General features: G+C 50.5%; 55 protein-coding genes (1 of these 55 only partly in view). 17 read left to right on the top strand and 38 right to left on the bottom strand.

Annotation, left to right across the window (positions count from 1 at the left end; translation table 11 throughout):
• A protein-coding gene (gene yajO, locus FEK43_RS13585) for a 1-deoxyxylulose-5-phosphate synthase YajO (protein ID WP_135406146.1) crosses the window boundary here: on the top strand, nucleotides 1–506 show its 3' portion. It extends 469 nt beyond the left edge of the window; 506 of the gene's 975 nt are visible here — the last part of the coding sequence; its start codon lies off the left edge, out of view; it ends in the stop codon at nucleotides 504–506.
• Nucleotides 507–559: 53 nt separating this feature from the next.
• Here yajO and pgpA read toward each other — a convergent pair whose 3' ends face one another.
• The 6 genes from pgpA to nrdR all read right to left on the bottom strand — a co-directional run bounded on the left by pgpA (nucleotide 560) and on the right by nrdR (nucleotide 4,666).
• Nucleotides 560–1,078 carry a phosphatidylglycerophosphatase A gene (gene pgpA, locus FEK43_RS13580; RefSeq protein ID WP_130223239.1) on the bottom strand — a complete coding sequence of 173 codons (519 nt, stop codon included), beginning with the start codon at nucleotides 1,076–1,078 and terminating at the stop codon, nucleotides 560–562.
• Nucleotides 1,056–2,033 carry a thiamine-phosphate kinase gene (gene thiL / locus FEK43_RS13575; RefSeq protein WP_130206236.1) on the bottom strand — a complete coding sequence of 326 codons (978 nt, stop codon included), beginning with the start codon at nucleotides 2,031–2,033 and terminating at the stop codon, nucleotides 1,056–1,058. Before thiL ends, pgpA begins: the two co-directional genes overlap by 23 nt.
• A gap of 78 nt (nucleotides 2,034–2,111) precedes the next feature.
• The gene (nusB, locus tag FEK43_RS13570; RefSeq protein ID WP_000801121.1) at nucleotides 2,112–2,531 is read right to left on the bottom strand and encodes a transcription antitermination factor NusB; all 420 of its coding nucleotides are present in this window, start codon (nucleotides 2,529–2,531) and stop codon (nucleotides 2,112–2,114) included.
• Between the two features lie 19 nt (nucleotides 2,532–2,550).
• Nucleotides 2,551–3,021 (bottom strand): 6,7-dimethyl-8-ribityllumazine synthase, encoded by a 471-nt coding sequence (ribE, locus tag FEK43_RS13565; RefSeq protein ID WP_001021161.1) that lies wholly within the window; start codon nucleotides 3,019–3,021, stop codon nucleotides 2,551–2,553.
• 88 nt (nucleotides 3,022–3,109) lie between these two features.
• Nucleotides 3,110–4,213: a bifunctional diaminohydroxyphosphoribosylaminopyrimidine deaminase/5-amino-6-(5-phosphoribosylamino)uracil reductase RibD gene (ribD, locus tag FEK43_RS13560; RefSeq protein WP_130206234.1), complete on the bottom strand. Its 1,104-nt coding sequence runs from the start codon at nucleotides 4,211–4,213 to the stop codon at nucleotides 3,110–3,112.
• A 3-nt stretch (nucleotides 4,214–4,216) separates the two neighbouring features.
• Nucleotides 4,217–4,666, bottom strand: coding sequence for a transcriptional regulator NrdR (gene nrdR / locus FEK43_RS13555; RefSeq protein ID WP_064527125.1), 450 nt, complete (start codon nucleotides 4,664–4,666; stop codon nucleotides 4,217–4,219).
• Between the two features lie 150 nt (nucleotides 4,667–4,816).
• Here nrdR and FEK43_RS13550 point away from each other — a divergent pair, with 150 nt between their 5' ends.
• Complete coding sequence (locus FEK43_RS13550) at nucleotides 4,817–5,359, top strand: DUF3251 domain-containing protein (RefSeq protein WP_130206232.1); 543 nt, start codon at nucleotides 4,817–4,819, stop codon at nucleotides 5,357–5,359.
• 297 nt (nucleotides 5,360–5,656) lie between these two features.
• Nucleotides 5,657–6,541 carry a nucleoside-specific channel-forming protein Tsx gene (gene tsx, locus FEK43_RS13545; protein WP_116836751.1) on the top strand — a complete coding sequence of 295 codons (885 nt, stop codon included), beginning with the start codon at nucleotides 5,657–5,659 and terminating at the stop codon, nucleotides 6,539–6,541.
• A gap of 216 nt (nucleotides 6,542–6,757) precedes the next feature.
• Here tsx and yajD read toward each other — a convergent pair whose 3' ends face one another.
• From yajD to queA, 6 genes are all read right to left on the bottom strand, one after another.
• Nucleotides 6,758–7,105 (bottom strand): HNH nuclease YajD, encoded by a 348-nt coding sequence (gene yajD / locus FEK43_RS13540; protein WP_000974823.1) that lies wholly within the window; start codon nucleotides 7,103–7,105, stop codon nucleotides 6,758–6,760.
• A gap of 127 nt (nucleotides 7,106–7,232) precedes the next feature.
• Entirely contained in the window at nucleotides 7,233–8,204 is a 972-nt protein-coding gene (gene secF / locus FEK43_RS13535) for a protein translocase subunit SecF (protein WP_130206230.1), read from the bottom strand.
• A gap of 10 nt (nucleotides 8,205–8,214) precedes the next feature.
• On the bottom strand, nucleotides 8,215–10,062 hold the full coding sequence (gene secD, locus FEK43_RS13530) for a protein translocase subunit SecD (RefSeq protein ID WP_130206228.1): 1,848 nt from the start codon (nucleotides 10,060–10,062) through the stop codon (nucleotides 8,215–8,217).
• A 27-nt stretch (nucleotides 10,063–10,089) separates the two neighbouring features.
• Nucleotides 10,090–10,422, bottom strand: coding sequence for a preprotein translocase subunit YajC (gene yajC / locus FEK43_RS13525; RefSeq protein ID WP_000007629.1), 333 nt, complete (start codon nucleotides 10,420–10,422; stop codon nucleotides 10,090–10,092).
• A gap of 22 nt (nucleotides 10,423–10,444) precedes the next feature.
• A complete protein-coding gene (gene tgt, locus FEK43_RS13520; RefSeq protein ID WP_000667317.1) occupies nucleotides 10,445–11,572 on the bottom strand; it encodes a tRNA guanosine(34) transglycosylase Tgt in 1,128 nt (375 codons plus the stop codon).
• Between the two features lie 54 nt (nucleotides 11,573–11,626).
• On the bottom strand, nucleotides 11,627–12,697 hold the full coding sequence (queA, locus tag FEK43_RS13515; protein ID WP_135406145.1) for a tRNA preQ1(34) S-adenosylmethionine ribosyltransferase-isomerase QueA: 1,071 nt from the start codon (nucleotides 12,695–12,697) through the stop codon (nucleotides 11,627–11,629).
• A gap of 92 nt (nucleotides 12,698–12,789) precedes the next feature.
• On the opposite strand from queA, the gene acpH reads away from it, so the two are divergent.
• On the top strand, nucleotides 12,790–13,371 hold the full coding sequence (gene acpH, locus FEK43_RS13510; RefSeq protein ID WP_130223247.1) for an ACP phosphodiesterase: 582 nt from the start codon (nucleotides 12,790–12,792) through the stop codon (nucleotides 13,369–13,371).
• 4 nt (nucleotides 13,372–13,375) lie between these two features.
• On the opposite strand, the gene malZ is transcribed toward acpH, so the two are convergent.
• The 5 genes from malZ to phoB form a co-directional block, all read right to left on the bottom strand.
• Entirely contained in the window at nucleotides 13,376–15,193 is a 1,818-nt protein-coding gene (gene malZ / locus FEK43_RS13505) for a maltodextrin glucosidase (RefSeq protein WP_135406144.1), read from the bottom strand.
• Between the two features lie 154 nt (nucleotides 15,194–15,347).
• Entirely contained in the window at nucleotides 15,348–16,721 is a 1,374-nt protein-coding gene (gene proY, locus FEK43_RS13500) for a proline-specific permease ProY (RefSeq protein ID WP_130223251.1), read from the bottom strand.
• Between the two features lie 75 nt (nucleotides 16,722–16,796).
• Nucleotides 16,797–18,116, bottom strand: coding sequence for a branched-chain amino acid transporter carrier protein BrnQ (brnQ, locus tag FEK43_RS13495; RefSeq protein WP_130206217.1), 1,320 nt, complete (start codon nucleotides 18,114–18,116; stop codon nucleotides 16,797–16,799).
• A 405-nt stretch (nucleotides 18,117–18,521) separates the two neighbouring features.
• Complete coding sequence (phoR, locus tag FEK43_RS13490) at nucleotides 18,522–19,817, bottom strand: phosphate regulon sensor histidine kinase PhoR (RefSeq protein ID WP_138158592.1); 1,296 nt, start codon at nucleotides 19,815–19,817, stop codon at nucleotides 18,522–18,524.
• Between the two features lie 57 nt (nucleotides 19,818–19,874).
• The gene (gene phoB, locus FEK43_RS13485) at nucleotides 19,875–20,564 is read right to left on the bottom strand and encodes a phosphate response regulator transcription factor PhoB (RefSeq protein WP_000113933.1); all 690 of its coding nucleotides are present in this window, start codon (nucleotides 20,562–20,564) and stop codon (nucleotides 19,875–19,877) included.
• Between the two features lie 189 nt (nucleotides 20,565–20,753).
• On the opposite strand from phoB, the gene sbcD reads away from it, so the two are divergent.
• The 3 genes from sbcD (at nucleotide 20,754) to araJ (ending at nucleotide 26,406) form a co-directional block, all read left to right on the top strand.
• A complete protein-coding gene (gene sbcD / locus FEK43_RS13480) occupies nucleotides 20,754–21,956 on the top strand; it encodes an exonuclease subunit SbcD (protein WP_130206213.1) in 1,203 nt (400 codons plus the stop codon).
• Nucleotides 21,953–25,096 carry an exonuclease subunit SbcC gene (gene sbcC / locus FEK43_RS13475; RefSeq protein ID WP_138158590.1) on the top strand — a complete coding sequence of 1,048 codons (3,144 nt, stop codon included), beginning with the start codon at nucleotides 21,953–21,955 and terminating at the stop codon, nucleotides 25,094–25,096. Before sbcD ends, sbcC begins: the two co-directional genes overlap by 4 nt.
• 125 nt (nucleotides 25,097–25,221) lie before the next feature.
• Nucleotides 25,222–26,406: an MFS transporter AraJ gene (araJ, locus tag FEK43_RS13470; RefSeq protein WP_130206209.1), complete on the top strand. Its 1,185-nt coding sequence runs from the start codon at nucleotides 25,222–25,224 to the stop codon at nucleotides 26,404–26,406.
• Nucleotides 26,407–26,736: 330 nt separating this feature from the next.
• Here the strand turns inward: araJ and mak are convergent, their stop codons facing one another.
• Nucleotides 26,737–27,645: a fructokinase gene (gene mak / locus FEK43_RS13465; protein ID WP_135406143.1), complete on the bottom strand. Its 909-nt coding sequence runs from the start codon at nucleotides 27,643–27,645 to the stop codon at nucleotides 26,737–26,739.
• A gap of 124 nt (nucleotides 27,646–27,769) precedes the next feature.
• On the opposite strand from mak, the gene rdgC reads away from it, so the two are divergent.
• Complete coding sequence (rdgC, locus tag FEK43_RS13460; RefSeq protein WP_135406142.1) at nucleotides 27,770–28,681, top strand: recombination-associated protein RdgC; 912 nt, start codon at nucleotides 27,770–27,772, stop codon at nucleotides 28,679–28,681.
• An 82-nt stretch (nucleotides 28,682–28,763) separates the two neighbouring features.
• Here rdgC and FEK43_RS13455 read toward each other — a convergent pair whose 3' ends face one another.
• From FEK43_RS13455 to FEK43_RS13425, 7 genes are all read right to left on the bottom strand, one after another.
• Entirely contained in the window at nucleotides 28,764–29,219 is a 456-nt protein-coding gene (locus FEK43_RS13455; protein ID WP_135406141.1) for a hypothetical protein, read from the bottom strand.
• Nucleotides 29,216–31,495 (bottom strand): DUF2773 domain-containing protein, encoded by a 2,280-nt coding sequence (locus FEK43_RS13450; RefSeq protein ID WP_138158588.1) that lies wholly within the window; start codon nucleotides 31,493–31,495, stop codon nucleotides 29,216–29,218. Before FEK43_RS13450 ends, FEK43_RS13455 begins: the two co-directional genes overlap by 4 nt.
• A gap of 144 nt (nucleotides 31,496–31,639) precedes the next feature.
• The gene (gene ppnP / locus FEK43_RS13445; RefSeq protein ID WP_135406140.1) at nucleotides 31,640–31,924 is read right to left on the bottom strand and encodes a pyrimidine/purine nucleoside phosphorylase; all 285 of its coding nucleotides are present in this window, start codon (nucleotides 31,922–31,924) and stop codon (nucleotides 31,640–31,642) included.
• Between the two features lie 71 nt (nucleotides 31,925–31,995).
• A complete protein-coding gene (locus FEK43_RS13440) occupies nucleotides 31,996–32,673 on the bottom strand; it encodes an AroM family protein (RefSeq protein WP_130206197.1) in 678 nt (225 codons plus the stop codon).
• Nucleotides 32,674–32,926: 253 nt separating this feature from the next.
• Nucleotides 32,927–33,118, bottom strand: a complete 192-nt coding sequence (yaiA, locus tag FEK43_RS13435; protein WP_130206195.1) for a protein YaiA — start codon at nucleotides 33,116–33,118, stop codon at nucleotides 32,927–32,929.
• A 28-nt stretch (nucleotides 33,119–33,146) separates the two neighbouring features.
• On the bottom strand, nucleotides 33,147–33,692 hold the full coding sequence (aroL, locus tag FEK43_RS13430) for a shikimate kinase AroL (protein ID WP_130223263.1): 546 nt from the start codon (nucleotides 33,690–33,692) through the stop codon (nucleotides 33,147–33,149).
• 182 nt (nucleotides 33,693–33,874) lie between these two features.
• The gene (locus tag FEK43_RS13425) at nucleotides 33,875–34,333 is read right to left on the bottom strand and encodes a YaiI/YqxD family protein (RefSeq protein ID WP_130223265.1); all 459 of its coding nucleotides are present in this window, start codon (nucleotides 34,331–34,333) and stop codon (nucleotides 33,875–33,877) included.
• Nucleotides 34,334–34,452: 119 nt separating this feature from the next.
• On the opposite strand from FEK43_RS13425, the gene proC reads away from it, so the two are divergent.
• Nucleotides 34,453–35,262 (top strand): pyrroline-5-carboxylate reductase, encoded by an 810-nt coding sequence (proC, locus tag FEK43_RS13420; RefSeq protein WP_130206189.1) that lies wholly within the window; start codon nucleotides 34,453–34,455, stop codon nucleotides 35,260–35,262.
• Between the two features lie 16 nt (nucleotides 35,263–35,278).
• Here the strand turns inward: proC and adrA are convergent, their stop codons facing one another.
• The 4 genes from adrA to iraP all read right to left on the bottom strand — a co-directional run bounded on the left by adrA (nucleotide 35,279) and on the right by iraP (nucleotide 38,710).
• Nucleotides 35,279–36,394, bottom strand: coding sequence for a diguanylate cyclase AdrA (adrA, locus tag FEK43_RS13415; protein ID WP_135406139.1), 1,116 nt, complete (start codon nucleotides 36,392–36,394; stop codon nucleotides 35,279–35,281).
• 100 nt (nucleotides 36,395–36,494) lie between these two features.
• On the bottom strand, nucleotides 36,495–36,815 hold the full coding sequence (gene psiF, locus FEK43_RS13410) for a phosphate starvation-inducible protein PsiF (protein WP_130206185.1): 321 nt from the start codon (nucleotides 36,813–36,815) through the stop codon (nucleotides 36,495–36,497).
• Between the two features lie 118 nt (nucleotides 36,816–36,933).
• The gene (gene phoA / locus FEK43_RS13405) at nucleotides 36,934–38,349 is read right to left on the bottom strand and encodes an alkaline phosphatase (RefSeq protein WP_130260321.1); all 1,416 of its coding nucleotides are present in this window, start codon (nucleotides 38,347–38,349) and stop codon (nucleotides 36,934–36,936) included.
• Between the two features lie 100 nt (nucleotides 38,350–38,449).
• Complete coding sequence (iraP, locus tag FEK43_RS13400) at nucleotides 38,450–38,710, bottom strand: anti-adapter protein IraP (RefSeq protein WP_064527081.1); 261 nt, start codon at nucleotides 38,708–38,710, stop codon at nucleotides 38,450–38,452.
• 462 nt (nucleotides 38,711–39,172) lie between these two features.
• On the opposite strand from iraP, the gene ddlA reads away from it, so the two are divergent.
• Nucleotides 39,173–40,267: a D-alanine--D-alanine ligase gene (gene ddlA, locus FEK43_RS13395; protein ID WP_130215396.1), complete on the top strand. Its 1,095-nt coding sequence runs from the start codon at nucleotides 39,173–39,175 to the stop codon at nucleotides 40,265–40,267.
• Between the two features lie 153 nt (nucleotides 40,268–40,420).
• Here the strand turns inward: ddlA and FEK43_RS13390 are convergent, their stop codons facing one another.
• Nucleotides 40,421–40,633 (bottom strand): DUF2754 domain-containing protein, encoded by a 213-nt coding sequence (locus FEK43_RS13390; protein WP_130237775.1) that lies wholly within the window; start codon nucleotides 40,631–40,633, stop codon nucleotides 40,421–40,423.
• Between the two features lie 259 nt (nucleotides 40,634–40,892).
• Here FEK43_RS13390 and FEK43_RS13385 point away from each other — a divergent pair, with 259 nt between their 5' ends.
• Nucleotides 40,893–41,201, top strand: a complete 309-nt coding sequence (locus FEK43_RS13385) for a YaiY family protein (RefSeq protein ID WP_064527077.1) — start codon at nucleotides 40,893–40,895, stop codon at nucleotides 41,199–41,201.
• Between the two features lie 52 nt (nucleotides 41,202–41,253).
• Here FEK43_RS13385 and yaiW read toward each other — a convergent pair whose 3' ends face one another.
• Together yaiW and sbmA are read right to left on the bottom strand one after the other, a co-directional pair.
• Complete coding sequence (gene yaiW / locus FEK43_RS13380) at nucleotides 41,254–42,348, bottom strand: surface-exposed outer membrane lipoprotein YaiW (RefSeq protein WP_130215392.1); 1,095 nt, start codon at nucleotides 42,346–42,348, stop codon at nucleotides 41,254–41,256.
• 12 nt (nucleotides 42,349–42,360) lie between these two features.
• Entirely contained in the window at nucleotides 42,361–43,581 is a 1,221-nt protein-coding gene (gene sbmA / locus FEK43_RS13375) for a peptide antibiotic transporter SbmA (RefSeq protein WP_135406138.1), read from the bottom strand.
• Between the two features lie 351 nt (nucleotides 43,582–43,932).
• Between sbmA and ampH the strand changes: the two genes are divergently transcribed.
• Nucleotides 43,933–45,090: a D-alanyl-D-alanine-carboxypeptidase/endopeptidase AmpH gene (gene ampH, locus FEK43_RS13370; protein WP_138158586.1), complete on the top strand. Its 1,158-nt coding sequence runs from the start codon at nucleotides 43,933–43,935 to the stop codon at nucleotides 45,088–45,090.
• On the opposite strand, the gene iprA is transcribed toward ampH, so the two are convergent.
• Nucleotides 45,091–45,714 carry a hydrogen peroxide resistance inhibitor IprA gene (gene iprA, locus FEK43_RS13365; protein WP_130206171.1) on the bottom strand — a complete coding sequence of 208 codons (624 nt, stop codon included), beginning with the start codon at nucleotides 45,712–45,714 and terminating at the stop codon, nucleotides 45,091–45,093. It lies immediately after the preceding gene.
• 87 nt (nucleotides 45,715–45,801) lie between these two features.
• The gene (gene ehaB, locus FEK43_RS13360) at nucleotides 45,802–48,750 is read right to left on the bottom strand and encodes an autotransporter adhesin EhaB (protein ID WP_130206169.1); all 2,949 of its coding nucleotides are present in this window, start codon (nucleotides 48,748–48,750) and stop codon (nucleotides 45,802–45,804) included.
• A gap of 525 nt (nucleotides 48,751–49,275) precedes the next feature.
• Between ehaB and hemB the strand changes: the two genes are divergently transcribed.
• Complete coding sequence (gene hemB, locus FEK43_RS13355) at nucleotides 49,276–50,250, top strand: porphobilinogen synthase (protein ID WP_130206167.1); 975 nt, start codon at nucleotides 49,276–49,278, stop codon at nucleotides 50,248–50,250.
• 40 nt (nucleotides 50,251–50,290) lie between these two features.
• Here hemB and tauD read toward each other — a convergent pair whose 3' ends face one another.
• The 4 genes from tauD to tauA are packed head-to-tail and all read right to left on the bottom strand — an operon-like array spanning nucleotide 50,291 to nucleotide 53,705.
• The gene (tauD, locus tag FEK43_RS13350) at nucleotides 50,291–51,142 is read right to left on the bottom strand and encodes a taurine dioxygenase (RefSeq protein WP_138158584.1); all 852 of its coding nucleotides are present in this window, start codon (nucleotides 51,140–51,142) and stop codon (nucleotides 50,291–50,293) included.
• On the bottom strand, nucleotides 51,139–51,966 hold the full coding sequence (gene tauC, locus FEK43_RS13345; protein WP_135406137.1) for a taurine ABC transporter permease TauC: 828 nt from the start codon (nucleotides 51,964–51,966) through the stop codon (nucleotides 51,139–51,141). The genes tauD and tauC overlap by 4 nt, the downstream gene beginning before the upstream one ends.
• On the bottom strand, nucleotides 51,963–52,730 hold the full coding sequence (gene tauB, locus FEK43_RS13340) for a taurine ABC transporter ATP-binding subunit (RefSeq protein ID WP_130215378.1): 768 nt from the start codon (nucleotides 52,728–52,730) through the stop codon (nucleotides 51,963–51,965). The genes tauC and tauB overlap by 4 nt, the downstream gene beginning before the upstream one ends.
• Before the next feature lie 12 nt (nucleotides 52,731–52,742).
• Entirely contained in the window at nucleotides 52,743–53,705 is a 963-nt protein-coding gene (gene tauA, locus FEK43_RS13335) for a taurine ABC transporter substrate-binding protein (RefSeq protein WP_130206159.1), read from the bottom strand.
• Nucleotides 53,706–54,328: 623 nt separating this feature from the next.
• Between tauA and FEK43_RS13330 the strand changes: the two genes are divergently transcribed.
• From FEK43_RS13330 to FEK43_RS13315, 4 genes are read left to right on the top strand one after another with little or no spacing between them, the layout of a single operon-like run.
• Nucleotides 54,329–55,000, top strand: coding sequence for a PIG-L deacetylase family protein (locus FEK43_RS13330; protein WP_130258522.1), 672 nt, complete (start codon nucleotides 54,329–54,331; stop codon nucleotides 54,998–55,000).
• A 9-nt stretch (nucleotides 55,001–55,009) separates the two neighbouring features.
• Nucleotides 55,010–56,206: a glycosyltransferase family 2 protein gene (locus tag FEK43_RS13325; protein ID WP_131160956.1), complete on the top strand. Its 1,197-nt coding sequence runs from the start codon at nucleotides 55,010–55,012 to the stop codon at nucleotides 56,204–56,206.
• Nucleotides 56,172–56,765, top strand: coding sequence for an acetyltransferase (locus FEK43_RS13320; RefSeq protein ID WP_240780536.1), 594 nt, complete (start codon nucleotides 56,172–56,174; stop codon nucleotides 56,763–56,765). Before FEK43_RS13325 ends, FEK43_RS13320 begins: the two co-directional genes overlap by 35 nt.
• A gap of 1 nt (nucleotide 56,766) precedes the next feature.
• Nucleotides 56,767–57,540, top strand: a complete 774-nt coding sequence (locus tag FEK43_RS13315; RefSeq protein WP_130206153.1) for a YaiO family outer membrane beta-barrel protein — start codon at nucleotides 56,767–56,769, stop codon at nucleotides 57,538–57,540.
• Nucleotides 57,541–57,671 lie beyond the last annotated feature (131 nt).

The following is a 57,671-nucleotide window of genomic DNA, read 5'->3' as shown; positions in this document are numbered from 1 at the left end:
CATCAATGCACGCTTCGCAGTTTGCTCAGGCACTGGAACTACAAAAACAGCACGGCTGGGCGCAGTTTGTCAGTATGCAGGATCACTACAATCTGATTTATCGTGAAGAAGAGCGCGAGATGCTGCCACTGTGTTATCAGGAGGGCGTGGCGGTGATTCCGTGGAGCCCGCTGGCACGGGGACGTCTGACTCGTCCGTGGGGAGAAACCACTGCACGGCTGGTGTCTGATGAGGTTGGGAAAAATCTCTATAAAGAAAGCGATGAAAATGACGCGCAGATCGCAGAGCGGTTAACGGGCGTCAGTGAAGAACTTGGTGCGACACGAGCACAAGTTGCGTTGGCCTGGTTGTTGAGTAAGCCGGGCATTGCCGCGCCGATTATCGGAACTTCGCGGGAAGAACAGCTTGATGAACTACTGAACGCGGTGGATATCACGTTGAAACCGGAACAGATTGCCGAACTGGAGACACCCTATAAACCGCATCCGATAGTGGGATTTAAATAGGTATGCAGGCCTGATAAGACGCAACAAGCGTCACATCAGGCTCTGGTGCAAAACTATGACAGAAGACCCAACGGCCAGTGATGACCGATAAAGTACAGGATGCCTGCGGAAATCACCCCGGCGACAATATCATCGATCATGATCCCCATGCCGCCATGCACATTGCGATCAAACCAACGGATCGGCCACGGTTTCCACATATCCAGAATACGGAAAATCACAAACCCGGCGGCGACCCACTGCCAGTCATTGGTCGGCAGCGCCATCAGAGTGATCCACATGCCGATAAATTCGTCCCAGACAATGCTGCCATGATCGTGCACGCCCATATCTTTCGCGGTCTGATGACAAAGATAAACGCCAATACAGATCCCCAGCATGACTACCAGCGAATAAAGCTGCCAGGGTAAAAAGGTCATCAGATACCAGAACGGAATCGCCGCCAGCGATCCCATCGTGCCAGGAACAATCGGGCTTAATCCACTTCCGAATCCGACAGCAAGCAAATGCCACGGATTACTCATCTTCAGGCGACTTTTCGCGACATCTTTATGGCGTGGCAAAATGGTCATATCCTTTCCAGTCTAACGTGACAGGTTCGCCGTCACGAATAAAACAAAGCCCTTCGATATCGGCGGTCATTTGCCCGATACAGGTAAACGGTACGCCCAAGTGTCCGAGAGCCACATCCAGCGCGCCACGGTTCAGTTCCGGCACAGTGAAACACAACTCGTAATCTTCGCCACCAGAGAGCGCCCAGCGCAGCGCCTGTTCCGGTTCAACATGACGTGAAAGTGCGTCAGAGAATGGTAACAACGCCAGGTCAATGCGTGCGCCGCAGTCGCTGGCTTTCACGATATGCCCGAGATCGGAAATCAGACCGTCAGAGAGATCGATGGCTGAATTTGCCAGATCGCGCAATGCCTGCCCCTGTAAAATACGCGGCGACGGACGGAGGTGACGTTTGCTCAAGTAGTCAGCATCTTTGCAATCCGCCACGTGGAGACGATTTTGCAAAATCGCCAGCCCGGCGGCGCTATCGCCCGGTGTACCGGTCACATAAATCCAGTCACCCGGCTTCGCCCCTGAGCGCGTTAAGGCTCGTCCCATCGGAACAAAGCCGTGGATACCCAACGTCATTGATAATGGCCCACGCGTGGTGTCGCCGCCAATGAGTTGCATATCGTAATAATTGAGGAGCTCAAACAAACTGTCGCTGAAGGACTCAAGCCACGATTCGTCTACGTCCGGTAAAGTTAATGCCAGCGTCAACCAGGCCGGATCGGCGCCCATCGCTGCCAGATCGCTTAGGTTTACCGCCAGTGCTTTATATGCCAGATCCGCAGGATCGATATCAGGGAGAAAATGGTTGCCCGCCACCAGCGTATCAGTGCTGATCGCCAGGGTCTGTTTCTCGGGGATATTGAGAAGTGCGCAATCGTCGCCAATGCCAAGTTCGACATCAAGACGAGAGCTTCTTACACGGTCAAAATAACGGGCAATCAGGGAGAACTCGCCACATGCCATACGTTATGCCTCAGCAGGTAAAAAAGAAAAGGCCGGCGAGTGCGGAACTGTTTTTCCGTTACTCTGCCGGCCTGGATATCACTTTTTGTTAGGGCGAATCACAGGTGCTGCTTTATCCAGTACGCCATTGACGAACTTATGGCTGTCTTCTGCGCCGAACGATTTCGCCAGTTCGATCGCTTCGTTAATGGCCACTTTGTACGGCACATCGCTACGTTTAGACAACTCGTACAGCGCAATGCGCAGTACCGCTTTTTCTACCTGGCCCAGCTCTTCCAGCAGGCGAGACAGATATGGCTTCATCAGTCCGTCGAGGTATGCGGTGTTAGTCGCCACCCCGGCCAGCAGCTCACGGAAGTACAGGATGTCAACGTCTTTTACATCCTGTTCAGCCAGGAACTGGTATTCAACATCAGCGATGTCGTTCTGGGACAACTGCCAGGAGTAGAGCGCCTGGACGGCACACTCACGAGCGCGGCGACGAGCAGCAGGTTTCACGGATTTCCCCTTACTAATTTCAGGCCTTGATGGCTTTCAATACATTAATCATTTCAAGCGCGGTCAGTGCAGCTTCTGCACCTTTGTTACCAGCTTTGGTGCCAGCACGTTCGATCGCTTGTTCAATGCTTTCAGTGGTCAAAACCCCAAAAGCAACCGGAATTTCGCTGTCCTGGGCAACATGCGCCAGGCCGTTGCTTGCACCACCAGCGACATATTCAAAGTGGGCAGTGCCACCACGAATAACCGTCCCCAGCGCAATCACCGCGTCGTATTTACCGGTTTTAGCCAGTGCACCCGCCGCCAGCGGCAGCTCATAGGCACCTGGCACCCAAACAACGGTAATGTTTTCATCTTTTACCTGACCGATACGTTTCAGTGCGTCAATTGCACCTTCCAGCAGGCTGTCATTGATAAAGTTGTTGAAACGCGCAATGGTGATGGCGACGCGAGCGTCCGGGGTAGCAACGTTAGCTTCAATAATGTTCATTTTCTTCCTTCGGGTTCGAGTATGGCCCCGCAGGGGGGCGGATTTTAGCATAATATTTCGTGCGCTGCTTCCCTTTCGAGCCGGGAGATCATGCACCCACTAAATGCAGGCAAACATCCGGGCCTACATGACGTATCTCTTTGAATTTAAATTGGGGCGCGTCGGCTAATTTCTCAAGCCCCGGCAGCGTACATAATCCGCGGGCGTCGCTGCCTAATAGTTTAGGTGCGATATAGACAATCAGCTCATCGACTAAACCCGCCTGTAGCAATGCGCCAGCGAGCGTTGGCCCCGCTTCCACCCAGATACTGTTAATCTGTTGCTTGCCGAGTTGCATCATCAGCACAACCAGATCCAGATGACCTTTATGCTCTGGAATCAGCAAAGTACGCACCGTTTCCGGCCATTCACGAGAATCTTCCTGCGTACGCGCGAACCAGGTTTCGCCCGGCTGTTGCACGATGCGGTGTTCCGGCGTCACGCGATTTTGGCTATCAATCACAATACGTACCGGCTGACGGAGATTTTGTTGCGGATAGAGCGCCTGAGTGTGTTCATCCAGTTCAGACCAACGCACCGTTAAGGCTGGATCGTCCGCCAGCACCGTGGCGCTGCTGGTTAAAATGGCATGACTTTGCGCACGCAGTCGTTGTACATCGCGTCGAGCCTGAGGTGAAGTGATCCACTGGCTTTCACCGCTGGCCATCGCAGTGCGGCCATCTAGCGACGCGCCGAGTTTCAACTGTATATAAGGAAAGCCGGTGCGCATGCGCTTGAGGAAGCCTTTATTCAATTGCTCGGCTTCGCTCATCATCAGGCCGTGGCTGACGTCAATGCCAGCTTGTTGCAAACGGTAAAGTCCACGCCCAGCGACCTGCGGATTAGGGTCCTGCATCGCAGCCACAACGCGCACCACGCCAGCAGCAATTAATGCGTCACAACACGGTGGCGTACGACCATGATGACTACAAGGTTCGAGTGTCACATACGCCGTTGCGCCTTTGGCTTTTTCACCTGCCATGCGCAACGCGTGTACCTCTGCATGCGGTTCGCCCGCGCGGTGATGGTAACCTTCACCGACAATTTCGCCATCTTTCACAATGACGCAACCGACATTCGGGTTAGGGTGAGTGGTGAAGCGCCCTCGTTGCGCCAGCTTTAGCGCCCGCGCCATGTATAACTCGTCCTGCACGGTTTAATCCTCCAGGCGCGCAATCTCTTCGCCAAATTCTTTGATATCTTCAAAACTGCGATAGACAGAGGCAAAACGGATATAGGCGACTTTATCGAGCTTTTTCAATTGCTCCATCACCAGATTGCCAATCATTTTGCTCGGCACTTCGCGCTCACCGGTGGCGCGGAGTTGCGATTTAATATGGTTGATCGCCATTTCGACGTCATCGGAACTCACCGGACGTTTTTCCAGCGCCCGCAGCATTCCGCTACGCAATTTTTCTTCATTAAACGGTTCGCGCACGTCGTTGCTTTTCACGACACGCGGCATAACCAGTTCCGCAACTTCAAAAGTAGTGAAACGTTCATTACACACCAGACACTGCCGACGGCGGCGTACGGAAGAGCCCTCGCTCACGAGACGAGAGTCAATTACCTTAGTGTCCACGGCGAAACAGAATGGGCAATGCATACGGCGTCCTGACCAGGTGGTTAATAGAAATCTATTTTACCCTGAACTGACGATACAACAAAGGCGCAACGCTTTTGAGATAAAGGATCGATGCTTTCACGGCTTTAAGCCTCTACCATTAGGCTAATTGTGACGAGAAAGGGACGACCTATGAACATTAAAGTATGTTTTCGACTATTCCTGCTGGGAAGCCTGTTCAGCCTGAGCGCCTGCGTACAGCAAAGCGAAGTGCGCCAGATGAAACACAGCGTCAACACGTTGAATAAAGAGATGACTCAGCTCAACAAAGAAACCGTCAAAATCACCCAGCAAAATACGCTGAACGCAAAATCCAGCAGTGGGGTTTACCTGTTGCCTGGAGCAAACACACCGGCACGGCTGGAAAGCCAAATTGGCACTTTACGTATGTCGCTGGTGAATATTACGCCAATTGCAGATGGCACCACTCTGACGCTGCGTATTCAGGGTGAGTCCAATGATCCCTTACCCGCTTTCAGCGGAACCGTTGAATATGGGCAAATTCAGGGAACAATCGACAGCTTTCAGGAAATCAATGTGCAGAATCAATTGATTAACGCGCCGGCCAGCCTCCTCGCGCCCAGTGATGTTGACATTCCGTTACAGTTAAAGGGCATTTCTGTGGATCAGTTAGGCTTTGTACGCATCCACGACATTCAACCTGTTATGCAGTAAACGTTTTTCGGGGCGTTTTGTGCGTCCCGCAACATCCTCCCCCATCATTTTGTTACTCTGCTTACATCACCCAGATTGATAGTAAAAGTTTGCAACAAGGATGAAAGTCAGTACAATTCCCGCCCGAATATGTGTATTCGTGAACGCAATCGATTACGTAAATGATAGAACTGTGAAATACAACATATTTTTGTGAGCAATGATTTTTATAATAGGCTCCTCTGTATAGGAAATATTTAGAAACGCAATTTGCGCCTTTTTCACTCCCGTAAGGGATTTTCAAACAGTGGCATACATATGAAAAAAACATTACTGGCAGCCGGTGCGGTACTGGCGCTCTCTTCGTCTTTTACTGTCAACGCAGCTGAAAACGATAAACCGCAGTACCTTTCCGACTGGTGGCACCAGAGCGTTAACGTAGTAGGTAGCTATCACACTCGTTTCGGACCGCAGATCCGTAACGATACTTACCTGGAGTATGAAGCATTCGCTAAAAAAGACTGGTTCGATTTCTATGGTTACGCGGATGCGCCGGTATTCTTCGGCGGTAACTCCGATGCCAAAGGTATCTGGAACCACGGTTCTCCGCTGTTTATGGAAATCGAACCGCGTTTCTCCATCGATAAGCTGACCAATACTGACCTTAGCTTCGGTCCGTTCAAAGAGTGGTACTTCGCGAACAACTACATTTACGACATGGGCCGTAACAAAGATGGTCGCCAGAGCACCTGGTATATGGGTCTGGGTACTGACATTGACACTGGCCTGCCGATGAGCCTGTCCATGAACGTGTATGCGAAATACCAGTGGCAGAACTACGGCGCAGCGAACGAAAACGAGTGGGACGGTTACCGTTTCAAAATTAAATACTTTGTGCCGATTACCGATCTGTGGGGCGGTCAGCTGAGCTACATCGGCTTCACCAACTTCGACTGGGGTTCCGATCTGGGTGATGACAGCGGTAACGCAATCAACGGTATTAAGACGCGCAGCAATAACTCCATCGCTTCCAGCCATATTCTGGCGCTGAACTACGATCACTGGCACTACTCTGTCGTTGCACGTTACTGGCATGACGGTGGTCAGTGGAACGATGATGCAGAGCTGAACTTCGGTAACGGCAACTTCAACGTTCGCTCTACCGGCTGGGGTGGTTACCTGGTGGTAGGTTACAACTTCTGATTGTGAAAATGCCGGGATTTATTCCCGGCATTTCAGATTGTCGGCAACGTGCGCTTTGTTCATGCCGGATGCGGAGTAAACGCCTTATCTGGTCTACAAAAGCACGAAAATTCAATACATTGCTGAGATTACGTAGGCCTGACAAGCGTAGCGTATCAGGCAATTTTTCGTTTGTCACAAAGCTCAAATAGCGGATTTTATATCCGGCATTTTTTATTACTTCTTCTTATTCATCATCGCTTTTAAATCAGCAAACGGGTTGTATTTCGCTTCACCGACATCTTTCTGCGCATCTTCCCCTGCGATAACCGTCGTACCATACTGATCCGCTTCGGTATATTTCGAATGCTCATGATCATGGCAATAGAGACAAAGCAATTCCCAGTTACTACCATCTTCCGGATTATTGGTATGGTCGTGATCAATATGGTGAACGGTAAGTTCACGCAGGTTGGAATAGACAAACTCGCGGGAACAGCGACCGCAGACCCACGGATAGAGTTTTAATGCTTTTTCGCGATAGCCGCTTTCTAACCGCGCATAGTTTTTTGGGATGATAGCCATGAAAAGTTACCTGGATGAAATGTAGGGTTACGCGCAGTTTCCCAAGATGCGGGGATTTTCGCAATCTCCATACATCAAAAAAATCCCGATCTTCTGACCGGGATTTTCAACATCAACGGGAACTTGATTAAGGCAGAATTGACGGCTGGTCCGCCCCTTCTTTTTCCACTTTCTGTTGCAGCATATGCTCACGCTTCATACCCAGTTTCAGGGCCAGCGCAGATGCAACATAGATGGAAGATGCGGTACCGATGGTTACACCAATCAGCATGGTCAGCGAGAAGCCTTCCAGCACCGGGCCACCAAAGAGATACAGCATCAGGATAACCATCAAGGTGGTACCGGATGTGATCAAGGTACGGTGCAGCGTCTGGGTCAAGGACACGTTAAAGATTTCGTAAGGCGTACCGCGACGGATTTTGCGGAAGTTTTCACGAATACGGTCCGATACCACGATACTGTCGTTAAGCGAGTAACCGATAACCGACATCAACGATGCCACAATGGTCAGGTCAATCTCGATATGGAATAACGACAAAATACCCAGCGTAATGATAACGTCGTGCGCCAGCGCGATTACTACCCCTGCCGCCAGTCGCCACTCAAAGCGGAAACCGACATATACAAGGATAGACAGCAGTGCCGCCATCAGCGCCATCGCACCGGTTTGCGCAAGGTCTGCCCCTACGCTCGGACCGACGAACTCAATACGCTTCACCGCCGCGTTCTGATTGGTAGCTTCGTTAATCACCTTCAGAACTTTGCTGCCCAGCACCTGACCACCGGTTTCGCCTTCAGCTGGCGGCATGCGGACCATGATGTCGTGGCTGCTACCGAAGTTTTGCAGCATCGGCTCTTCAAAGCCCGCTTTCTGCAATGCATCACGCATTACATCGATTTCAGCCGGTTTTTCAAGCGTAATTTCAATAACCGTACCACCGGTGAAATCCAGCCCCCAGTTAAAACCGCGCACGCCCATAATGACGATCGCGGCGATTAACAGCAGACCAGAGATGCCGAAAGCCCAGTAGTCCCAGCGCATAAAGTCATAGACTTTACGGCCGTGGTTTAGTTGTTCAACAGTATATTCCTGTGCCACATCGCACTCCTCAGATTGACAGCTTCTTGACGCGCTTGCCGCCATATAGCAGGTTTACGATGGCACGCGTACCGACAATCGCGGTAAACATCGACGTCGCCACACCGATACCGGTAGTAATCGCGAACCCTTTAATTGCCCCGGTACCCACTGCGTACAGGATGATGACTTTAATCAGCGTGGTGATGTTCGCATCGAAGATGGAACTGAACGCGCCACGATAACCTTCATCAATTGCCTGCTGAACAGTACGCCCGTTGCTTAACTCTTCTTTAATACGTTCGTTGATCAGTACGTTCGCATCGACCGCTACCGCAAGGGTTAAGACGATACCCGCGATCCCCGGCATACTCAGCGTCGCGCCAGGCAGCAGCGACATAATGCCGACAATCAAGATCAAGTTCGCAATCAGAGCACTGGTCGCAATCAGACCAAACTTCTTATAGAAGATGATCATGAACAGAATAGAAACCAGCAGACCGGCGAGACATGCCTCCAGCCCCTGTTCAATGTTCTGCATACCCAGGGTCGGACCAATGGTACGTTCTTCAACAATCTGAATCGGTGCAATCAACGCACCGGCACGCAGCAGCAGCGACAGCTGACGCGCTTCGTTCGGGTTGTTGATACCAGTGATACGGAAGCTGTTACCCAGACGAGACTGGATATTCGCGATGTTAATCACCTCTTCCTGTTTCACCAGAACCGCACGACCATTAGCATCTTTCTTACCGCTGTCTTTATACTCCACAAACAGGGTCGCCATCGGTTTGCCGATGTTGTCCTTAGTGAAGTTAGACATGATGTTACCACCTGCGCTGTCGAGCGAGATGTTAACCTGCGGCTGGTTGTATTCGTCCTGGCTGGAAGTGGAATCGGTGATATGGTCACCGGTCAGAATCACGCGTTTGTACAGCACAACCGGCTGACCTTCGCGGGTCTGTTTCACTTCAGAGTCGCCCGGTACGCGTCCAGATGCAGCAGCAGCCTGGTCAACGTTGGTATTCACCAGACGGAATTCCAGCGTCGCGGTAGCGCCAAGAATTTCTTTCGCACGTGCAGTATCCTGAATACCTGGCAGCTCAACGACAATGCGGTCTGCGCCCTGACGTTGTACTACAGGCTCCGCCACACCAAGCTGGTTTACACGGTTACGCAGGATGTTAATGTTCTGCTGCACCGCATATTCACGCGCTTCACTGAGACGCGCATCGCTCATGACCGCACGCAGCTGGTTGCTACCCTGGCTGCTAATGACCAGATCGGGATGACGCTTGCTCAGATATGCAATGGCTTCATCACGGGCGTTGCCATCGCGGAAAGTGATGCTCAGACCGTAATTATTTTCTTTACGAACAGTGGTATACGGGATGCCTTTTTCACGCAGATCGCTGCGCAGGCTATCGATATTTTGTTCCTGGAGTTTGCCAAGCGCAGTGTCCATATCCACTTCCATCAGGAAGTGAACGCCGCCACGCAAGTCAAGACCGAGCTTCATCGGCTCAGCGTGAATAGCTGCCAGCCAGCGCGGCGTGGCCGGGGCAAGGTTAAGCGCCACGACATATTTGTCACCCAGAATGCCCATTAATGCTTCACGGGCGCGTAGCTGGGTGTCAGTGGAGTCGAAGCGCGCAAGAATAGCGCCCTCTTCCAGCGCCACAGACTTAGCAGTTATTTTTTCTTCTTGTAACGTTTTCTGGACCTGGATCAGCGTTTGCTCACTGGCGGCGACTCCGCGCGCGCCAGTGATCTGAACAGCCGGATCCTCACCAAACAGGTTGGGAAGCGCATACAGCAGACCGATGACAATCACCACGATCAGCATGACGTACTTCCACAAAGGATAACGGTTTAACACGGCAATTCCCTTAGGGAAAAATTTTAATTACAGCGCCTTCATGGTGCCTTTCGGCAGAACGGCGGCTACGAAGTCACGTTTAATAACTACTTCAGTGGTGTCATTCAGCGCGATAGCAATGTAGCCGTTTTCTGCTACTTTGGTTACGCGACCGACCAGGCCACCGTTCGTCAGCACTTCATCACCTTTCGCGATGGAGTCCATCAGCTTTTTGTGTTCTTTGGTGCGCTTCTGCTGTGGGCGCAGGATCATGAAATAGAAAATCAGACCGAATACCACCAGCATCAAAATCAAAGACATCGGGCTACCTTGTGCCGGAGCACCCGTTGCCGCTACCGCATCAGAAATAAAAAAGCTCATTAAATTTCCCTCATTATTAATATTAATCAACGTTCAAAGGTGGTACTTCTCGCCCCTGACGCTGGTAAAAATCAGCTACGAAGCTCTCTAATTTACCCTCTTCAATAGCCTTGCGTAAACCCGCCATCAAACGCTGGTAGTAACGAAGGTTATGAATGGTGTTGAGTCGCGCGCCTAATATTTCGTTGCAACGGTCGAGATGATGCAAGTAGGCACGTGAATAATTGCGACAGGTGTAGCAATCACACTCAGGATCGAGCGGGCCAGTGTCGCTCTTATACTTCGCATTGCGGATTTTCACCACGCCATCGGTCACGAACAGATGACCGTTACGCGCATTACGTGTTGGCATTACGCAGTCAAACATATCGATACCGCGGCGCACGCCTTCAACCAGGTCTTCCGGTTTACCAACGCCCATCAGGTAACGTGGTTTGTCTGCCGGAATTTGCGGGCACACATGCTCCAGGATACGGTGCATATCTGCTTTCGGCTCACCCACTGCCAGACCGCCGACAGCGTAGCCATCAAAACCGATATCTACCAGACCTTTAACAGAGATATCACGTAAATCTTCGTAAACGCTGCCCTGAATGATACCAAAGAGCGCATTTTTGTTGCCGAGGCTGTCAAAACGCTCGCGGCTACGCTTCGCCCAACGCAGCGACATCTCCATAGAGCGCTTCGCGTAATCCCAGTCAGCAGGATACGGCGTACACTCGTCAAAAATCATGACGATGTCTGAGCCAAGATCGTATTGAATCTCCATCGATTTTTCGGGATCGAGGAAAATCGGGTCGCCGTTGATGGGGTTACGGAAGTGCACGCCCTGTTCGGTGATTTTACGGATATCGCCAAGACTGAAGACCTGGAAGCCGCCGGAGTCGGTAAGGATCGGGCCTTTCCACTGCATGAAATCGTGCAGATCGCCATGCAGTTTCATGATTTCCTGACCCGGGCGCAGCCACAGGTGGAAGGTGTTACCCAGAATAATTTGCGCGCCAGTGGCTTCAACTTCTTCCGGCGTCATCCCTTTTACGGTGCCGTAGGTGCCAACAGGCATAAAACAAGGCGTTTCCACTACGCCACGATCGAAGACCAGGCGGCCACGGCGTGCGCGACCGTCGGTGGTGTCCAGTTCAAATTTCATTTTTTCTCCACTACGTCAGAAAAACAGTCCAACGTTTAAACCAGCGCCGCGGAATTACTCCCCGACGCGCTCATTAATTGCCTGCGGATTGTACGTGATAAACATCGCATCACCGTAACTAAAAAAGCGATATTTCTCTTCTACTGCTGCTTTATAGGCGTTCATGGTGTGTTGATAACCGGCAAATGCGGAAACCAGCATAATCAGCGTTGACTCCGGCAGATGGAAGTTAGTCACCAGCGCATCGACTACTTTGTACTGGAAGCCGGGATAGATAAAGATTTGTGTATCATCGAAAAACGGTTCAATCAGATCGTTTTTCGCCGCCTGGGCCGCGCTCTCAAGCGAGCGAACAGAGGTGGTGCCAACCGCTATCACCCGGTTACCACGCGCTTTCGCAGCCAGCACTGCGTCAACCACATCCTGCGGCACTTCTGCATATTCCGAGTGCATGATGTGGTCTTCAATGGTGTCGACGCGTACCGGCTGGAAGGTACCCGCCCCCACATGCAGGGTCACGAATGCCATCTCCACGCCTTTGGCGCGTAATTTTTCCAGCAGCGGTTCGTCAAAGTGCAGTCCGGCGGTCGGTGCTGCTACCGCGCCTGGTTTTTCGCTATAAACCGTTTGATAAAGTTCGCGGTCTGCATCTTCGTCCGGACGGTCGATGTACGGCGGCAGTGGCATATGGCCGATGCTGTTGAGAATATCCAGCACCGAGCGCTCATCGTTAAATTCGACTTCAAACAGCGCGCCGTGACGAGCGGTCATTGTTGCTTTGATGCTTTCGTCATCGCCCAGCAGTAGCTCCGCGCCCGATTTTGGCGCTTTCGAGGCGCGAATATGCGCAAGAATGCGTTTGTCGTCGAGCATCCGCTCAACCAGCACTTCAATTTTACCGCCGCTAGCTTTTCGCCCAAACAGACGCGCCGGGATCACGCGGGTATTGTTAAAAACCAGAAGATCTCCGGGGTTGAGCTTGTCGAGTAAATCGGTGAAAGTACCATGCGTCAGCGCGCCCGTCGGCCCGTCCAGCGACAGTAAACGACAGCTACTGCGTTCAGGCATGGGATAGTGGGCAATCAGGGATTCGGGCAATTCAAAGGAGAAATCGGTAACGCGCATGACACTGACTCAGACTAAAATAAGAGGCGGGTAGTCTAGTGCCGGGGCGCTCTCCCTGCAACCTTTACCCCCCTTTGGATAGAATATAATCGATGAATTTTTTAGCTCACCTGCATTTAGCCCATCTCGCTGAAAGTTCGCTTTCCGGCAATTTACTGGCTGATTTTGTTCGCGGAAATCCTGACGAAAGTTTTCCGCCCGACGTGGTTGCAGGTATTCATATGCATCGGCGTATCGATGTGTTAACCGACAATCTGCCGGAAGTCCGCGAAGCGCGGGAGTGGTTTCGCAACGAAACTCGCCGCGTTGCGCCTATTACGCTGGATGTGATGTGGGATCACTTTCTTTCCCGCCACTGGTCGCAGCTGTCGCCGGACTTTCCGCTACAGGAATTTGTCTGTTATGCCCGCGAACAAGTGATGACGATTTTGCCGGACTCACCGCCGCGCTTTATCAATCTGAATAATTACTTATGGTCAGAGCAATGGCTGGTGCGCTATCGCGATATGGATTTCATCCAGAGCGTGTTAAACGGCATGGCAAGCCGTCGCCCACGTCTGGATGCTCTGCGTGACTCCTGGTACGATTTAGACACCCATTACGACGCCCTTGAAACCCGCTTCTGGCAATTTTATCCGCGGATGATGGAGCAGGCGTCACGCAAAGCGTTGTAGGGTATTAATTCATCCACACCGTGGCTGATATCGCGGGCAACGTCAGGATCTCATCGACCAGTTGTCCGTTCCCTTCTTTGCATTGCCATTGCGCGACATTAAGCAACGGCGATGCGGGTAGCACCACTTCACACGCTTCACCACGGTTGATTGCCACTAGCACACGCTGCTGATTGAGCACACGCACAAACACCACCACGTTATCTTCCGCATACAACACCTGACAGCCGCCACGACGCAATGCCAGGCTCTTCTTACGCAGCGCAATCATTCGCTGGTACAGCGCGAATAGTTCCGTATCTTGTTTTTCCGGGTCCCAGGGAAACGGTTTACGACAAAATGGATCGTTATTGCCGTCCAGCCCCACTTCATCGCCGTAATAAATACACGGTACACCAGGCCAGGTGAACAGCCAGACGACCGCCAGTGGCAGACGCGCAACATCCCGTCCGAGTAACGTTTTAAATCGCGCGGTATCGTGACTATCGAGCTGGTTAAACATACGCAGTTGCTGTTGATGAGAAAGCCCGGCACGGTAATTGTCCATCCAGGTCATACAGATTTGAGCGTCAATCTGCTGCGGATCGTAAGAGATATCGGTATTAGCGAGAAAGCCCCACAGCGGAAAAGTAAAGCCCCGATAGTTCATCGATGCATCTTCCACATCGGCCTGTAACCATTGCCGCGCATCGCCAAAATATTCACCGACAATGTACGCTTCTGGCTGGGTTTCTTTCGCCGCCTCAGTGATGCCAGCGACATGCTGCAAATTATTGCGCGCCCCACCCGCTTCCCCCAGCATATGCACCACATCCAGTCGCCAGCCGTCCATATTCCACGGCGCTTTCAGCCAGTGACGGACAATGCTGTCTTCACCGCGATAAATTTCATTCACCAGACTTTCCGACTGATAATCCAGTTTTGGCAGGCTGGCATAGCCCAGCCAATCGAGCGCCGTGCCGTCATCGCGAAACGAGTACCAGTCGCGCCAGGGCGATTCGGGGTTATGGCAAGCGCCGCCCGTCCCGCGATTGTGCCTGTCAAACCAGGCATGAGAATCGCCACTGTGGTTAAACACGCCGTCCAGCATCAGGCGCATTCCTTGCTGCTGCGTGTTGTCTCTCAAACGCAGCAACGCCCCGTCGCCGCCAAACTGCGGATCGACGTGGCGATAATCTTCGGTATCGTATTTATGCACGCTGGGTGCTTTAAACACCGGATTAAGATACAGCGCCGTCACGCCGAGCTTTTTCAGGTACGGCAGTTTTTCGCTTATCCCGTCCAGATCGCCGCCATAGAACGTTGATCCGCCCGCCTGTGCCGTGACCGGTTCATCCCAGTCACGCAATATGATTTTCCGCCCGGCGGCGTGATGATAATAGACATGATCCTGATCGGCATTACGAGGCAGACTCCGGGCAAAACGATCCGGGAAGATCTGATAAAAAATCTGATCCGCCGCCCATTGTGGTCCGATATCCGGCACATCGACGGCAAACTGTTCCAGCCGCGCAGGTGGTATTGGGCTGAAACCTTGCGGCGTAAACCAACGCTGGCGATCGTGCCACAGCAATTTGAAACTGTAGCGCCGCCGTGGTTGCCCGGTGGCGAGAGAGAGCGCTCCCCGCCACGCCGTCACACCAGGCTGCGGCTGGCTGCGCTGTTTATGCATCGGTATTGATGTTTCTTCGTTATCGTTTTCCATGCGCAACATAATGCGCTGTGGCGGCTCTTCGCCCGTCAGCCACAGCGTAATGAGCAGTTGATCTTTGCTTTGCTTAACAAACGGGGGCACCGGCAGGTGCCATGCATTTAACATCATAATTCCCCTGTGATGAAAATGTGTTCACCTTGCCATAGCCTAATGCAGGATCACTCATCATCTGAAGGATATTTGGGGGATGAGGATGGGGGTGGATAACTTTCGGAATAGCCGGATCAGGTTTTGCTCCTGATCCGGCGACAAAAAGCAGGAATTAGTGGTTTTCTGCCAGCTGGCGATCGTGGCGGCGTTTAAACATCCAGCCAATCAACAGCACCACAATCCACGCAAAACCAACGTACAGAGAGATACGCGTTTCAGGGTGATAACCGATCAGTCCGATGATAAAGACCAGGAAAACCAGCCCAGTGATGGTCGTTGCCACCCCGCCAGGAACTTTAAATTTCAGCGCTTTAACTTCTTCTGGCGGCAGGCGGCGACGGAAGGCAATCTGCGACAGCAGGATCATAATCCACACCCACACGGTAGCGAAGGTCGCCAGCGAGGCAATCACCAGGAAGACGTTTTCCGGCATGATGTAGTTCAGATACACCGCAAACAGCAGCGCGGTAGTCATGACCAGCACCGTGACCCACGGAATACCGCGACGCGACGTTTTGCTGAAAATTTTCGGCGCACTGCCCTGCTCTGCCATGCCGTGCAGCATACGGCCTACACCAAACACGTCGCTGTTAATTGCCGACAAAGAGGCTGTCAGCACAACGAAGTTAAGAATGCTGGCGGCAAAGGTAATCCCCAAATGCTGGAACGTCAGCACGAACGGGCTACCTGCAGTACCTACCTGATTCCACGGATAGATAGACATAATGACGAACAGCGTACCAACATAGAAAACCAGAATACGCATCGGCACTGAGTTAATCGCGCGCGGAATAGACTTCTCCGGCTCTTTCGCTTCACCGGCGGTAATACCAATAATTTCAATACCACCGTAGGCAAACATCACCATTTGCAACGACATCACCATGCCAAGCCAGCCGTTACTGAAGAAGCCGCCGTTGCTCCACAGGTTATGGATACCGGTCGGTTGCCCGCCGTTGCCAATCCCCCAAATGATGATACCGAAACCAGCAACGATCATGATGATAATGGTGGCGACTTTAAAGAACGAGAACCAGAACTCCAGCTCGCCGAACACTTTCACGCTCATCAGGTTGATGGCACAAATGATCAGCACCACGCTCAACACCCATATCCAGTGCGGCACCGTCGGGAACCAGACGCCCATATAGATACCGAAAGCGGTCACATCGGCGATGGCGACAATAAGGATTTCAAAGCAGTAGGTCCAGCCGGTGATATAACCTGCCAGCGGGCCAAGGTTTTCCTGCGCATAACGCGAGAAAGAGCTGGCAGCCGGGTTATGTACCGACATTTCTCCCAGCGCACGCATAATGATATACGCCGCGACACCACCGATAATATAGGCCAACAACACGCTCGGTCCGGCCATTTTGATGGCGTCCGCCGAACCGTAAAACAACCCGGTGCCAATTGCTGAACCCAGTGCCATAAAGCGTATGTGTCGGGTACTTAGCCCACGCTTTAGTTTGTTCTTACTTTCCATCAATTCCTAACCCATCAACACAATAAAAAACCACGGGGCATCGCAGCCCCGTGGTTAAAACAAATTTACAGTGATTTAGTGGGCGCTGGAGGTCACCTGACGACCTGCTGCGCGATCCCAGATAATGGCCAGAACCACCATCACCACCGTTGGCATTAACCACGCCAGACCTTGTTCGGCCAGCGGTAAACGCTGCGCCCAGGACGGTAAAATATCGCTGAATGCAGATGCTTTGATCCCGTCGAGAATACCAAAAAGCAGGCTGATAAACATCGGCGGAGCAATCACGCGGGACGAATTATGCCACCATGAGCGTGTAAAACTTAATACAACCAGTGCGATACACGGCGGATAAATGGCAGTCAGCACCGGTACAGAGATCTGAATCAGCTGGCTTAAGCCCAGATTAGAGACCACCATCGAGAAGCCGCCGAGGATAAACACCAGCGTACGGTATGAGAGCGGGATGTATTGAGCGAAGAATTCCGCACAAGCGCAGGTCAAGCCAACCGCCGTTACCAGACAAGCGATGAAGATTAACGCCGCCAGCAGGAAGCTACCGCCGCCGCCAAAGGTGTGCTGAACGTAAGCATGCAGAATAGCGGCACCGTTCGCGGATTGATCAACCAGCGACGCGCTGTCTGAACCCAGACGGAACAGCGCCAGGTACAGCAGAGTCAAACCAACGCCCGCCATCAGGCCAGCCCAGACAGTATAACGGGTCAGCAGACGCGCTTCGGTAACGCCGCGAGAACGCGCCGCGTTAACAATAACGATACCAAACACCATCGCGCCCAGCGTATCCATGGTCAGATAGCCGTTAACGAAGCCGTTAGAAAACGCAGCGTTTTGATAAGCCTCAGTTGCCGTGCTGATAGAACCCGCAGGCCAGACAATCGCGGCAACAGACAGGATGACCAGCGCGATAATTTTCAGCGGCGCAAGGAAGTTGCCCACGGTATCCAGCAGCTTGCCCGGATAGAGCGAAACCAGAATAACGATAGCGAAATAGACCAGGCTGTAGATAAACAGCGGCAGTGCGGAGTCACCCGTCAGCGGCGCAATGCCCACTTCAAAGGAGACTGTTGCCGTACGCGGTGTTGCAAACAGCGGCCCTACCGCCAGGTAGCAGACTGTTGCCAACAGCACGCCTGCGACTTTACCGATTGGTGTGCTCAGACTGTCAACGCCGCCGCCAACTTTCGCCAGCGCCACTACCGTTAATACCGGCAGACCAACGGCAGTAATGAGGAAGCCGAATGCCGCAGTCCAGACGTGTTCGCCTGCCTGCAAGCCGACCATAGGAGGGAAAATAATGTTACCTGCGCCAACGAACAACGCAAATGTCATAAAGCCCAGAGCGATGATATCGCGCGATCTTAACTGATGGGTCATAAATCATACTGCCTGTGGATGTGGTGTTGTAACGTTAAATTTTGTGCCAATCCCTGGGGATGATACAGCGGTATATTTAAACAATTTTAGCGGGAAATACTCCCAACCAGGCGCGGCGAAGAATAGTTTTTCGATTTACCGCGTGAATGCAGTCAGTATGACAGCACCTGAAGCGCAATTTAAACGCTTATAACGTTTTAAAGCAAGGAGGGATCTAAAAACCAGAGGGATATAACGATAAGAAATCACAAACCAGTATAAAACACTATTTCCGTGAAAAAGATATGGCTTATCATGCGAACAAAAAATCACCATACATTGTAAAATTCAGCGCCCGTTTTTTGACTGCAAAGAAAAAAAGCCAGCATCGGCTGGCTTATGGCAACAAAAAATGACAAAGGCGGATTAATCGCTATTTTTGGCAATTAAACGTTCCGGCAGAACAAAACTGAAACGCGTACCTTTGCCCACCGTACTTTCAATACTGAGCCGGCTTTCATGATGATTTACCGCATGCTTCACGATCGCTAACCCCAACCCGCTACCGCCAGTTTGTCGGGAACGCGCTTTATCAACGCGATAAAAACGCTCGGTCAGGCGCGGAATATGCTCCGGTGCGATGCCCGGTCCATTATCTTCAACACTAAATTCGGCACCGTGCGGCACTCGCTGCCAGCGTACGGTGATATGCGTACCTTCCGGCGTATGATTCACGGCGTTATAGACCAGATTCGAAATCGCACTGCGTAACTGGTCTTCGCTGCCAGACACTTTGAGGCCGTTATCAATCTCAAAGGTAAGTGTCTGTTTTTGCTGGCTCAGCGTCTGAGCTTCACGCTCAACGACGCGCAGCATCATCGGCACATCAACCTTCTCATTCAGCAACTGCGTCGGCGCGGCTTCAATTTTCGACAAGGTCAGTAACTGCTTCACCAGCCCTTCCATCCGCTGAGTCTGCTCACGCATGGTGTGCAACGCTTTTTCGCGTACCGCGCCTTCCAGCGGCTGCTCATCCATCATCTCCAGGTAACCCTGTAACACCGTCAATGGCGTGCGTAACTCATGGCTTACGTTGGCAAAAAAGTTGCGTCGCGCCCCTTCCAGTTGATGCATTTGCGTGACATCTCGCGCCACCATCAGCAACTGTTTATGGGTATAAGGCATGACACGAATTTCCAGATGCCGCCCGGTGTTGAGCACCAGATTGAGCGGGCGAGAAAAATCACGCGTTTTCAGATATTGCGTAAACTCCGGATAACGCAGCAGGTTAAGGATGTTCTGCCCGTTATCTTCCGGCCAGCGCAGACCAAGAATTTGTTGCGCCAGACCGTTACACCAGAAAATCCCACCCTCTTCCGTGGTCAGCACCACCGCATCGGGTAGCGACTCCGCGCCGCTACGAAAGCGTTTGATAAGATTACCCAGCTCGCGGCGGCGTTTTTTATTACGCAGTTGCATCTGGTGTAAACCGTACAGCAGCGGTTCCCAGCTACCACGCCCCGGTGGCGGGGTCATACTGCGATCCACCCACAGCCACCATGAAAGGCGCAATAAATTCCAGAAATGCCAGATAAGCAGTCCTGTTACCGATGCCAGCAAAAACCAGGGCAGGTAACCAAAAAATGCACCCAGGATGAAAGCCGGGAGGCAGCAAAGTAGCAGCTCCAGCACCAGCCTTTTCCACGACAGCCGTTCCAGCACGTAAGATACTCCAGTTAAGAAATCATAAGCCCTGCTCTGCGTCCGATGAGCAAGGCGCTAAAAGCGGGTTGAAAAACGATATCCTGTACCGCGCACGGTCTGCACCATGCGGTCATGCCCGCCGGGTTCCAGTGCTTTACGCAGGCGGCGAATGTGGACATCGACCGTGCGGTCTTCTACATATACGTTGGTTCCCCAGACGTGATTTAGCAGTTGCTCGCGACTGTACACGCGCTCGGGATGCGTCATAAAAAAGTGCAGCAGTTTAAATTCAGTCGGCCCCATCTCCAGCGGTTCTTCGCCCGCCATCACCCGGTGAGATGTAGGGTCGAGACTTAGCCCCTGCATCTCAATCACCTCTTCCACCGCCATCGGCGATATACGGCGCATTACCGCTTTGATTCGCGCCACCAGCTCCTTCGGCGAAAACGGCTTGGTGATATAGTCATCCGCACCGGTTTCAAGGCCGCGCACGCGATCTTCTTCTTCCCCTCTGGCGGTCAACATCACAACCGGAATATCACGGGTCATCGACTCGCGCTTGAGGTGTTTGATGAACTGGATACCGGAGCCGCCGGGTAACATCCAGTCGAGGAGAATTAAATCCGGCCAGGGTTCATTCAGTTGGTTCACAGCACTGTCATAATCTTCCGCTTCGACCGGCTGGAAGCCATTTTGCTCGAGCACGAAGCAGACCATTTCGCGAATTGGAGCTTCATCTTCTACGACCAGAATACGTCTCGCCATGATTTGCCCTGTTGTAATAAATAGATTGCGATCATTAATGCGACGTCATTATGCGTCAGATTTATGACAGATTTATGAAAAGCACGCCGCACATCCTTTCAGGTTATTGATTTCTGTGGTGCAGAAAAAAGCAAATAGCGCACCTGTTTGGGTATAATCGCGCCCATGCTTTTTCGCCAGAGAATCGTTATGCGCATCCTTCACACTTCAGACTGGCATCTCGGCCAGAACTTCTACAGTAAAAGCCGCGAAGCTGAGCATCAGGCTTTTCTTGACTGGCTGCTGGAGACAGCACAAACCCATCAGGTGGATGCGATTATTGTTGCAGGTGATGTTTTCGATACCGGCTCACCGCCCAGTTACGCCCGCACGTTATACAACCGTTTTGTTGTCAATTTACAGCAAACTGGCTGTCATCTGGTGGTACTGGCGGGAAACCATGATTCGGTCGCCACACTGAATGAATCGCGCGATATCATGGCGTTCCTCAATACTACCGTGGTCGCCAGCGCCGGACATGCGCCGCAAATCTTGCCTCGTCGCGACGGGACGCCAGGCGCAGTGCTGTGCCCCATTCCTTTTTTACGCCCGCGTGACATTATTACCAGCCAGGCGGGACTTAACGGTATTGAAAAACAGCAGCATTTGCTGGCAGCTATTACTGATTATTATCAACAACACTATGCCGATGCCTGCAAGCTGCGCGGCGATCAGCCTCTGCCCATCATCGCCACGGGACATTTAACGACCGTGGGTGCCAGTAAAAGTGACGCCGTGCGTGACATCTATATTGGCACGCTGGACGCGTTTCCGGCACAAAACTTTCCGCCAGCCGACTACATCGCGCTCGGGCATATTCACCGCGCGCAGATTATTGGCGGCATGGAACATGTTCGCTATTGCGGCTCCCCCATTCCACTGAGTTTTGATGAATGCGGTAAGAGTAAATATGTCCATCTGGTGACATTTTCAAACGGCAAATTAGAGAGCGTGGAAAATCTGAACGTACCGGTAACGCAACCCATGGCGGTGCTGAAAGGCGATCTGGCGTCGATTACCGAACAGCTGGAACAGTGGCGCGATGTATCACAAGAGCCACCTGTCTGGCTGGATATCGAAATCACTACCGATGAGTATCTGCATGATATTCAGCGCAAAATCCAGGCATTAACCGAATCATTACCTGTCGAAGTATTGCTGGTACGCCGGAGTCGTGAACAACGCGAGCGTGTGTTAGCCAGCCAACAGCGTGAAACCCTCAGCGAACTCAGCGTCGAAGAGGTGTTCAATCGCCGTCTGGCACTGGAAGAACTGGATGAATCGCAGCAGCAACGTCTACAGAATCTTTTCGCCACGACGTTGCAGACCCTCGCCGGAGAACACGAAGCATGAAAATTCTCAGCCTGCGCCTGAAAAACCTGAACTCATTAAAAGGCGAATGGAAGATTGATTTCACCCGCGAGCCGTTCGCCAGCAACGGGCTGTTTGCCATTACCGGCCCAACAGGTGCTGGAAAAACGACCCTACTCGATGCCATTTGTCTGGCGCTGTATCACGAAACCCCGCGCCTCTCTAACGTTTCGCAATCACAAAATGATCTCATGACCCGCGATACCGCCGAATGTCTGGCGGAAGTGGAATTTGAAGTGAAAGGTGAAGCGTATCGCGCGTTCTGGAGCCAGAATCGGGCGCGTAACCAGCCGGACGGTAATTTGCAGGTGCCACGCGTAGAGCTGGCGCGCTGCGCAGACGGCAAAATTCTCGCCGACAAAGTGAAAGATAAGCTGGAACTGACGGCGACGTTAACCGGGCTTGATTACGGGCGCTTCACCCGTTCGATGCTGCTTTCACAAGGGCAATTTGCTGCCTTCCTGAATGCCAAACCAAAAGAACGCGCGGAATTGCTCGAGGAGTTAACCGGCACCGAAATCTACGGGCAAATCTCCGCAATGGTTTTTGAACAGCATAAATCGGCCCGTACTGAGCTGGAGAAACTGCAAGCGCAGGCCAGCGGCGTTGCGTTATTAGCGCCAGAACAGCTGCAATCGCTTACAGATAGTTTGCAGGTACTCACTGACGAAGAGAAACGGTTACTCACTGCGCAGCAGCAAGAACAACAATCACTTAACTGGTTAACGCGTAAGGACGAGTTGCAGCAGGAAGCCAGTCGCCGTCAGCAGGCACTGCAACAGGCGTTAGCCGAGGAAGAAAAAGCACAACCGCAACTGGCGGCCCTCAGCCTGGCGCAACCGGCACGAAATCTTCGTCCGCACTGGGAACGCATCGCAGAACACAGCGCGGCGCTGGCGCATACTCGCCAGCAGATTGAAGAAGTAAATACTCGCTTACAGAGCACAATGGCGCTTCGTGCGAGCATTCGCTACCACGCGGCGAAGCAGTCAGCAGAATTACAGCAGCAGCAACAAAGCCTGAATGCCTGGTTACAGGAACACGATCGCTTCCGTCAGTGGAACAACGAACTGGCAGGTTGGCGTGCGCAGTTCTCCCAACAAACCAGCGATCGCGAGCATCTGCGGCAATGGCAGCAACAGTTAACCCATTCTGAGCAAAAACTTAATGCGCTTGCGGCGATCACGTTGACGTTAACCGCCGATGAAGTTGCTAGCGCCCAGGCGCAATATGCTGAGCAACGCCCACTGCGTCAACGCCTGGTTGCGCTGCATGGGCAGATTGTTCCCCAACAAAAACGTCTGGCGCAGTTACAGGTCGCTATCCAGAATGTCACTCTGGAACAGACGCAACGTAATGCCGCACTTAACGAAATGCGCCAGCGTTATAAAGAAAAGACGCAGCAACTTGCCGATGTCAAAACCATTTGCGAGCAGGAAGCTCGCATTAAAACGCTGGAAGCCCAGCGCGCGCAGTTACAGGCAGGTCAGCCTTGTCCACTTTGTGGTTCCACCAGCCACCCGGCGGTCGAGGCGTATCAGGCGCTGGAACCGGGCGTTAATCAGGCCCGGCTATTAACGCTGGAAAACGAAGTGAAAAAGCTCGGCGAAGAAGGCGCGGCGCTGCGCGGGCAACTGGATGCATTAACGAAGCAGCTTCAGCGTGATGAAAACGAAGCGCAAAGCCTCCGGCAAGATGAGCAAGCACTTACTCAACAATGGCAAGCCGTCACGGCCAGCCTCAATATCACCTTGCAGCCACAGGACGATATTCAACCGTGGCTAGATGCACAAGATGAGCACGAACGCCAGCTGCGGTTACTCAGCCAACGGTATGAATTACAAGGTCAGATTGCCGCGCATAATCAGCAAATTATCCAGTATCAACAGCAAATTGAACAACGCCAGCAGCAACTCTTAACAGCATTGGTGGGTTATGCACTGACATTGCCACAGGAAGATGAAGAAGAGAGCTGGTTGGCGACACGTCAGCAAGAAGCGCAGAGCTGGCAGCAACGCCAGAACGAATTAACCGCGCTGCAAAACCGTATTCAGCAGCTGACGCCGATTCTGGAAACGTTGCCGCAAAATGATGAACTCCCGCACAGCGAAGAAACTGTGGCGCTGGAAAACTGGCGGCAAGTTCACGAACAATGCCTCGCGTTGCAAAGCCAGCAGCAAACGTTGCAGCAACAGGAGGTTCTGGCAGCGCAAAGTCTGCAAAAAGTTCAGGCGCAGTTTGACACCGCGCTACAGGACAGCATTTTTGACGATCAGCAGGCATTTCTTGCGGCGTTAATGGATGAGCAGACGCTAACTCAGCTGGAACAGCTGAAACAGAATCTGGAAAACCAGCGTCGTCAGGCACAAGCGCTGGCCACTCAGACAGCTGAAACACTGGCACAGCATCAGCAACACCGACCTGGCGGACTGGATCTCACGGTGACGGTGGAACAGATTCAGCAAGAGTTAGCGCAAACTCACCAAAAGTTGCGTGAAAACACCACTCGCCAGGGGGAAATTCGCCAGCAGCTGAAGCAGGATGCAGACAACCGTCAGCAACAACAAACCTTAATGCTGCAAATTGCACAGACGACGCAGCAGGTTGAGGACTGGGGATATCTTAATTCGCTGATTGGCTCCAAAGAGGGCGATAAATTCCGTAAATTCGCTCAGGGGCTGACGCTGGACAATCTGGTCCATCTGGCTAACCAGCAACTTACCCGGCTGCACGGTCGCTACCTGTTACAGCGTAAAGCCAGCGAGGCGCTGGAGGTCGAAGTTGTCGATACCTGGCAGGCAGATGCGGTACGCGATACCCGTACGCTTTCCGGCGGCGAAAGTTTCCTCGTGAGCCTGGCGCTGGCGCTGGCGCTTTCGGATCTGGTCAGCCATAAAACGCGTATTGACTCGCTGTTCCTCGATGAAGGTTTCGGCACGCTGGATAGCGAAACGCTGGATACCGCCCTTGACGCACTGGATGCCCTGAACGCCAGTGGTAAAACCATCGGGGTGATTAGCCACGTTGAAGCGATGAAAGAGCGTATTCCGGTGCAGATTAAAGTGAAGAAGATCAACGGACTGGGCTACAGTAAACTGGAAAGCGCGTTTGCGGTGAAATAACTATTCAGCAGGATAATGAATACAGAGGGGCGAATTATCTCTTGGCCCGGATGGTCGTTATCCTGCAAGCTATCACTTTATTGGCTACGGTGATTCGTAGCTGCTCTGTTGGTTGTGATGGTGGTATGAAAAAAGTTATTTTATCTTTGGCACTCGGCACATTTGGCCTGGGGATGGCTGAATTTGGCATTATGGGGGTGCTCACGGAGCTGGCGCATAATGTGGGAATTTCGATTCCAGCCGCCGGGCATATGATTTCGTATTATGCGCTGGGGGTGGTGGTCGGTGCGCCAATAATCGCGCTTTTTTCCAGTCGCTACTCACTCAAACATATCTTGTTGTTTCTGGTGGCGTTGTGCGTCATTGGCAACGCCATGTTCACGCTCTCTTCGTCTTACCTGATGCTCGCCATTGGTCGCCTGGTATCCGGCTTTCCGCATGGCGCATTTTTTGGCGTCGGAGCGATCGTGTTATCGAAAATTATCCAACCCGGCAAAGTCACCGCCGCCGTGGCGGGTATGGTTTCCGGGATGACGGTCGCCAATTTGCTGGGCATTCCGCTGGGAACGTATTTAAGTCAGGAATTTAGCTGGCGTTACACCTTTTTATTGATCGCTGTTTTTAATATTGCGGTGATGGCATCGGTCTATTTTTGGGTACCGGATATTCGCGACGAGGCGAAAGGAAAGCTGCGCGAACAATTTCACTTTTTGCGCAGCCCGGCCCCGTGGTTAATTTTTGCCGCCACGATGTTTGGCAACGCAGGTGTGTTTGCCTGGTTTAGTTACGTTAAACCTTACATGATGTTTATTTCCGGTTTTTCGGAAACGGCGATGACCTTCATTATGATGCTGGTCGGACTGGGGATGGTGCTGGGGAATATGCTAAGTGGCCGGATTTCTGGACGTTACTCGCCGCTACGCATTGCGGCAGTGACTGACTTTATTATTGTACTGGCACTGTTGATGCTCTTTTTCTTCGGCGGCATGAAAACAACGTCGCTTATTTTTGCTTTTATATGTTGCGCGGGATTATTTGCCCTTTCAGCACCGCTGCAAATATTGTTACTGCAGAATGCCAAAGGTGGGGAGTTATTAGGTGCCGCGGGTGGGCAAATAGCGTTTAACCTCGGTAGCGCCGTGGGTGCTTATTGCGGCGGGATGATGCTGACGCTGGGGCTGGCGTATAATTACGTGGCGTTACCTGCCGCCCTGCTCTCGTTTGCTGCGATGTCCTCATTGCTGCTGTATGGTCGCTATAAGCGCCAGCAAGTAGCGGAGAGTCCGGTGCTGGCGAAACCACTGGGGTAGGTTGCAGTCACAGTGCACGTTACTTGTTGCCGGATGCGGCGCGAGCGCCTTATCCGGCCTACGGCTGCTTATTTTGTAGGCCTGATAAGACGCGGTAAGCGTCGCATCAGGCATCTGAGCAGGGTGCCGGATGCGGCACGAGCGCCTTATCCGGCCTACGGCTGCTCATTTTGTAGGCCTGATAAGACGCGCCAGTATCGCATCAGGCATCTGAGCACGGTGCCGGATGCGGCGCGAGCGCCTTATCCGGCCTACGGCTGCTTATTTTGTAGGCCTGATAAGACGCGACAAGCGTCGCATCAGGCATGATGCACCAATTGCCTGGGTTTTTTACTCTTGTGGCCATAACCATGCGGCGCCGCGTACGCCGCTCGAATCACCATGTTTCGCCTTACGTACCGGCGTTTCACATTCTCCACCGAAGACAAATTGTTTAATCAACGGCGGAACCGTTTGATATAAACGGTCAACATTGCTCATCCCTCCGCCCAGGACAATCACATCCGGGTCGAGAATATTCACCACATGCGCCAGCGACTTCGCCAGTCGTAGCTCATAACGACGTAATGCCAGCTCGGCAACCGGATCGCTTTCTTCAACGAGACGAATAATTTCACTGCCTTTCAGTGCATGTCCGCTTAAACGACGATAATCTGTGGCAAATCCGGTACCCGAAATAAAGGTTTCAATACAGCCTTGTTTACCGCAATAACAAGGGACTTCCTCGCGATAACGCAGTTCGTCTTCGTCCATCCACGGTAGCGGATTGTGTCCCCACTCGCCTGCCGTGCCATTGCCGCCGATATGCGCCCGCCCATTGAATGCCACGCCCGCGCCGCATCCCGTGCCGATAATCACAGCAAATACCGTCTGCGCTCCCGCTGCCGCGCCATCTACCGCTTCCGAAACCGCCAGACAGTTGGCGTCATTTGCCAACCGCACTTCCCGCTGCAACCGCGCGCTTAAGTCTTTATCGAATGGTTGACCATTAAGCCAGGTTGAATTGGCATTTTTCACCACGCCGGTATAGGGTGAAATCGAGCCGGGGATCCCCATCCCCACTGTTCCACGCTGCCCCGTCGCCTGCTCCGCCATCTCTACCAGCGTGGCGATCGTTTCTATGGTCTTGCGGTAATCATCACGCGGCGTGGGCAGACGATGACGGTACAACTGCTCCCCTGCATCGCCCAGTGCAATCACTTCAGTTTTGGTGCCGCCTAAATCGATACCTATACGCACGGTACTCTCCTTATTTTTTTCAATATCAATAGCGTAGAGACGGACAACCGGATTGGCAATGCAAGGCTGCCGACAATTCGTTATCATGCCCGCTAAATTTAACGACAAGGCCGTGGAAATTATCATGCTGTGGTTCAAAAATTTAATGGTTTACCGTCTTAGCCGCGAGGTTTCGCTGCGTGCAGAAGAGATGGAAAAACAGCTAGCCTCGATGGCATTTACCCCATGCGGCAGCCAGGATATGGCGAAGATGGGCTGGGTTCCTCCGATGGGATCACACAGCGATGCGTTAACGCACGTTGCCAATGGTCAAATTGTTATCTGCGCGCGCAAAGAAGAAAAAATCCTCCCGTCTCCGGTGATTAAACAGGCGCTGGAAGCGAAAATCGCCAAACTGGAAGCGGAACAGGCGCGTAAGCTGAAGAAAACCGAAAAAGATTCGCTGAAAGATGAAGTGTTGCACTCTCTGCTGCCTCGCGCCTTCAGCCGTTTCAGCCAAACCATGATGTGGATCGACACGGTGAACGGTTTGATCATGGTGGACTGCGCCAGCGCCAAAAAAGCGGAAGATACGCTGGCACTGCTGCGTAAAAGCCTGGGGTCGTTACCGGTTGTGCCATTGAGCATGGAAAACCCGATTGAACTGACGCTGACCGAATGGGTACGCTCCGGCAGCGCGGCACAGGGCTTCCAGCTGCTTGATGAAGCCGAGCTGAAATCGCTGCTGGAAGATGGCGGCGTGATCCGCGCGAAGAAACAAGATCTGACCAGCGAAGAGATCACCAATCACATTGAAGCCGGAAAAGTGGTGACTAAACTGGCGCTCGACTGGCAGCAACGCGTTCAGTTTGTGATGTGCGACGATGGTTCGCTCAAGCGCCTGAAGTTCTGCGACGAGCTGCGCGATCAAAACGAAGATATCGACCGCGAAGATTTTGCCCAGCGTTTTGACGCCGATTTCATCCTGATGACCGGCGAACTGGCAGCGTTAATTCAAAACCTGATCGAAGGATTGGGCGGCGAAGCGCAACGTTAATAGCTGGTTTGCCTTCAATGCCGGATGCGACGCCTCGGTGCGTCTTATCCGGCGTACGAAGCCATGCCAGGCATTAATCTAATCATTCGCTACGTCGGATGATGATTTTTAACGCTGCAATATTGTGTGTTTTACGCCGTAACTGATCTAACCGCCTCGTCCCGATTCGCCTGTCGGCAGCACGCAGAATATTCACTAACCCCCACTTATCACTGGCAAACTGTTTCGTTAACAGCTCCGCTTTCGGTGTATCAATATATTCACGCAATAAATTAGAAATTGAACAAATATCCGTCAGGTAAGGATACCAGCAAGTTTCGCCGTGAAAATTTCGCACCCCATGATTACCCGCGACAAAATCTTTTGGGTAATCCCAGATAACATCTTGATCCAGAGTGATCCAGTAACGCGGCAAATCGGTGCTTCCACCATTTTGGCTGCGCATTGGATAACGGGTACAGTGAATTTGCAGATTGATGGTCGGCGTCAGTAAATCAGAGATTTCCCGCTGTAATTTACTCCAGGGCCGTGACCTCATTTTAATTCCTCAAGCTTATTGCGCGCTTCACTACGAATTTGCCGTGTCGATCCGGTTTTAACTAATTCACGTAATTGTTGTGGATCAGGATGATCGGCAAATAACAGTAATGACGGATCCTCTTTTAACCACGCCGTTTTCACCTCAGCAGGCAGTTGCGGATTGGCAATCGCTCCCTGACGATCCTGCGGTGTAACCAATGCTGTGAATGCAGAAGTCGGCGTATGCGCATTAATCAACGCCGTTTTACGTAATTGTTCATGCCGACTTTGCAGTAATGCCAGCCAAAACTCATCATCAGGCTTATCTGTCAGCTTATCCAGCTCGATTAAAATAACGCTATCATCATCATTCCAGCGACGTAATCCTCTATCACACTGCCTACGATTACTATTTGTCATGTCTGTAACAGACAGCGCCCAGTCAGAATTAAAGCGATATTGCTTATCAAGACGGGCAATAATCTCTGAGGGTAAATCATTTTTATCAAATAACTGATTGCGCATCCGGTAACGATATTCAGCCGGTAAATCAGGTAGCAAATCGATGGCGTCATTGAGCATTGCTTCATCTACTATGCCATTATCAATCAGTTCCAGTTGTATATCATACGCCTGCTCCTGATCCTCTTGCCGTTTGCTCATCATTAATTGCAATGTGCGCTGCCACAATTTTTTCTTGTATTCCAACGGCAGCAGTTTATCGTGTGCTAATTCATTCCAGACAGCGGGGTTATCATGATGTGTCAGGAGATAGTTAATCACTTCAGTTGACGTCAGATAACGCGCACCTTCACGTAAATATTGTATATCTTCTTTTGCCAGCGACAGTTGGCGCGCTTCAGGTAAAGCAATAAATAATGCCATAACGATATTTTTATGGTCTTTATTATCGAGATACATTTGATCTGCAATACGTTCAATATCGGGAATACTCATGTTTGCAGAAAGCCGCGTAACTTTTAGTTCCGCAAGGGCATGAGCTACGGCTTCACGGACCTTAATTGATTGATCGTTACTCAGCGCCACGGCTTGTCGTGTAGTCAAATCGGCACCAGCAATTCGTTCGCGTAGTTCATCATCATCGCTATTTATCAGTTCATCCACCACAGATGTTGGCGCCAGCCACGCGTAATCGTACTGGCAGACTAACGTCTTACGCACAATCGGAAACGGACTCTGACTTAATAGGGCAATGAGTTCCGGAGAAAGATTATCCTGTCTGGCCTGCTCGAGTTGGACGCTCTCGACAGGCGTCGACATTAATTTTTCATTCACTTCTGGTGAAATATCGCTGTTTTTAATCAGTCCTTTCGCCACTGCCTGGTCTTTAATAAAAGGCGCGGTGAGTAAATGCATTTGCCTGGCGGGCCAACGCTGCGCCATATATTCTCGTGTCTGGTCATCAGGATGCTGTAGCAATTGCAGCATAACATCAGTTGGTAGACTCTCCATGCGAGTCAGAAAACGCGCCACCAGCGGATCTTCATGCTTAACGTTGCCAGCCGCAAATTTTTCGACCTTGCCCTGTTCAATCCACTGCAATTTTTCACTTAACCCCGATACAGGTTTATCGCGAAACAACGGCAATCCCTGGACAATACTGGCCGCTACGCTGTCATAATCAGGATAGGCATTTAAAACATTGTCGGTTTCAATTTCAGTAATCCCATAGAGATCGGGCTCAAACAGCGAATACGCTTTTCGAATATTCGCATCCCAGTCATAATTTTCATTGCTGGTATCTTCGTTGATATAAAACTCAGCGTTATTAACCTCAAATTGCGTCGCCTTGTCTGAAACAATAATTCCGCGAGCCGTAATACCTTTCATTACTTCAAAGTTATGATCATTATAATCAGCATAGACTAAACCTTTCGCTTGCATCTCACCTTTGACGTATGCGAAATCATGATTAATAAAGTTATCGACAATCACATTGCCCAACACAATGAGTTGACCATCACCTGCCGAATAATCATCATAATCACCATTAATGGTTAAATCTCCCTTGACCACCAGGGTATGCTTATTACTAAAATTGCTGGGTATTGATAAATCTCCATTATGATAATACCAACGAATGTTATTTTTGAGCATATAAGAGGCTTCCATACTATCATCGGTTTCCTCTTTAACTCCATTACGTTCTTCTGCGGTCATGATATGGAAATCTGACTTAATAAGATCATCGCTCGTGATCCACTTTGCAGCGTAAACATTTTCGGTGGCAATAAATACAACCATACAGATGATCAATATTTTTATTTTATTCATAATCTTCACTGATATTAATATCAACCTTGATAGATTATGAATATATCGAAAATAGAAAAATTAGCAGCAATGGAGGTTTTATTATTCGTGAAATAAGGAATATTTCAGAAAAATGCCCTCCCATTCAGACGGGAAGGCGCGATATTACAGATAGCGGCACAAATAGGAGGTCGGTTCGGCAACTTGCAGATGGAACTCGCTGTGGCCGGGAACATTAAATACTTCACCAGCTTCATACACGTGCCAGTCGGTAGCGCCAGGCAGCAAAACATTCAGCGCCCCGCTGACCACCGTCATCTCTTCGGGTTCCGCAGTACTGAACGTGTATTCACCTTCAACCATCACACCGACGCTGGCGCGACCAGTATCGCTGCTGGTAAAGCCGATCGATTTCACTTTTCCGGAAAAGTATTCGTTACTTTGAAGCATAAACTGGCCCTGTCAGGTGGTTTAACATCTTCTTCACTATAGGGGCCAAAGGTGCTAACTGTCACGTAAAATTACACCAGCAATTCCGCCGCCAGCCTGGCAATCAATACGTTAGAGAGCAAAACAGGTACATCGAGCTTTTTTTGCAGTAAATCGCGATGACGCTGATTAAATCCTAAACAATCCAGCATGATGACATCCGCGCCATTCGCCAGCAATTCTTTCCCGGCATCAACGATTTTCTGTTCAGAATCATGAATGGGATTTCCCAGCGAGAATAGTGGTGTTCTCTGCAAAATTTGCCATTTTTGCGCCTGAACGGCCAAAAGCTCTTCTACTGGAACAATAACACCGACCTGGTGACCTTCAACAATGGAGGAAACCAAGGGTGGGAGAATGCGCAAAGGTTCGAGGAAGATCGTATTTCGCGCTGTCATATTGCTAATGTTGGCCGTACTCATTAGCAAAATAACGTCATAATCCTGATTATCGAGTACCTCAATCACGCTTTGTAGATCACGCTCCACTTTACGGCGTGAAACGTGGGCCAGCTGGTTGTCATTTAATAATGTAAGAATAGTTTCTTCGCCTGCTTCTGGCGCATACTCCGCCATCACCTCTTCGCGGCTTAATTTCCCCAGCAGGCTATGATGGGAAATATTATTTTCGTCAATGTACTCCGTCAGAAGCGGCAAAACTTCATGCATTGGTACAATGCCGATGGTCAGAATCGCCAACGACGCGCTCATTGTCTTCCACCTTTCTTTTTCGTCGTTAATTACCGGGCAAATACTAAGCACCACAGCGGGCGCTTGCCGATGCTACAAATGCAAAAAAGCGTAGCAGCAGACGCGCACGGCATAATGTAAAGATTCCCAATAGTTCCAGTAATGGATTGTTATTGTTTAATATTCTAATTATTTGAAAAACATGAATTGTGAAAAGTGTGATGCAGGTCCGTTGCAATAGCACTCAGAGTCCCTTCCGAGCAGTCTGATGCGGTCACTCTTTATCAGGATCCTCATAGCGTTTTTTAGCATCCATCGCCTCCTGGGCCGTAGGATGTTCGCTGATCAAAGAGTCTGGTTTGGGATGATCGGCTCGCAGCTGATACCAGGTCACAGTCTGTCCTTGCTGGCCTTTTTCTACCGTAACAATTCTGGCTTCTCGGGGATAAGGCGGTTTCGTTGGCATTGTTCTTCCTTATTTCACGGGATGAACATTAAGTATAGGTGCCAGGACAATGACAGTTTGCCGTTTGTGCCAAAGCGGTTCGAATTTCAGAGATCACCTGACTGGGTTCGTTGTTAGCATCGACGATAATATGCGCAACTTCACGATATAATGCATCGCGTTCTTCCAGCACTTCCTGAACTTCTTCACTTAACGGTTTTCCTGTGAGTGTTGGCCGTAAATCCTCTTCTGGCGCTGCTTGCAGACGATTTACCAGCACTGACACCGGCGCGCACAAGTAAACCACAATCCCGTTATTACGCATGTAGTGGCGATTAAATTCCGTAAGAATAATACCGCCGCCCGTCGCGATAACGGTGGATGGTGCAGTTACTGCTTCCAGAGCGGCGCTCTCCCTCGCGCGAAATCCTGCCCACTCTTCCCTTTCGACGATCTCTGCTACCGTCATATTGAGTTGTGATTGCAACCATTGGTCGGTATCAACAAACCGACAGTTGAGCGAATCGGCAAGGGCCATTCCGACCGTTGTTTTACCACAGCCCCGAGGCCCGATCAGAAAAAGAGGTTGTGTCATCGTGGGTTTTCCCCAAAAGGTCGCAATGCGGCGAAAGCCGGTTTCGTAAGAATAACGATCATACCATCAAACTAGTACAATTTCGATTGTAAAGAAATAATTCCACTTAAGGAGCGAACTTCAATACATTCCTTACTATATCAAGAAATGAGCGAGAAAGAAGTGTAAATAATATATTACATTTACGAACGGTTACGTTGAACTTCCAGCCACCATTTTTCAAGTTCAGCCGCAAATGCCTGGCGGTCACGTTGCGAAAGGCTATCTGGTCCTCCGGTCTGGATCCCGCTGGCTCGTAGGGTATCCATAAAATCGCGCATCGTCAGACGTTCACGAATAGTCGCAGGTGTGTACCGTTCGCCACGCGGATTAAGTGCTGCCGCGCCTTTCTCGATGGCTTCAGCAGCCAAAGGAATATCTGCGGTTATGACCAAATCGCCCGCCTCACACTGACGTACAATTTCATTATCAGCCACGTCAAAACCTGCCGCGACGCGCAGCGTGCGAATAAACCGCGATGGCGGCACGCGTAAACTCTGATTTGCCACCAACACCAGCGGCATCTGCATACGTTCTGCCGCGCGATACAGAATCTCTTTAATTACATTGGGACACGCATCGGCGTCCACCCATATTGTCATAAGGCTATCCTCTGTTGGGTAATCCTCTATTGTGTCGCGCTTTTGCCTTCCGGCATAGTTCTGTTTATGCTTCTGACCAGGCGCTTTTCAAAATAATGAATTCACGGCAGGAGTGTGCAATGGAAAAGAAAATCGGTTTTATTGGCTGCGGCAATATGGGAAAAGCCATTCTCGGCGGTCTGATTGCCAGCGGTCAGGTCCTTCCAGGGCAAATCTGGGTGTATACCCCCTCCCCGGATAAAGTTGCCGCCTTACATGAACAGTTTGGTATCAACGCCGCAGAATCGGCACAGGAAGTGGCGCAAATCACCGATATCGTCTTTGCTGCCGTCAAACCGGGCATCATGATTAAAGTCCTTAGCGAAATCACTTCCAGCCTGAATAAAGACTCTCTGGTGGTTTCTATCGCCGCAGGCGTTACGCTCGACCAACTTGCCCGGGCGCTGGGTCACGACCGGAAAATTATTCGCGCCATGCCGAACACCCCCGCGTTGGTCAACGCCGGGATGACATCCGTAACGCCAAACGCGTTGGTCACTCCCGAAGATACTGCCGATGTGCTGAATATTTTCCGCTGCTTTGGCGAGGCGGAAGTCATTGCTGAGCCGATGATCCACCCAGTGGTTGGCGTGAGCGGTTCTTCGCCAGCCTATGTCTTTATGTTTATCGAAGCGATGGCCGACGCCGCCGTGCTGGGCGGGATGCCACGCGCGCAGGCTTATAAGTTTGCCGCCCAGGCGGTAATGGGTTCCGCGAAAATGGTGCTGGAAACCGGCGAACATCCGGGCGCCTTGAAAGATATGGTCTGCTCACCAGGAGGCACAACCATTGAAGCGGTACGCGTTCTGGAAGAGAAAGGATTCCGTTCCGCGGTGATCGAAGCGATGACGAAGTGTATGGAAAAATCAGAAAAACTCAGCAAGTCCTGATGACTCTCGCTGGACGTCAGGCCGCCACTTCAGTACGGTTACGTCCGGCTCTCTTTGCTTTGTAGAGCGCCATATCAGCCGATTTCAGCCACTCACGGTAGTGACTCATTTGCGGATTCAGCGGCGCGATACCGACGCTTATCCGTAATATCACCTGCGGCGTATTTGGCAGGCGTAATGCATTTAATCCTTCATGTACACGTAACATGGCAGTAATGGCGTTTTCGGCTGGCGTACCTGACATAATCACCGCAAATTCATCACCACCAAAACGACCAATCACATCGCTGCCACGCAGGGTAATTTGTAACTGTCGGGTAAGGGCAACGATTGCTTCATCACCGACATCGTGACCCCATGTATCGTTGATACTCTTAAAATGGTCGATATCAATAATCAATAGCGTCGCATCGCGATTGTGTCGGCGACAGTTATCAAACTCATTACGTAGCATGATTTCCCAGTGGCGCCGGTTGTAAACGCCCGTCATGCCGTCGCGGGTACTCATGACCTGCAATCGTCGTTTATGTTCAGCCAGTTTGGTCGCTGTCTGGTAGCTGACCCAGCCAAACAGCAGAGGATAAATGACGATAATGGGAAGGGAGAGCCACCATTCCAGCGGCGCACTCTTGAGCGACACCGTGATCCCCGTGAGTTCGAGTGTGACAAGGCAGGAAACGACCATCAACACCAAACCGGCGACAAACAGACGGGGGCCCCCTGCCCCCATCAAATTCAGGCACATAATCATCAGCATTGCGATCGAAGGCAGCACGTTTACGCCCATCACGCCTACCCACATACCGGCTAACACTGCATCAGTTTTTAAGTTGTATATTTCCCGGCCAAGCGGATCAACGGCCCTGCTCGCCAACTGCCAGGCTAAATGCGGCCAGACAAATGCCCAGCCAACCAACACCAGCCACCACCAGCCTGACAGCGGGTGCGAAACCAACGTCGAGGCGATTGGTAAGAACATCCCAGCCAGTCCTACCGCCCGCGGTAGTCTGACGCGACGGGCGAAGCGCAGCCCGGATCGCTGATGTTCGTTTTGAGGAGTTATTGGTGGTATCTCCCCGTGTGCCGCCGCTTTTTTGAAAAAATTTTCATCATTCATTATTTTTGGGAACATTCAGAAACAATTTTCCCAAATTATAGAGATGGGGCGAAAGGCGGGAGTATGATATTTCGGGTGAGTCATTTTCTTAACTCACCCGTTAGCACTATAGGTATTACGCGGCTTTCTTGAGGCAAGTACTCATAAACTTATTACGATCATCACCTTTCAGAGATTGCTGCGTCGCCTGACTATTACATTCGCGCATCTTCTGCTGCTGCGGTGTCAAACTCTTTTCACCAGGCGCAGATTTGCTGTTCTTCAGGCAATCACTCATGTATGTCTTACGGGCATCCCCTTTCAACGCCTGCGCTGTCGCCTGTTGATTACAGGAGGTCATACGCTGTTGTTGTGGGGTTAACGTTCTCTCGGCAGCGCCGACAGTGGTTAAAAAAACCAGGCCGAATAGCAGGGTAACCAGTAATGTTATTTTCATAGCACCATCCCTCTTCACATTTTAACCAGGAGCGTTTGCGCCCTTGATCTGCTTTTAAGTCTGGTTGCTAACAGCAAAAAAACCACCCGACAGCCAAAATTAGCCGCCGGGTTCGGTGTTATTTCAGCCCCAGTGCAGCTTTCATGGTGTAGAAGAGATCGGTCTGATCGGTCAAACCAACCACATTCGCAGCGTGCGGACCATATGCAGCAATACGCAACTGGCTACCGGTATGCTCTTGTGAATCCTCTTCGGAGTTCCCGTAACTCATCACCATCACTGCGCCATCTTTGGTGTTTAACGCCTGAGTCAGACCCGGCGCTTTGGTATCTGGCGCGACAATCTGGCTGGCGTGGGCGTGGTCAGCGGTGACCACCACCAGTGTGTTGCCATCCTTTTTGGCAAATTCCAGCGCCCGCTGTACGGCTTCATCGAGATCGACCGTCTCGCCAATTTGGCCACAAGGATTCGCGGCGTGATCCTGTTTATCGATCGACGCACCTTCAACTTGCAGGAAGAATCCTTTCTCATTTTTGCTCAGTAGTTCAATGGCTTTATCGGTCATCTGCGCCAGCGTAGGCACACTGTCATTGCGTTGCGGATTCGGGGTACAGGTGACTGCGGGCTTATCGATATTACCGTGGTACGTTGCTTTCGGTCCTTGCCAGCGCACTGGCATATTGCCGTCAGCAAACAGTCCAAGCAGGGGTTTTTGCTGGTTCGCTTCCGTCACCGCATTCAGCGATGCGGTATCGCTGACTAACTGATAACCACGCGCCTGCGCCTGTTCACGCAGCGTTTTTCCCTGCCATTCACCGGCGGTAGCCGTTTCAGCAAAGGTTTTTGCACCGCCGCCAAGCGTAACATCTGCACGGGCGTTAAGCAGTTGTTCAGTAATCGATCCTTTTCCACCTTTTTCCAGCGCGTTGCTCGGGCATTTTTCGCTGGTAACGCTCGGACCATAGCATTTGCGCGAGGTCACATGTGCCACTAGCGCGGCGGGAGTGGCATCCTGTATTTCAGCCGTTGAAACGTTGCCGGTCGCCAGCCCTGCGGCTTTTGCCAATTCCAGAATCGTTGGATGATCTTTTTCATGAATATCGACACCCAGCGCGCCGTTATACGTTTTGACGCCAGTTGACCAGGCCGTTGCTGACGCTGCGGAGTCGGTCACGTAGTCTGGTTTTCCGGTTTTTTTATCCAGCGCATAATGGGTGTATTGTCCGGTAAGCGGCAAGGCATCGATCCCTTTAAAAAAACCGCCCGCGCCTTCAGCATAATTGCGTGCGGCAGTGATTTCCGAATCCCCCATCCCATCACCAATCAATAAAATAATATTTTTCGCGGGTTTATCGCTAAGAGAATCGCGTAAGGCAGCGGTCTGATCGCTCGTTAATCGGCGAGCGCCGCCAGGCGCGGTAATATCCCCCTGTGCCGCCCGGTTTTCCAGAATTGGCATCTCTGGGGTCCGGGCTTTAGTAACAGGGGTAAACAGTAACGGCAAGAGAGCCAGCGCAATAGTGCTTTGTTTCACTTTATTTTCTCCATGTACAAATACATTAAAAAATAAAAACAAAGCGACTATAAGTCTCTGGCATGACAGCATTATGACAACTGTTGGAGGGCTTAACTTTTTACTGACGAGGATGCCTCAATAACTTCTTTACGTAATCGCGCAGCAGCTCCGTATCGTCATCAGGAATGCTGGCATCGGGCTTTACCGAGTATAGCGCCCCTTCTACCTGATCAATCAACCGCTGTTGGTCATTTTGCGCCATATTGCGAAGCATCGCAGTAACGATAATCTCTAGTGCTTCGACCTGCGCGCACAATTCTTTCGACTCCTCTTCCTTTTGGGCAAGCTTAAATAACAACTCAGCAATGAGATTTTTCATATCTGTATTTCCTTATCCAAAGTATGGAGAAGTTAACATTATGTTTCACAACTGCATAGAGTCTTGATGTAGTATTTTTATGACAGAGGAAATAATTTTAGCAAATATTTTTTTCACATTTATCAGCGAAACGTTTCTCTATTTTTAAATAATTCCACACATAAAATATAGGTATACAATTATTAATGTTTTTTATAATAAAAAGTTATGGAATATATACTCTTGGTTAACTTATTATTACGTATAATAACCATCCAGGCAGCAATTCACACCAGGAATAAATTAGTTTCCCGTTCATCATTTTTGTGATCTTACGCACATAATTTAGTCAGCGATGAATCTTACCCCGCAAGCTGCACGGTTTATCAGCAGAAGATTGCAACAAACTGTCAGAAGGCCGCGAATCCCCCGTTTTGTCGTGGTAATGTATGCTCTTTGTGTTCTACGGGATAGGTTTTTAAGATGGAAAAACTGCGGGTAGGAATCGTTTTTGGTGGAAAGTCAGCAGAACATGAAGTGTCTCTGCAATCGGCAAAAAACATTGTCGATGCCATTGATAAAAGTCGCTTTGACGTTGTGCTGCTGGGCATTGATAAACAAGGGCAATGGCACGTCAGCGATGCCAGCAATTATTTGCTGAACGCAGACGATCCTGCCCATATTGCGCTGCGCCCTTCGGCCACCAGTCTCGCGCAGGTGCCGGGTAAACATGAACAGCAACTTATTGATGCGCAGAACGGCCAGCCGTTGCCGACGGTGGATGTCATTTTCCCAATTGTCCACGGTACGTTGGGTGAAGATGGTTCCTTGCAGGGAATGCTGCGGGTCGCCAATCTACCGTTTGTCGGTTCCGATGTTCTGGCTTCTGCTGCATGCATGGATAAAGACGTCACCAAACGTCTGCTGCGTGACGCTGGATTGAACATCGCGCCATTTATTACCCTGACGCGCGCCAATCGCCACAAAATCAGCTTCGCCGAAGTGAAGTCTAAACTTGGGTTGCCGCTGTTTGTAAAACCAGCTAATCAGGGTTCCTCTGTTGGCGTCAGCAAAGTGACCAGCGAAGAGCAGTATGCCCTTGCTGTCGATCTGGCGTTCGAATTCGATCACAAAGTGATCGTTGAGCAAGGGATCAAAGGTCGTGAGATCGAATGTGCGGTTCTGGGTAATGACAATCCGCAAGCCAGTACCTGTGGCGAGATCGTACTGACCAGCGATTTCTACGCCTACGACACCAAGTACATTGACGAAGATGGCGCGAAAGTGGTGGTTCCTGCGGACATTGCGCCGGAAATCAACGATAAGATTCGGGCGATTGCCGTTCAGGCTTACCAGGCGTTGGGATGTGCTGGCATGGCGCGTGTAGACGTCTTTTTAACGCCGGAAAACGAGGTGGTGATCAACGAGATCAACACGCTGCCAGGGTTCACTAACATCAGTATGTATCCGAAGCTGTGGCAAGCCAGTGGCCTGGGCTACACCGACCTGATCACACGTTTGATTGAGCTGGCGCTGGAGCGTCACGCAGCGGATAACGCACTGAAAACCACCATGTAATATTCAAACGCCCGGTAATATTTTTATTGGGCGTTTAATACTAATTGCAAACGTAAGATTGCCTGACAGGCCAACCAGATTTTCGTAAGCGGATAAGGCGTTCACGCCGCATCCGGCGCAATTTGTCAGCATTCCCGACCGCCCAATCTTCTGTTATTGGGCGTTTTCAGTATCGTCATCGCGACGGCGAATAATCAGTCCCGCCAGCCAGAAGCTAATCACCCACGTCACCAGCCCCACCGCGTAGGTCTGCCAGCCTTTTGCTTCAAACCCCAGCAACCCCACCACGCCATTAAGAATGAATATAAGGCCAATGGCGAACGCATAGTAATGCCAGTCGCGGCGGATTTTTACAGGCAGATTCATGGCAGCTCCGTTAACAAAAAACAACATCCTTGCATATTCTGCAACATCCGTCTGTGGTGTAGACAGCATTTCCAGAACCGTTAAGAAATTTAACTTAAGATTGCAATTTTGTGAGTCATGACGAAGATTCTCGCTTCGGGAATATTCCCAACATCAATTTACCATGATTCTGATATTGACAATCCCAATGACCTGTCAGACTTGCCATAAGCCGCTGGTATCACACCAGAAGAGAAGCAGATGACTTCCGGAGGTTTTTATGGCTGATTTCACCCTGTCAAAATCGCTGTTTAGCGGAAAATATCGCGATGCCTCTTCAACGCCTGGCAACATTGCCTATGCATTGTTTGTGCTGTTTTGCTTTTGGGCTGGGGCGCAATTGCTGAATTTGTTGGTGCATGCGCCAGGTGTCTATGAGCGTTTAATGCAGGTCCAGGAGACAGGCCGCCCACGAGTGGAAATTGGTCTGGGAGTTGGCACCATTTTCGGGCTGATCCCGTTTTTGGTTGGCTGCTTCATCTTTGCGGTGGTTGCGGTGTGGCTGCACTGGCGACATCGCCGCCAGTAAGATTTATTTTGCCAGATGCGACGTAAACATCTGGCCTACGATTACCTATTGGTCACGGCTTCATACAGCGCGCTCGTCTTTCATCGACGCGCTTCGCAAACCATGCGGTGGTAAGGTTACGGGTGATTTTCGGGCTTTCCAGTTGAATACCGGGCAACATTTCACGCGGTAGCGATTTACCCGTTTTCGCTTCGGCGAGTTGATAAACCTTCTTATACAACGCCGTCTCTTCAAAAGAGAAACTATCCCCTTTCTCGAGCTGACGACGAATTTCGCTGTCGCTCATTCCCAGTTTGCCCGCCAGCTTACGCGTCGCCAGTTCTGTTTTACCCGGCTCTTTACTGTCATAACGAATCAAATCACCATCCAGCGCCAACTTCACGCCGCTGGCTTTGCTGACCGCATTCTGAAACGCGGCATTACGACTGGCGTACCAACCGGCATTAAAATCGGCGAAACGGAAAATCGGCGCGCTATAGCTGGCAGGATAATTAAGTAAATGGTAAGTCCCGAACCATAATCCGCCGCGACGACTGAAGACCTCCTGACGTACCGTACCGTCCATTTTCCACGGATACCCCCTGGTATGCTGTTCGGCAAAAGCAATGCTGACCTGCATCGGCCCACCGGTGCGCACCGGGTTAAGCGAACCAAACAGTGTCTGCCCCATCGGCACCATGCTGATCAGATCGTCAAAAATTGCACTCAACTGCTTTTCCGTGCGCACGGAATCTAACCGTTCGCTGTAGCTTTTACCGTTTGGCGATTTGATTTTTAGCGCGGTATGAACCAGAAAAGCAGGAATGTGCATCCGTTCGGCGCGGCGGTCAATCTCTTGCCAGGCGATTTTACTCAATCCAGGAACGACCGGATCCGCCTGATAATTTGACTCCTGTTGCGCCACCGCCAGCACCGAGCAGACATTTTCCAGTGTCGGTGCCAGCCCCTGGCTTTCAAAAGTGGTGGCAAGATCTTTCGCCCAGGCATCGCGGTCTTTTACGCTGGCGGGTAACTTCTGCCGCACCACGCTCGCCACATCTATCGCTTTTTCGCCCTTTTTCAACGGCTGTGGCGCCTGACTGCTACACCCCGCTAAAACCAGAACCGCCAACAACGAAAGCGAAGACAGATGGTTGACTCGCGACATTACCTCTCCTTTTTAACTCAATGTATGGGTTACTTCCTGAATTTTGTCATTATCCAGTTCATGTTCAAAGCTGCGCAGACGTTTGTAGATCGACATCAACTCGACCAGCGTGGTCCATGAGTTAATCAGATACTGGAAAGCGCCGCGAACCTGACCAAAAACGTTGGTGATTTGGGTCATCAGGCCGAGCGTAATCGTACCGGCAACAATCGACGGAAACAGCAAGAACAAACCGAAAACGTTATCGACCTGCAGGTAGAGAATGCGGGCGATGTTGAAATACATATAGTGAAAATAGAGGCGGAAATAGTTCTTCCGTACCGCGCTGAACAACTCGCGCACCGTTGGCGGTGTCGCACGCGTGACGTCGTCTTCACCATAGACCAGCTCTTTACGGTAAGCTGCTTCTACTCGCTGGTTTTTAAACTCAAGTCCCGGCAGTTTGATCCCCACAACCGCCAGTAATCCGGTCCCCATCAGCGACCAGATAATCGCGGCAATCACCAAACCATACGGAATGTGCCCCACAATCGGCAACTCTGGCACGTGCGCGGAGAGCGTCACCAACACCGGCAAGAAGGCGATCAGCGTCATGATGGCATTAATAAAGCTGACGCCCATATTCTCAAGCGTTGAAGCAAAACGCATGGTGTCTTCCTGCACACGCTGCGCGGCCCCTTCGATATGGCGCAGTTGCTGCCAGTTCGCCATGTAGTATTCGTTCATCGCCGTACGCCAGCGGAACACATAGTGGCTGACAAAGAAATTGTTCAACACACTGATAACCACCGCGATCAGTGCTATCCCCAGAAAGACGCCCACCTCGCGATAAAACTGTTCGATGGTCACTTTATGCGGCGAACTGAGCGCGGTTTGAATCAGGTCATAAAACGGTGCATACCAGGCGTTGACTGCAACCCCAACTTCCACCAGAAACCAGGTCACGAAGATAATTAGCGCAGTGCCGAGTATTGACCAGTATTGCCAACGATGTGGGCTGTAGATAAACCAGAACAGCGCGAAAAGTCCTACGCAAACAATGTAATAAGCGTAAAAAACCAGGAAGTCTAACGACCAGAAACGGGCAGCGCTAATCGGTATCTGCCCAGAAGCCCCGGTGATGTGGGCAACCCAGTCACCGCCTCCCGCTTGCCAGAAGATGACGGCAATCAATGCCCAAACAAAGGCCGAGAGAAAAAAGGCTCCCGGTTTTGGGAAAAAAGACTTAAACATATGCTCTCCTGCTAGCTTCTTATCGTTTTAGCAACTGCTGTGTATTAACCGCATGGCCGCTTCAAAGAATCAGCCAAATGAAACCGCCCATTGTGACCAACCGCGGGGCGCTTAGTTCGTCCTCCTGACCGGAAGAATTGTTTCGACGGATTTCACAAACAAAGGATTGTTTACATAAGCGCATTAACACGAACAGGATCACAAATGCAGACATTGGTGAGCAGGAAAAAGATCGTGTTTACGCGCCGTTACGTTTTTAACACTATTATTGCACTAATTTGCGCTTTGCAATCCATCAACGAGTAGTATAAATACGCTCAGTTACCTTCATTTAATTTATGGACACCACCGTTGAAACGTAGTCTGCTTTTTTCTGCCGTGCTGTGTGCGGCGTCATTGACCTCTGTCCACGCGGCGCAACCTATCGCCGAACCTGAATTCGCCTCTGATATTGTTGATCGCTATGCCGATCATATTTTTTACGGCAGCGGTGCCACCGGGATGGCGCTGGTCGTTATCGACGGTAATCAGCGTGTCTTTCGCAGTTATGGCGAAACTCGCCCTGGTAATAACGTTCGCCCGCAGTTGGATTCAGTAGTACGTATTGCTTCGCTCACCAAGTTGATGACCAGTGAGATGCTGGTGAAATTGCTGGACCAGGGGACAGTGAAGTTAAACGATCCACTGAGTAAATATGCCCCGCCAGGCGCACGCGTGCCAACTTATAACGGAGCCCCCATCACATTGGTGAATCTGGCAACCCACACCAGCGCCCTGCCCCGTGAACAGCCCGGTGGCGCGGCAAATCGTCCGGTGTTTGTCTGGCCGACGCGAGAGCAACGCTGGAAATATCTTTCTACGGCGAAGCTAAAAGCCGCGCCAGGCAGCCAGGCCGCGTACTCCAACCTTGCGTTCGACCTGCTGGCGGATGCGCTGGCGAATGCATCCGGCAAGCCTTATACCCAGTTGTTTGAAGAGCAAATTACCCGTCCGCTGGGGATGAAAAACACCACCTACACACCATCGCCGGACCAGTGCCGCCGTTTGATGGTTGCCGAGCGCGGTGCCAGTCCGTGTAACAATACGCTGGCGGCCATTGGCAGCGGCGGCGTTTATTCCACACCTGGCGATATGATGCGCTGGATGCAGCAATATTTGTCTTCTGATTTTTATCAGCGCAGTCACCAGGCGGATCGCATGCAGACGCTGATTTATCAGCGTGCACAGTTTACGAAAGTGATTGGCATGGATGTTCCAGGCAGAGCGGATGCACTCGGTTTAGGCTGGGTGTATATGGCACCGAAGGATGGACGTCCGGGTATTATTCAGAAGACCGGTGGTGGCGGTGGTTTCATTACCTATATGGCGATGATCCCGCAAAAAAATATCGGTGCGTTTGTGGTCGTGACCCGCTCACCATTAACACGGTTTAAAAATATGAGCGATGGCATCAATGATTTGGTGACCGAACTTAGCGGGAATAAACCGATGGTCATTCCCGCTTCCTGATTAATACTCTGAAGGCAAACGGTTGATAGCGACCAGTTTGCCTTTATTCATTTCGATATAGCCGCCCTTGCGTAAAGCCGCAAGAACTTCTGCCACGACGGAACGTGATATGCGTGTACGTTGATGGATATAATTCATTACGCCAATGCGTGATCGTAATTCATCATTCCAATCAATCATTGATAATAATGTCGCACGGATTTGCTCGTAGGAATTATGCCCAATGAGTTGAACGTCGCGTAATTCCAGGATTTTATTTTGCCAGGCTAACCAGTAAAAAGCGTCGCGCCAGAGTTGATTTTGTTCAATAAGAGTAATGGTTTGTTTGGCTGGTAGATGATATCCCGTACAGTTTCCTTCTGATATTAATTTGTATGGTATATCGTTTTTCATTAAACCATCAGTCAGTCCCATAATATAAGGGGCTTGCGTAATACCGATAAGTACGTTTTCTTCTCTACGGAGAGAGATAACACCTTCTAAAATAACGAATGTATCTTCGCTGTTTACATCACTGGAGAATATGACTTGTTTTTCATTATTAAACTCGAAGCGCGTGCCGTATCTGGACAAACATTTATCGAGCTTACCAAATTCTTGAAGAGGTTTAACTACAGATAACATTTGCGCGTCCTTTGCAGTAATGCCCGTCAAATCCTTGACGGGCATTATTTAGATTAAATTACCAGTATTTCTTCAGAGTGAAGAATATTACCAGGTATATTTAACACCCACGTTCGCGGACCAATCTTGATCTACGTCACCACCACCGAGGTAGTTAGCATCGGTATAGGCGCTGAAGTTCTTGGTGAAGCTGAACTGAGCCCCCAGACCAACACGTACCGCAGACCCTTCAGTACCGTTATCGATGGAATCGCCGTTCACATCGTTATCGTTGTTAGAGTCGTCGTAGACGTAAGCCAGTTTGAAGTACGGAGTCAGAGCCTGGTCTTCGCTGTAAGTGAAGGTATAACCTGCATCTACACCCAGTTCATAACGCATGCTGTCGTAAGACTGACCGTCAACTTTCATGTCGTTGCTCAGCTGGTAGTCATCACCAGACTGGAACAGACCAGAAATGCTGCCGTAAGGAGTTACGTAACCAGCATCACCCAGTTTGAAGTCGTAACCGGCTTTCAAACCGAAGCCCCATGCGTCAGAGTTGGTGCTACCGTCAACGTAAGTACCGTTGCTCATGGTTGCAGACAGATCGTTGTTGAAGTGAGAGTAGCTCAAGCTACCATCAACAAAGATATTGTTCGCGAAGCGAGCAGAAGAGTAGATGTAGGCAGACTGACTGTCTTGATCCACCTGACCAGAACGGTCATTCATGTCGCCTTTACCGAAGCCTGCAGCCGCACCGACGATCCACTTAGCGTTGTTACCATCAATTTTGGTATCAACACCGACCATGATGCCGTTAACATCCTGATCGTAGTCAATGGTACCGTTGTTGCCGTTGAAGTTACCACCGAAGTAGCTTACCCATGCGCCGCCGTTATCAGCCAGACCATGACGAGAGTTGGTCAAACGAGTACCAACGGTGTCTTGTTCCAGGTTCCAGATATTGGTGTTTGCAGACGGGATGCTCAGCGCCATGTTAGCGTAGTCAGTCAGCTCGGTCTGATGCAGAACAACGGTGTTACCTTCCTGACGAGCTTCGTAGGTGTAAGCACCCAGGTCAGCTTTGTTAGCAGCAGAGAAGGTAGCGTCGCTGTTTTTGTCGTTAACGTAGATCAGCTCGTTGCCGTTGTAGTCAGCGATAGAACCAGCACCAGTAGCGTTGTCGATACGAACTTTGTAGTTACCGGTTGCAGCTGCAACATGGTCACCATTGTTATCAACTTCGTTCTGACCAGCTTCGATAGAAGCAGTGTTATCGTTATCGCCGTTACCGTTAATAGTCAGGTGACCATCAGAGTTCATTGCGATTAAGCCATAACCGTAGTTTGACTTGGTAGTGTCGTTGGTACGGTCGTTGGTCAGGTCTGCATCAAGTACGAAGCGGTTGCTTTCGATGTTGAATACACCAGCGTGAATGTTACCACTGGTATCAGTGGTGCTGGTCAGGTTCAGAGTATCAACCTGAAGAGCATTCGCCGCGGTGTTACCTACATCCAGAATACCGTCGTTAGTCACTTTGATGTTGTTCGCATACAGAGCTGCATCACCTACAGCCCAACCAGCAGAAACTTCATCAGAGATGGTTACGGTACTGTTGTCGATAGTCAGTGAATCAGTTGCAACGTGACCATCTTCGTTGATGTTCAGCGCAGAAAGACCTGTCAGAGAGATAGAGTCAGAAATCAGCATTGAATCAGCAACATTAACAGTTGAACCACTGTTGATGCTCAGAGTGTCGATCAGAGAAGTTTTGGTGGTATCCCACTGTGAACCGGTGTTCAAGGTCACATTGAACAGACCGCTCTGGTAAACTTCGTTACCAATGATGTGATCAAATTCGCTGTATGCAGAGTCGCTGTTTTCCACGCCCACTGTTGATAAAGGCCACAGGCTGTTAGCTGCGATGTCGATCAGAGTGGCAGTGGCTTCGGTATTGATATCATAGGTATAAGATTCATTTACACCATCGCCATCAATATCAACACCAACCTGATGTGCAGACATTGCCGCACCAACCCACTTGCTACCATTGTTCAGGGTCAGATCCAAGCGATCGGTACCATCCCAACCGTTAGTATCTACATCACCGTCAGCATCACGATAGCTATCACGACCATGTGGGAAGAAGTTCTCATCAAAGTTACTTGAGAAGAATACATCACCCATCAGTGTGGAATTATCGAATGTTGCAGTGGTCTGCATAGCGTTATCAGCATCAGGATGTGCAATAACGGCTAATGCGATATCATCAGCATTCCAGCCATTACCATTGTAATCACTGGCATTACCGGTATTACCAAACCAACCAGTAGTACCTTCATCAGTCCATGAACCAGAGGTCACGGTAGAATCTTTAACAGTGATGGTATTATTAAATACTTCGCTGCTGTTTACACCAGTGCTGACAGTGTTGTCGTCGATATCTTCCCACTCATAACCCTGAGTCAGCGTAATACCTGCTACGTGAGAGTTATTAGAGATGGACAGATCAACTTCCTGATCCAGAGTGATAGCCGTACCAATGTTAAATACGTTTACAACATGAGTATCAGCGGCATTATTGTAGGTGCCGTTATATGTATAGTGTTCGTAGTTGTCGTCGATCGTTGAGTTATCAACGGTCAGCGCCAGACGGTCATGGTAGTAATCATCCGCACGATCAGCACAATCAGTTGTCATGCACTCGGAATAAATCATACCGTGAATAGTGCTGTTTTTGATTGTCAGACTATTGGCGTTGGTATTAGTAGAAATACCGTCGTCCAGATAGTAGGTAGAAATTACGCCGTTAACGGTAGCGTTATTAATGACCGGGTAGATATCGCCGTTGTAATAGCTATCAGCGGCATAGTTGTTCCAGCCTACATAACCATCATAGTAAACGTCATCAGCATAAGTGGTGTCGTTGTAGTGATGAAAAGTATTGTAAGTTTGACCAGAAATATCGTTGGTCGCTGCATTAGCCTGAGAGGTGATAGCCAGAGTGCAAGCCAATGCTAATTGTGATACTACAAGTTTCTTTTTCCAGGAGTGCATTTGTCATCCCTCCTCAGGGACGTAATAAGTTGATCCATCAATTATCAATGCATAGAAAACATCTTATGTTTCGCGTTTACGATTATGCGGCGTTATAGAGGAATGGTTCAATTATTCTTTCCCCTAAGTCCGATTGTGGACATATATAAAAAACATCTACACACGCAAAGAAAAAACTGACAAAAACACAGTTTTTCAACACGTTAATGAAAGCGTTAATTTTGAATTATAGCTTCTAAAAATATCAAACCAACAAATCAGATAAATAATTTATCAATAAACAATGAACTTTAAGTCATTCAATTTTTGACAGCTCAACCAAATCAACAAAAACAATAATTGAGGATTATAAATAAAAATCAAAAATATTTTCAGTGAATATAAAATCATTGCTATTTCTATTACAAAGATGTCCTGACCTCTCTTTCGTTCTCTTCTTATCAACATCGCGACAACTTTCGTAAAACACTCCCGCCCAGCATCAGGTATACTGTGCACCTTAATTCCACAAACATCAGGCAGACCATGACAGATTTAATCCAACGCCCTCGTCGCCTGCGCAAATCTCCTGCGCTGCGCGCTATGTTTGAAGAGACAACACTTAGCCTTAACGACCTGGTGTTGCCGATCTTTGTTGAAGAAGAAATTGACGACTACAAAGCCGTTGAAGCCATGCCCGGCGTGATGCGCATTCCAGAGAAACATCTGGCGCGTGAAATCGAACGCATCGCCAACGCCGGTATTCGTTCGGTGATGACTTTCGGCATCTCTCACCATACTGATGAAACCGGCAGTGATGCCTGGCGGGAAGATGGTCTGGTGGCGCGTATGTCGCGCATCTGCAAGCAGACCGTGCCTGAAATGATCGTCATGTCAGACACCTGTTTCTGTGAATACACTTCTCACGGGCACTGCGGCGTGTTGTGCGATCACGGTGTCGACAACGACGCAACTCTGGTGAATTTAGGCAAACAAGCGGTGGTTGCAGCTGCTGCCGGTGCTGACTTCATCGCCCCTTCCGCTGCAATGGACGGTCAGGTGCAAGCGATTCGCCAGGCGCTGGACGCTGCGGGCTTTACCGACACCGCGATCATGTCGTATTCGACCAAGTTCGCCTCCTCCTTTTATGGTCCGTTCCGTGAAGCGGCCGGAAGCGCATTAAAAGGCGATCGCAAAAGCTATCAGATGAACCCAATGAACCGTCGTGAGGCGATTCGTGAGTCACTGCTGGATGAAGCCCAGGGCGCAGACTGCCTGATGGTTAAACCAGCTGGCGCGTACCTCGACATCGTGCGTGAGCTGCGTGAACGTACTGAATTGCCGATTGGCGCGTATCAGGTGAGCGGCGAGTACGCGATGATTAAATTCGCCGCGCTGGCAGGTGCTATAGATGAAGAGAAAGTGGTGCTCGAAAGCTTAGGTTCGATTAAGCGTGCGGGTGCGGATCTGATTTTCAGCTACTTTGCGCTGGATCTGGCTGAGAAGAAGATTCTGCGTTAATGATCATTATGCCGGGTTATCCCAACCCGGCATTTCCCCTTCACCCCGCCCGATAAAACGGTTTATCCCCGAGAATCGTCGCGCGATGCATAATACGCCGCTGCGGCAAATAATCGGCATTCGCATAATGCTGAGTCACGCGATTATCCCAAATCGCAATATCATTCGGTTGCCAGCGCCAACGCACCTGAAACTCCGGTTTGGTGATATGGGCAAACAAAAAGCCTAACAAGGCTTCGCTCTCTTTCTCGCTGACATCAACAATTCGCGTGGTAAATCCTTCATTAACAAACAGCGCCTGTTTGCCGCTCACCGGGTGCGTACGCACCACTGGATGTAACAACGGCGGATTTTTCGCGGCCGCCTCGCGCCAACGTTGATGTTCCTCTTCAGTTTTGCGGTACTTGTATTCCGGGAACGATTTACGGAAATCATGCTCCGCGCGCAGCCTGCTCAAAAGCTGGCGGAAAGGAACAGAAAGCGCCTCATAGGCCGCAATACCGCTGGTCCAGAGCGTATCGCCACCGGTCGATGGCAACTCTTTCGCTGCGAGAATCGCCCCTGCTGGCGGCGTCTCAATAAATGTCACATCGGTGTGCCAGTTGTCGTTATCCGGCGGATTATCGTTATGGGTGTCCAGTACGATGATCTCGTTAACCCCTTCGGCATGAGGATAAACAGGATGAATATGCAGTTCGCCAAAACGCTGGGCCAGCGCACGTTGCTGCAGTGGCGTTATCGCCTGTTCACGCAAAAAAACTACCTGATGACGCAGCACCGCATGGTAAAGCTGTTCAAACTGATTATCGCTTAACGGGCGCGTCAGGTCGGCACCCGAAATTTGTGCGCCAATATACGGCCCCAGCGGGGTAATGCTCAGACGTTCACTCATTGTACTTCTCCATGCCAGGGCGTCAGGCGGCGTTGTAACGCACGCAGACCCAGTTCTAAAAGAAAGGCGATAATCGCAATCACCGCGATCCCCGCCAGCACCACGTCAGTCGCGAGGAATTCACCTGCTGACTGGACCATAAAACCTAAGCCTCGCGTTGCGGCAATCAACTCCGCCGCCACCAACGTAGACCAGCCCACCCCCAGACCAATGCGTAATCCGGTGAGGATTTCCGGCAGCGCGCCAGGCAAAATGACAAACCACAGCACCTGTATACGGCTGGCCCCCAGCGACTGCGCGGCACGAATGCGAACCTGCTGCACGCTTTTCACCCCCGCCAGCGCCGACATCGCCACCGGTGCAAAAATCGCTAAATAGATCAATAAGATCTTCGACGTCTCGCCAATACCAAACCAGATCACCATCAGCGGCAAATAGGCCAGCGGCGGCACCGGACGATAAAGCTCGATTACCGGATCCAGAATGCCGCGTACCGTAGGGCTAAGTCCCATCGCGATCCCGACCGGAATACCGATCAACACCGCTGCAAATAGCGCCAGCATAATGCGCGTCAGGCTGGCAGCCAGATGCTGCCACAGCGTGGCGTCCATAAAACCTTGCGGTCCGGCAATGGTGAGCAGTTTTTCCAGTACCTGTTGCGGCGGCGGCAAAAACAGCGGGCTAATCAGTTGCAGCGCCGCCACCGTCCACCAAACGGCGAGTAAAGCCGCTAACGTACCAATGCTTAAGGTCACTTGCCGTGAGAGCGGCCAGCGCCATTTCAACCGACTCGAATGCAGTTTTTCGTTAATGAGCACACTCATGAGAACGCCTCCCGTTGCTCAAATACGCGGCTTAAAACATATTCGCGAATGGCAATAAACTGCGGATCGGACTTGATGCTGCGACTCGATTCTCCCGCAACAAAACGGCGAGCGAAGTCGAGCGGAAGACGCTCCAGCACACGCCCTGGCCCTGGCGAAAGCAGAACCAGCTCGGTCGCCATAAACACCGCTTCCTCTATATCGTGAGTAATCAACAGTACCTGCTTGCCAGTCTCCTGCCAGAGTTTCAGCAACAAGGTTTGCATCTGGTCGCGGGTAAAGGCGTCCAGCGCGCCAAACGGCTCGTCGAGTAATAACAGTTGGGGATTTGCCGCCAGCGCGCGGGCAATCCCCACTCGCTGACGCTGGCCTCCAGAAAGCTGCCAGATGAAGCGTTTTTCTGCGCCTTCCAGACCTACTTTTTTCAGCATCTGGAGAGCAATTTCCAGACGCTGCATTTTCTCCATCCCCGCCAGTTGCAGACCGAACGCCACGTTATCCTGCACATTGCGCCACGGTAGCAATCCTTCATTCTGAAAAACCACGCCGCGTTCTGCTCCCGGTCCCTGAATGTGTTTGCCCGCCAGTTGAATGCTGCCGTGCTGATAAGGCACAAAACCAGCAATTAAATTCAGCAACGTGGTTTTGCCGCAGCCGGACGGTCCCAGCACAACCAGCAGCTCGCTGCTTTCCAGCGTCAGGTTGATATCTTCCAGTGCTGGTTTACCGCCATAATCGGCGTAAAGATGAGAGATTTGCAGCATCTGCGCCTCCTTTTATTGCACGAAGCGAGAGGTAACGTACTGGCTGTAATCATTCGCCACGGCGGGGACTTTGCCCTGATCTTTCAAAAACTGGGCAGTGTCGATGATCGCTTTGTTCACCGGTCCGGTCAGTTCTGCCGTTTGCTGCTGCGGCGTCAGATAGGTGTTTCCCTTCACTAGCCCCGGCACATCGCCTTCCGGCACGCCGCTTAAACGCGCCAGTTTGCTGATGTTTTCCGACTGTTTCAGCCAGGCGTCAGGGTTAGCAATATACGGTTGCTGAGCATTGATGGCGCTTTTGGCGAACGCTTTCACTACCTCTGGATGTTTCTCGGCAAAATCTTTCCGCACTACCCAGACGTCCAGCGTCGGCGCGCCCCACTGCCCGACCTGTTCAGAATCGGTCAGCACCTTGCCGTCTTTTTCCAGGGCGTTAACCGCAGGCGCCCAGACATAAGCGCCATCGATATCTCCCCGTTGCCAGGCGGCGATAATCGCGGGCGGCTGCAGGTTCACTATCTCCACTTGCCCAGGTTTAATGCCCCAGTGTTTCAGCGCCGCCAGCAGGCTGTAGTGTGTAGTGGAGATAAACGGCACGGCGATACGTTTACCAATCAAGTCTTCCGGTTTGCTGATGGTTTTCTTTACCACCAACGCCTCTGAGTTGCCCAGTTTTGACGCCAGCAAGAAGACTTCAATCGGCACTTGTTGGCTGGCAGCTACCGCCAATGGGCTGGAACCAAGATTACCGATTTGCACATCGCCCGAGGCCAAGGCCCGCACGATGCTGGCCCCGCTGTCAAACTTACGCCAGTCCACCGTCGCCCCGCTCTCTTTGGCAAAGGTGTTATCAGCCTGTGCGACTTTCGCCGGTTCGGCGGAGGTTTGATAGGCCACGGTGACGTTCACCGCCTGCGCCTGAAAAGCGATGAATGCCAGTGCGGCAAGAAGTGTGTTACGCGATGAAATTGCCATGATTGTCTGCTCCCCTGTCTTGTTATGGGAGCAGTATTCGCGGACAAAGACATTTGATAAAAGAATTAGTCGTTATGGTACAGATGATTTTATTCTTAGCAAAAAAACAGCAAAGGAAAGGTTAATTATGCAATTAGCATCATCCCACAACTCGGGGAAATTGCTGTACTGCATTTTATTGATGCATAAAAAGTCAGATTACGAGATTTACTATCTTCTGATTTTTATTAAAACCAAAATATATGACAAAGTTATTATATTCGCATTAAATATACTACTGTATTGTTTTTCACCCACCGCATATTACATTCACAACATGTATATAAACAATATCCGTTCATTGAACATATTTTTTAAATGCAATTAATTGACAAACTAATTCACATCTAAATACAATGCGCAAAAGAAAATAACTATACATAGCAAACACACAAAAAACTAACATATGAACTACGTAAAAAAAACTTTACCCTGTCGATTTTCAGGCCCTCATAGCATCCTGGCACTAAGTTATTAGCAACTTTCACTACGTATAAATTTTAACGTCTGTTTGCGCCAGAGATTACGTCTCTGCGCGTATCGCTGCGCTTGTAGTATAATAATTAAAAATGGAGTGTCATTAAGTGGATAAGGTTTTAAATTCTGCTCTCCTTTCTTCAAAAAATAAAAAGAAAGGTATTCTTGCTATTGGCGCACACCCTGACGATATAGAATTAGGCTGCGGCGCATCGCTCGCTCGTCTTGCGCAAAAAGGGATTTATATTGCTGCCGTAGTTATGACTACCGGCAATTCTGGCACAGATGGAATAATCGATCGCCACGCAGAGTCACGCGAAGCCCTAAAGATATTAGGATGCCAGCAGACTATTCATCTTAATTTTGCTGATACCCGTGCTCATTTACATCTCAATGATATGATTACCGCCCTGGAAAATATCATTAAGTCTCAAATTCCGTCTGATGTTGAAATCATTCGTGTCTATACCATGCATGATGCCGACCGCCATCAGGATCATCTGGCCGTTTATCAGGCGTCAATGGTGGCCTGTCGGGCAATTCCTCAAATTCTCGGCTACGAAACGCCAAGTACCTGGCTTTCATTTATGCCCCAGGTTTTTGAATCCGTGGAAGAGAAATATTTTTCTATAAAACTAAACGCGTTACAAAAACATAAAAGTCAGAGTCTGCGTGATTATATGCGCCCAGAACGTTTGCGTGCTGTCGCACAATTTCGCGGACAACAGGTCAATAGCGACCTGGGTGAAGGCTTTGTTATTCATAAAATGATTCTTTGAGCAGATTGCATGAAAACCTGGATCTTTATATGTATGGCCGTAGCAATATTACTATGGTTCCTGAGTACGTTAAGGCGTAAGCCCAGCCAAAAAAAAGGCTGTATTGACGCAATTATTCCTGCCTATAACGAAGGCCCTTGTCTGGCACAGTCGCTGGAAAATCTGCTACGCAACCCTTATTTTTGCCGGGTAATTTGCGTTAACGACGGCTCCACTGATAATACCGAAGCAGTCATGGCAGAAGTAAAACGTAAATGGGGCGACCGCTTTGTTGCCGTCACGCAAAAAAATACCGGTAAAGGCGGTGCGCTAATGAATGGCCTCAACTACGCCACCTGCGACCTGGTTTTTTTAAGCGATGCCGATACTTACGTCCCGCCCGATAAAAACGGCATGGGCTATATGTTGGCGGAAATTGAGCGCGGCGCTGACGCCGTAGGCGGCATTCCCTCCACCGCGTTAAAAGGCGCTGGCCTGTTGCCGCACATCCGCGCGACGGTGAAGTTGCCAATGATTGTTATGAAGCGCACGCTACAACAACTATTGGGCGGTGCGCCGTTTATTGTCAGCGGAGCCTGCGGGATGTTTCGCACCGATGTGCTGCGTAAATTTGGTTTCTCTGATCGTACCAAAGTCGAAGATCTCGACCTTACCTGGACGTTGGTGGCTAATGGCTACCGTGTTCGTCAAGCGAATCGCTGCATCGTTTATCCGCAGGAATGCAATAGTCCGCTTGATGAATGGCGACGCTGGCGGCGCTGGATTGTGGGCTACGCGGTATGTATGCGCCTACATAAAAAACTTTTATTTAGCCGCTTTGGCATATTCAGTATTTTCCCCATGCTGCTGGTTGTGCTTTATGGCGTTGGGATTTATCTCACTACCTGGTTTAATGAATTCATCGCCACCGGGCCACATGGCGTAATATTGGCAATGTTTCCGCTTATCTGGGTCGGCGTAGTTTGTGTTATTGGTGCTTTTAGCGCCTGGTTTCATCGTTGCTGGTTATTGGTGCCTTTAGCGCCTTTTTCCGTTGTGTATGTATTATTAGCTTATGCCATCTGGATTATTTATGGACTTATTGCCTTTTTTACTGGACGCGAACCTCAGCGCGACAAACCCACCCGTTATTCCGCACTGGTGGAAGCGCCAACCGCTTATTCCAACTCTTCTGTCGCAGGAACTGAAAAGCTATCTGAAGCTTAATGTTAAAGAGAAAAATATTCAGATTGCAGACCAGGTAATTATTGATGAGAGTGCCGGCGAAGTTATTATTGGCACCAATACCCGTATTTGCCACGGTGCAGTGATTCAAGGACCGGTAGTGATTGGCGCAAATTGCCTGATTGGCAATTATGCTTTTATTCGCCCCAACACGGTAATCAGCAATGGTGTAAAAATTGGTTTCGCCACAGAAATAAAAAATGCGGTTATTGAAGAGGAAGCAACGATTGGTCCGCAATGTTTTATTGCCGACTCGGTGGTAGCAAGCGGGGCATATTTAGGCGCGCTGGTGCGTACCAGTAATCATCGTCTGGATGAACAGCCAGTATCGGTTCGCACCGCGGAAGGTACTATCGCTACCGGATGCGATAAATTAGGTTGTTATATTGGTCGGCGTTCACGACTTGGTGTGCAGGTTATTATTTTACCGGGGCGAATTATTTCTCCGAATACACAGCTTGGTCCACGCGTTATTGTAGAACGTAATTTACCTACCGGAAATTACTCACTCCGGCAAGAACTTATCCGTACAGGAGCTTAAAATGATAAAACGGACGTTATTAGCGGCAGCAGTCTTTAGCGCATTGCCCGCTTATGCCGGGTTAACATCTATTACCGCAGGCTACGATTTTACCGATTATTCTGGCGATCACGGTAACCGTAATTTAGCGTATGCCGAACTGATCGCAAAGGTTGAAAACGCAACACTGCTTTTCAATCTTTCCCAGGGACGTCGAGATTACGAGACTGAAAGTTTCAATGCCACACGCGGCCAGGGTGCTGTCTGGTATAAATGGAATAACTGGCTGACGACCCGAACGGGTATTGCATTTGCAGATAATACGCCGGTCTTTGCCCGCCAGGATTTTCGTCAGGATATTAACCTGGCCCTGCTGCCAAAAACGGTGTTCACGACCGGTTATCGCTACACCAAATATTACGATGACGTTGACGTTAATGCCTGGCAAGGTGGCGTTTCGCTTTATACCGGCCCGGTGATCACCAGCTATCGCTATACCCATTATGACTCAAGCGATGCGGGCGGCAGTTACAGCAATATGATTTCCCTGCGCCTGAACGATACGCGCGGCGGTGGTTATACCCAGCTTTGGCTAACTCGCGGGACCGGAGCTTACACTTATGACTGGTCGCCAGAGACACGACACGGCAGTATGAAGAGCGTCAGTTTACAGCGTATTCAGCCTTTAACAGAGCAACTTAATTTGGGGCTGACGGCAGGTAAAGTGTGGTACGACACCCCAACCGATGATTATGACGGCTTGCAACTCGCAGCCCATCTGACCTGGAAATTTTGATTCCTTCTGCCGCCCGCTATCCAGGGCGGCCTTCCCTGCCGATTAGCGCCCAAACACTTTCCTTTTCGTTTTCCGCCCACATTCACCGGATAAATTTTATTATCCAGTGTTATATACTATAGGGGGGTATG

Source organism: Escherichia sp. E2562 (assembly GCF_005781075.1).
Lineage (GTDB): Bacteria > Pseudomonadota > Gammaproteobacteria > Enterobacterales > Enterobacteriaceae > Escherichia.
Note: the sequence above shows the minus strand (reverse complement) of the source record. Positions and strands in the feature narration are given on the sequence as shown.

Excerpts from the sequence above, each read along its gene's own strand:
- pgpA (WP_130223239.1), bottom strand. The coding sequence starts at position 1,078 with ATGACCATTTTGCCACGCCATAAAGATGTCGCGAAAAGTCGCCTGAAG.
- thiL (WP_130206236.1), bottom strand. The coding sequence starts at position 2,033 with ATGGCATGTGGCGAGTTCTCCCTGATTGCCCGTTATTTTGACCGTGTA.
- ribE (WP_001021161.1), bottom strand. The coding sequence starts at position 3,021 with ATGAACATTATTGAAGCTAACGTTGCTACCCCGGACGCTCGCGTCGCC.
- nrdR (WP_064527125.1), bottom strand. The coding sequence starts at position 4,666 with ATGCATTGCCCATTCTGTTTCGCCGTGGACACTAAGGTAATTGACTCT.
- FEK43_RS13550 (WP_130206232.1), top strand. The coding sequence starts at position 4,817 with ATGAACATTAAAGTATGTTTTCGACTATTCCTGCTGGGAAGCCTGTTC.
- tsx (WP_116836751.1), top strand. The coding sequence starts at position 5,657 with ATGAAAAAAACATTACTGGCAGCCGGTGCGGTACTGGCGCTCTCTTCG.
- yajD (WP_000974823.1), bottom strand. The coding sequence starts at position 7,105 with ATGGCTATCATCCCAAAAAACTATGCGCGGTTAGAAAGCGGCTATCGC.
- yajC (WP_000007629.1), bottom strand. The coding sequence starts at position 10,422 with ATGAGCTTTTTTATTTCTGATGCGGTAGCGGCAACGGGTGCTCCGGCA.
- tgt (WP_000667317.1), bottom strand. The coding sequence starts at position 11,572 with ATGAAATTTGAACTGGACACCACCGACGGTCGCGCACGCCGTGGCCGC.
- queA (WP_135406145.1), bottom strand. The coding sequence starts at position 12,697 with ATGCGCGTTACCGATTTCTCCTTTGAATTGCCCGAATCCCTGATTGCC.
- acpH (WP_130223247.1), top strand. The coding sequence starts at position 12,790 with ATGAATTTTTTAGCTCACCTGCATTTAGCCCATCTCGCTGAAAGTTCG.
- malZ (WP_135406144.1), bottom strand. The coding sequence starts at position 15,193 with ATGATGTTAAATGCATGGCACCTGCCGGTGCCCCCGTTTGTTAAGCAA.
- proY (WP_130223251.1), bottom strand. The coding sequence starts at position 16,721 with ATGGAAAGTAAGAACAAACTAAAGCGTGGGCTAAGTACCCGACACATA.
- brnQ (WP_130206217.1), bottom strand. The coding sequence starts at position 18,116 with ATGACCCATCAGTTAAGATCGCGCGATATCATCGCTCTGGGCTTTATG.
- phoB (WP_000113933.1), bottom strand. The coding sequence starts at position 20,564 with ATGGCGAGACGTATTCTGGTCGTAGAAGATGAAGCTCCAATTCGCGAA.
- sbcD (WP_130206213.1), top strand. The coding sequence starts at position 20,754 with ATGCGCATCCTTCACACTTCAGACTGGCATCTCGGCCAGAACTTCTAC.
- sbcC (WP_138158590.1), top strand. The coding sequence starts at position 21,953 with ATGAAAATTCTCAGCCTGCGCCTGAAAAACCTGAACTCATTAAAAGGC.
- araJ (WP_130206209.1), top strand. The coding sequence starts at position 25,222 with ATGAAAAAAGTTATTTTATCTTTGGCACTCGGCACATTTGGCCTGGGG.
- rdgC (WP_135406142.1), top strand. The coding sequence starts at position 27,770 with ATGCTGTGGTTCAAAAATTTAATGGTTTACCGTCTTAGCCGCGAGGTT.
- FEK43_RS13455 (WP_135406141.1), bottom strand. The coding sequence starts at position 29,219 with ATGAGGTCACGGCCCTGGAGTAAATTACAGCGGGAAATCTCTGATTTA.
- FEK43_RS13450 (WP_138158588.1), bottom strand. The coding sequence starts at position 31,495 with ATGAATAAAATAAAAATATTGATCATCTGTATGGTTGTATTTATTGCC.
- ppnP (WP_135406140.1), bottom strand. The coding sequence starts at position 31,924 with ATGCTTCAAAGTAACGAATACTTTTCCGGAAAAGTGAAATCGATCGGC.
- FEK43_RS13440 (WP_130206197.1), bottom strand. The coding sequence starts at position 32,673 with ATGAGCGCGTCGTTGGCGATTCTGACCATCGGCATTGTACCAATGCAT.
- yaiA (WP_130206195.1), bottom strand. The coding sequence starts at position 33,118 with ATGCCAACGAAACCGCCTTATCCCCGAGAAGCCAGAATTGTTACGGTA.
- aroL (WP_130223263.1), bottom strand. The coding sequence starts at position 33,692 with ATGACACAACCTCTTTTTCTGATCGGGCCTCGGGGCTGTGGTAAAACA.
- FEK43_RS13425 (WP_130223265.1), bottom strand. The coding sequence starts at position 34,333 with ATGACAATATGGGTGGACGCCGATGCGTGTCCCAATGTAATTAAAGAG.
- proC (WP_130206189.1), top strand. The coding sequence starts at position 34,453 with ATGGAAAAGAAAATCGGTTTTATTGGCTGCGGCAATATGGGAAAAGCC.
- adrA (WP_135406139.1), bottom strand. The coding sequence starts at position 36,394 with ATGTTCCCAAAAATAATGAATGATGAAAATTTTTTCAAAAAAGCGGCG.
- psiF (WP_130206185.1), bottom strand. The coding sequence starts at position 36,815 with ATGAAAATAACATTACTGGTTACCCTGCTATTCGGCCTGGTTTTTTTA.
- iraP (WP_064527081.1), bottom strand. The coding sequence starts at position 38,710 with ATGAAAAATCTCATTGCTGAGTTGTTATTTAAGCTTGCCCAAAAGGAA.
- ddlA (WP_130215396.1), top strand. The coding sequence starts at position 39,173 with ATGGAAAAACTGCGGGTAGGAATCGTTTTTGGTGGAAAGTCAGCAGAA.
- FEK43_RS13390 (WP_130237775.1), bottom strand. The coding sequence starts at position 40,633 with ATGAATCTGCCTGTAAAAATCCGCCGCGACTGGCATTACTATGCGTTC.
- FEK43_RS13385 (WP_064527077.1), top strand. The coding sequence starts at position 40,893 with ATGGCTGATTTCACCCTGTCAAAATCGCTGTTTAGCGGAAAATATCGC.
- yaiW (WP_130215392.1), bottom strand. The coding sequence starts at position 42,348 with ATGTCGCGAGTCAACCATCTGTCTTCGCTTTCGTTGTTGGCGGTTCTG.
- sbmA (WP_135406138.1), bottom strand. The coding sequence starts at position 43,581 with ATGTTTAAGTCTTTTTTCCCAAAACCGGGAGCCTTTTTTCTCTCGGCC.
- iprA (WP_130206171.1), bottom strand. The coding sequence starts at position 45,714 with ATGTTATCTGTAGTTAAACCTCTTCAAGAATTTGGTAAGCTCGATAAA.
- ehaB (WP_130206169.1), bottom strand. The coding sequence starts at position 48,750 with ATGCACTCCTGGAAAAAGAAACTTGTAGTATCACAATTAGCATTGGCT.
- hemB (WP_130206167.1), top strand. The coding sequence starts at position 49,276 with ATGACAGATTTAATCCAACGCCCTCGTCGCCTGCGCAAATCTCCTGCG.
- tauD (WP_138158584.1), bottom strand. The coding sequence starts at position 51,142 with ATGAGTGAACGTCTGAGCATTACCCCGCTGGGGCCGTATATTGGCGCA.
- tauC (WP_135406137.1), bottom strand. The coding sequence starts at position 51,966 with ATGAGTGTGCTCATTAACGAAAAACTGCATTCGAGTCGGTTGAAATGG.
- tauB (WP_130215378.1), bottom strand. The coding sequence starts at position 52,730 with ATGCTGCAAATCTCTCATCTTTACGCCGATTATGGCGGTAAACCAGCA.
- tauA (WP_130206159.1), bottom strand. The coding sequence starts at position 53,705 with ATGGCAATTTCATCGCGTAACACACTTCTTGCCGCACTGGCATTCATC.
- FEK43_RS13325 (WP_131160956.1), top strand. The coding sequence starts at position 55,010 with ATGAAAACCTGGATCTTTATATGTATGGCCGTAGCAATATTACTATGG.
- FEK43_RS13315 (WP_130206153.1), top strand. The coding sequence starts at position 56,767 with ATGATAAAACGGACGTTATTAGCGGCAGCAGTCTTTAGCGCATTGCCC.